Origin of the sequence: Xenorhabdus indica (assembly GCF_014467235.1) — a bacterium.
In the GTDB taxonomy this organism is placed as follows: domain Bacteria; phylum Pseudomonadota; class Gammaproteobacteria; order Enterobacterales; family Enterobacteriaceae; genus Xenorhabdus; species Xenorhabdus indica.
Window position 1 is genome coordinate 57,672 of record NZ_NKHP01000007.1, and the last position, 57,671, is coordinate 115,342.

The following is a 57,671-nucleotide window of genomic DNA, read 5'->3' on the forward strand; positions in this document are numbered from 1 at the left end:
TGAGCACTTACCTGCAACGTGATATTCATTCCTTAAAAAGCCAACTAATATTTGGTGACAGTTATACACCTTCACCCATTTTCGATGGGTTTCAGTTTCGTGGTATGCAATTAGTTTCAGATGACAATATGCTACCTGATAGTCTCAGAGGATTTGCACCAACAATACGAGGAATTGCCCAAAGTCATGCTCAAGTAACCATCAAGCAAAATGGTTATATTATCTACGAAACTTATGTTTCTCCCGGCCCTTTTATTATTAATGACTTATACCCAACAACTTCCAGTGGTAATTTAGAGGTTATTGTCAAAGAAGCTGACGGGAAAGAGCATCGTTCTGTACAGCCTTTTTCGGCTGTGCCTGTTATGTTACGAGAAAATAGTCTGCGTCATTCTCTGACATTCGGGAAATATCATTCACCCACTCACCGTGGTAAAGAACCATACTTTATGCAAGGTACGGTCACTTACGGGGTTTCCAATAATATCACTGTATATGGTGGAACAATTCTCTCAAAAAAATATCATTCTATTGCATTGGGCACAGGTTATAGTCTCTCTGATTGGGGTTCATTTTCTTTTGATGTGACTCACGCAAGGTCAGAACTCAACCCAAATATTTACTCATCTGGGCAATCATATCGGTTTCAATATGCAAAAGATCTTACCCAAACAGGTACTAATTTCACTTTAGCGGGCTATCGTTACTCAACGCATGATTTTTATGATTTTAAAGAAGCCAATGAGTTTAATATTACCAGCAATAATAGTTACACCCCCAATAAACGCAGTAAACTGCAATTGTATATCAATCAATCTTTAGGAGACTTAGGCGGTATTTATTTATCTGCTTTTCAACAAAATTATTGGTCACAAAAAGGTCATGAAAGAAATATCAGTGCAGGTTATAGTACCAGCCACAATTCCATCAATTACACATTGAATTACACATACAGCAAGCTACCAAGCACTAATCATAATGATCAGATTTTATCACTCAACATACAAATTCCTCTTGAGCGTTGGCTGAAAAATAGTTGGGCAAGTTATAGCCTGACCAATAGCAGAAAAAGAGAAACATCTCATCAGATCAGCTTAAATGGTACAGCGCTGGAAGATAACAATCTGACTTATAGTCTTCAGCAAAACTACACTAACCATAACGGGAGTACTGGTGGGAATATAAGCACAGAATACAAAGGTGCTTACGGTCAGCTTAATGCGGGTTATAACTATGATAAGCAATCCAGACAATTAAATTATGGTTTAAATGGTGGAATAGTTGCTCATCCTTATGGCATCACTTTCTCTCAATCATTGGGAGATACATTAGTGTTAGTGCGAGCCAATGGTGCTAAAGGCGTTAAGGTTCAGAATTACACAGGTATCGCAACTGACTGGAAAGGTTATGCCATTGTTCCTTATGCCAGTAGTTATCGTAAAAACCGTATCTCTTTAGATACTTACTCAATGGGAGATAACGTTGATATCGATATCAGTACGCAAATTATCGTCCCTACCCAAGGTGCACTGACTTTAGCTAATTTCCAGACCCGCATTGGTTATCGTGTGTTACTAATGCTTTCTCACAAAGGCAAAGAGATCCCATTTGGAGCAACAGCCACATTAGTGCAAAAAAATGAGTCAGATGGACCCAATAGCACCATTGTCAGTAATGATGGTCAAGCGTACCTCAGCGGAATTCCTAAGTCTGGGCAGATATGGGTGAAATGGGGCCACAAAGATGCTCAAGAATGCCGTGTTGATTATCAGCTCCCGGAGAAAACACCAGAATCTGGCCTGTACATGCTGAACGCCGCCTGTGAATAACAGAAATTGAGCATTTATTTGATATTCTTACATATTATGGAAACGAGTTATGGTTAATGGCTTAAAATTATTATTGGCGAACATATTTATCATCGGCATGATGAGCAGTTTTGCCAGCGAGGCCAATTATGAGAGCTATGATTGTCGATATTCGCCGGGTTTTCATTCTGGCACAACGCGAGTCTCTTTTGGCTCTCAAATAATCATACCCAAAAATCATCCTATTGGGACAACGATAAAGGAAATCCGTTTAGATCAATTGGATACAAAAGGTCATGTCGTTTATTGCAATAGATTAGTTCCTGCATCATGGGATAAACCCGATTTTGCTCCTGCACATTATAATAATGATGCAATTTATGAATCCGGTGTACCGGGTGTTGGAATCCGTATCAATAATTGGGGGCCGACTAATTATGGTATTGATTGGTTTCCTCGAAAATCAACTACCCCATTCACCTGTTCTCCTCCTCCCCGGTGGCCTGACTACAAATATTATTGTGGTCAAACATGGGGGTATTTGACGGTTCAATTAATCAAAATTGCACCCACTACGGGTTCAGGGATAATTGAAGGACGGATCCTAACCAGAGCCAGATTTGGGTACGGCAGTGGCAGTATTGTTCATTCTTTTTATTTAGCAGAAACACGTGTTGTTACTCCGACTCCGAGTTGTTCCCTCGCTCGTAAAACGACGCTAGTCAATATGGGAGAAATCAGAGCGAGTGAGTTTCGTGGTATCAATAGTACCGCAGGGACAAAAGATTTCCGCTTAGAATTTAGCTGTGATCCAAACGCCAAAGTCAACATAATATTGGATGGACGCCCGGCCAAAAGTGGCATCAATAATATCTGGGCATTGGATTATGGTAGTGACAACGTCACAGCAACGGGAATTGGTCTGCAAATTTTGTTTTATAATCAACTACTAGAGATACGTAAACCGATTAAAGCAAATGCTGAATACGTCACATACTTTTCATTTCCATTGCAAGCACGCTACATTCAGACTCACCCTCGGATCACACCCGGAAAAGCGGATGTAACAACAACAATTACGTTGACTTACGAATAAATAAGAAGTTAGAAATGGGGCTATAGCGCCTTAACAATCAAAATGCTAAGCCCCAAAAACATTATGCAGCAATACTTTCCATTGCTTGCAAAATACGCTTATCAGATACCGGATACGCTGTACCCAATTGCTGAGCAAACAGGCTGATACGCAGTTCTTCGATCATCCAGCGTACTTCTTTCACTTCTGGCAATTGTTTCTGCTGGACAGAAAGTTTCGCTAACCACTGCTGCCATTGTTGCTGGATATTTTCAATCCGGCTCATGTGTGCCCTATCCTTGTTTGGATCAATCGCCAGTTTTTCCAACCGACGTTCGATACCATTCAGATAACGCAGAACATCCGCCAGACGTTTCCAACCGTGGGCTGTGACAAATCCTTTAAAGACCAAACCGGAAATTTGTTCTTTAATATCGGATAAAGCCAGTGCCAGAGCGATATCGACTCGCCCTTTCAAACGCTTATTAATAGCAAAAACCGTCGTCAAGATCTGTTCTACCTGTTTGGCAATTTCAACCACTGTGTCATTCAAATCGGCGCGAACTTTATTTTGTAAACTTGCAAACGCCTGTTCATTCCATGTCGGCCCGCCATTTTCTGCAATTAATCTGTCCACACCACAGGAAATACAGTCATCAATCAAATCCAACACTTTTCCATACGGGTTGAAATAGAGACCAAGTTTGGATTTATTCGGTAACTTTTCGTGCAGGTATTTAATCGGTGAGGGAATATTCAATAACAGTAATCGACGAGTTCCCTCCCACATAGCATTTTGCTGTTCAGATTCCGTTTCAAACAATTTAATACCAATACTGTCTTTTTCATCTACCACCGCAGGAAATGCTTTCACGGAATAACCACCACGTTTCTGCTCATAGCGTTCAGGCAGATCACCAAAGCTCCAGATATGTAGCCCGCTTTGTTCGATACCATCATCTGCTACCGCCGAAAGTGTTTCCTGTACTTTATCTTTCAGTTTCAGCTTCAATACCGAAAGATCTTTTCCTTCCGCCAGAGTCTTATTTTTTTCACCAATAATACGGAAAGTCATTTTCAAATGGTCAGGAACCTGCTCCGGTTGCCACTCATCACGTGACACCGTCACGCCTGTCATGCGACGAAGTTCTTTCTCAAGACTATCCAGCAAGGTCGCCTGTGGCTGCGTTACTCGCTCCAAAAATGCCTGCGCATAATTAGGTGCGGGGACAAAATTACGCCGGGTTGGCTTCGGCAGCGATTTAATCAACGCCACAACCAACTCACGGCGAATTCCTGGAATTTGCCAGTCAAAACGTTCATCCCTGACCTGATTTAATACCGGTAACGGAATATGTACAGTGACACCATCCGCATCGGTTCCCGGTTCAAATTGATATGTTAAGCGGAATTTCAAATTGTCCTGATGCCAGTAATTTGGATAATCCAACGCACTGATTTTATTGGCATCGCCTTTAATCAACATGCTCTTTTCAAAATTGAGCAGTTCCGGCTGATCTTTACTTACCGTTGTCCACCAGCGATCGAAATGGCGGGAAGAAACTACGTCTTTGCCAATACGTTGATCGTAAAAACTAAATAAAGTCTCATCGTCCACCATAATATCCCGGCGACGAGATTTATGTTCCAGCTCTTCAACTTCTTCACGTAACTTGAGATTAGCACGGAAGAACGAATGACGCGTCTGCCAATCCCCTTCCACCAGCGCATGGCGGATAAACAATTCACGGCACAACATCGGATCAATCTGGCTGTAATTGACCAAACGACCAGTCACAATCGGTAAACCATATAATGTCACTTTTTCCGATGCCATGACCGCACCTTGAGATTTCTGCCAGTGCGGTTCACTATAGTGACGTTTGATTAAATGCGCCGCCAGAGGCTCTATCCATTCCGGTTCAATGCGCGCAGCAATACGTCCCCAAAGCCGACTGGTTTCTACCAATTCAGCGACCATCGCCCACTTAGGCGGTTTTTTAAATAATCCAGAGCCGGGAAATACAGAGAACCGGGCATTACGGGCACCAGTATATTCCTGTTTTTCCACATCTTTCTGACCTATGTGAGATAACAACCCTGTCAATAACGCAACATGAATGCTGCGATAATCCGCTTCCTGGCTATTGACTGGAATACCGATCTCTTTAACGACCTGCCGGAGCTGAGTGTAAACATCCTGCCACTCTCTGACCCGCAGATAATTCAGGTAATCCTGACGACAAAGTTTGCGAAATTGGGAACTGGAAAGTGCTTTTTGCTGTTCTGCCAGAAAATCCCACAATTTTAGAAAAGCAATAAAGTCAGAGTCCTTATCGGCAAAACGACGATGTTTTTCATCCGAAGCCTGCTGTTTTTCCAGAGGCCTTTCCCGCGGATCCTGAATGGATAATGCTGAAGTAATCACCATCACTTCTCGCACACAACCATGAGCTCTTGCTTCCAATACCATGCGAGCCAGACGAGGATCGATAGGCAATTGTGCAAGCTGTCGTCCTATTTGTGTCAGCCGGTAAATCCCGCCAGATGAGGTTTCCGTATCAATGGCACCAAGTTCTTCCAACAAACGGACACCATCCTGGATATTACGTTTATCCGGTGCTTCAACAAATGGAAAAGCACTGACATCGCCTAAGCCAATCGAAGTCATTTGCAAAATAACCGATGCCAGATTGGTACGCAGAATTTCAGGATCGGTAAACTCCGGGCGGGATAAGTAATCTTCTTCTGAATAGAGTCGAATACAGATCCCATCAGAAACACGACCGCAGCGGCCTTTACGTTGATTCGCTGATGCTTGTGAAATTGGCTCTATCGGCAAACGTTGAACTTTAGTCCGATAGCTATAACGACTAATACGTGCATACCCGGTATCAATGACATATTTTATTCCAGGGACAGTCAATGAGGTTTCTGCAACGTTAGTTGCCAGTATAATGCGCCGCCCAACATGTGGTTGGAAGATCCGGTTCTGCTCGCTATTGGACAGACGGGCAAACAGCGGCAATACTTCAGTATGTGAAAAATTCTGTTTATTGAGTGCATCCGCAGTATCGCGGATTTCCCGTTCTCCACTCATAAAGACCAAAATATCACCAGAACTTTCCCGGCTTAACTCATTTACCGCATCAATAATAGCTTCCAGCTGATCCCGATCACTGTCATTATCATCACCTGCCATCGGACGGTAACGGACTTCCACCGGATAAGTACGGCCTGACACTTCAATAACCGGAGCACTATTGAAATGGCGGGAGAATCGCTCAGGATCGATAGTCGCGGAGGTAATAATGACTTTCAGATCAGGGCGTTTCGGCAATAACTGACGCAGATAACCTAATATAAAATCAATGTTCAGACTACGTTCATGTGCTTCATCAATAATCAACGTATCGTATTGTAATAGCAAACGATCCTGCTGCAATTCGGCCAGCAAAATACCGTCAGTCATCAATTTGACCAACGTATTGTCGCTAACCTGATCATTAAAGCGAACTTTGTAACCCACTATTGAACCCAGTGGTATTTCCAGTTCATCTGCAATACAACTGGCAACCGAACGAGCTGCTAAACGACGAGGCTGTGTGTGACCAATCAGCCCTTTAACCCCTCTGCCCAATTCAAGACATATTTTCGGGATCTGAGTGGTTTTACCAGAGCCTGTTTCCCCCGCAATGATGACAACCTGGTTATCCCTGATTGCTTTATAGATATCGTTTTTCTTCCGGCTGACAGGCAGGTTTTCAGGGTATTTAATCGGAGGACATGCAGTTTGACGATTGGTAACTTTTTGTTTTGCTGCGACAATATCCGCAGTAATAGATTGCGCTACAGCCTGTAAGGAGGCTTGATTTTTTATTTTTGCTGCTCCTTGCAGCCGTTTTTTTAAACGGAACTGATCGCGCAACGGTGTGTGCTCAAGTTCGGCATATAATTCAGCAATGGGTGCTGTCAAAGGTGATTCCACTGTGATAAATCCTTGTGACATTCTGAGTTGAGTCGCGCTGTCTTTATTTCTTAACACCGCTTTTAGTTATGTTATTACATATTCGGCTGACAAATCTATTGTTCAATAATTTTGAACGCCAATCTCGAAATATTGAGCTATTGTCTGAATGATAACCTCACTAAAATAGCTAACACATAGAAACAATCGGCAATGTATTAGTGGCAATACATTAGTTACTGGTGTTATGAAGGAATTAAAAATGAGCAACGTACTGGTTCTGAAATCCAGCATTATGGCGCAAAATTCACAAAGCAACAAAATGGCTGACTCTTTTGTCAAAGCGTGGCAGGCCAATCATCCAAATAGTCATATTAGCATACGTGATCTGGCTGCAAATCCGCTTCCAGTATTGGATAGCGAATTAGTTGGTGCGTTACGTCCAAATGGTGCTGAGCTGACAGAGCGCCAGAAAGCAGCATTAGCCTTATCAGATGAACTAATCGCAGAATTAAAAGCGCATGATATTGTTGTAATTACAGCCCCCATGTACAACTTCTCTATTCCAACTCAATTAAAAACCTATTTCGATTTGATTGCGCGTGCTGGTGTTACTTTCCGTTATACCGAAACAGGCCCAGAAGGTTTGCTACAAGGAAAACGTGTCATTGTGCTGAGTAGCCGTGGTGGTATTCATAAAAACAGCCCATCCGACTTGATAACCCCATACTTAAGTGTTTTCTTCGGATTTATTGGTATTACTGATGTGGAATTTGTGTTTACCGAAGGCCTGGCTATGGGTGAAGAGTTGGCAAATCAGGCACATCAGAATGCCCGCGATGCGATAACTGAGATAGTCGAAAAAATGACAAAGAAACAACCAGAAAAAATCGTTGCTTAATCAGGCTTAGCGCGTCAGACAAACCAATGGCGCGCTTATTTCTTCACCCAATTACCATTAATACCAAGCACAAACTCCCCGGCCTCTGCACGATTGACTAATTTTTCACCCGCTATTTTTGCCACCTGATCCGTTGTCATATTGTTCTGAGCGGCAATCTCAGCATATCTTTTTTCCCGCTCGCTATTGATTTTTCTGACCACGGATAGTGCATCCTGAGAATGCTTGACCGCTGCCAGATAACCGCTAAATGTTTCTCCTACCAGACCTTGCTGTTTTGCTTCATTTAGCGTCATACCCATTGCAAAAGAGCTGAATAGCAGGCTTAACAAAAGTATTACTCCCGTTTTTTTCATATTCTCACTCCTTAGAATAAATCAGAATTATTTTTGAGCATATCTTCAATCTGCCGATCAACTTTGATATGAATTTCATGCTCAATTTTGACATTCATATTGATATTGATAGGTTTATCTGGAGTTGCCACTTCCAACCTGATACACCCTGCCAGGCCTGAACAGAGCAATACCATACCACTAATAACTATCGAAAATCTGAGTCCACTCTTGGTTATCATTTATCACTCCCGTTTTACATTAGCAGTTAACCCCGTCTGTTGACGAGGTTACAAAAATAAATGGAAACGACTTATTTTTTTATTTCTCTTCAGTGAATTCAACCGGAAAGTCGGATAGTCTCTCAAGATAGAAATAATAGTATTTCCCATCATCATTAAAACAAACCAGCGGAATTGCATCGAATTTGCTTTTAAACCATTTATCAAACCAATTCATTTTGATCAAGGATCCATGACCCCAGTGGCCTGTGTTGAAGTCTCCACCTTTCCATTTGCTTAATATTTCATCAATTCGCACCACAGGGAGTGAATCAAAAAAATGAAGCAATTCGTTTGCATCTTCAATTTTTTCTCTGGAACGGAGTTCATCGAAAATCTGTTTGATGTTCATATTTAACCTCATGAGTAAAAGGAGTTTTAACTGATCATAGTCATCATTCCGTTGCTCATAAAATCAGGCGGTTCCATCAATTAAAGATCCCTAATATTCTCATCATCGTCTTCTCGGTCATTGATTTGTTCAATAACCGAGTGTTTGGTTTAGAGGTTTAATAAATGAATAATGTTAACTACCTACAAATATATTTTTTTCTAACCATTCTTCCAGATTACTGCCAAAGCGCAGACTGCGCCATAACTGGAATATATTCTCTTCATGGCGATAATTAAGTCTGACTTCTCGTTTTTTATCCACAACTGGATTAACCCCACTGATTTCTGATTGCAGTAGCAAAATACCCAGGTTATCAAGTGTCACATATGCCTTAGAACGACTAATTTCTAAATAACGCAACCAATCCATCGCCAAACCCGCAGTTAAGTCATTTTTCCCTATAGAATCAACCGTGTCCTTGTCCAGTCTTAATGTCAGATCGCCATCGTTGGCTACCCATCCTTGCTGAATAATCCACTGTTTATCATTTAATAGCACTGGCAATTCACCGCTAATTTTCCCTGACATGGCAAGTTGTTTAACTTTTAATACGTCGAATAATTTACTCACACTCAACTTGTTAAAGTTCAATACAGCGGCCTGTTTTTGGGGCAGTTGCAACTTATTTAACCTAAGCTTGCCATCCAACATATCAATATTCACATTAGACAAGGTTAGCGGCTGTATTTCAGTCGGAGGATAGAAACCTTGTAAATCCGCTGATACGTTACCCATATCAAACACCCCCTTAACAGCCTTTATCCTGAGCTTAACAGATGACGTTACACCTAATTGCCAAGTGTGTTCCTGTAAACGCCACGGTAACACAAAGTCCACCCCATCAACGTTTCCATTCCTCAGCCACATAGCCGCATTTTTTACTACCCAGTGCCCTCCGGCACGTAATCCTTGCCCTCTGGCCGCCGAAAATGCCGCTTGTGCATAGATATTCCCACCACGCACAGTGATCCCTAAATCAGCAGGGATCAAAGTTTGAAACGCCAGCAAAGATTGTTTCGGCCAACGTGCTTCTCCCCTTAACCTCGTACCATCCCAACGGCCATTAACGGGAATTGGCCCAATCCCCTTTCCGTGCAATTGACCGTTTAGCCTAAAATTATGGGGTGATTGGCCAGTCAAGGTTACCCGGAATTCAACAGGAGGCAAAAAACCACCGGAACGAAAATCCGTTCTCAACGTCGAAAATTGCAGATCTCCCATCAATGCAGATTTAGTGGCCGAACGTTCCCATACCAACGGTTTCATCAACTGTAAACGCGGAGCCTTCATCTGTACAAGGCCATAGTCGATAGTATCAAACCCTGTATTTAGTGCATTTACGGTTATCTGTGATTGTTTCCAGCTTCCTTTACCTGAAATATCCCATTTCGCCTTTAGTGGCGGTAAATCCCCATTTCCCCAATAGTGCCAATTCCAGTTTCCATTATCGGGTATAAAATCTTCGGCATAACCATCAAAATGCAGCCTGAAAGTTCCCCAATCACTCTCTTTTGCTGTGACTATCGCCTGTAAGCGGCCAGTGAAACCATTACGGCTTAAATAAGCACCAGCCAAAGGTAAACGGGCTTCCTTAACAGTAAAATTTTCACTGACTTTTCCCCAGATCCGGAATAGTGATCCGGGCTGGAATATAATTTTAGGTGTAGCCAGTGAACCTGTAACAATTGCCGGTAACGACATCGTCATGATCATTTTCCCTCTGTTCATTTGCCCGGTTAACTGAAGAGGAATATGAGCATTCGTTAAGCTGATTGGTGTCGGTTTTATGGAAAGAACAACATTCCCCTTACCAAATTTATTCTGAGTGAGCAGATTCATTCTCCCGCTCACCTTCATACCATTAAATCCTTTCTTCCACTGTTCGAGGGTAAGATTCACTCCGCCGGATAACGGTTGTGCCTCAGTGATCCAACGCCATTTACCATTGCGGATCACAAATTGAGATTGATTGAATGACCATGGCAATTCAGCCCATATCTGTGGTTCATTTTTCTCATGTACATTGAGTTGGGTAACTGTGAATTTCCCATTCTGCCCTTGCCATTCCAACGCGATCAGCAAAGGTTCAGAATACTGGCTGACAGGTAACTGCACGGCTATCCGATGTCCCTGAAGTGATGAGTCGAATTTGAGCTTTCCGGCAAATTCCTGCCATGGTGCAGGAACAAAATGATCAATGACCAATTTCATCGCCGGAATAGAAGACAATATTTCATTAACAGATATAGATAGTGGCGCAGACTGTGTCTTTGTCGCGGGTAGTTGTGATAAACATGGGCTCTGACTATAAACTTCAGCAATATGTATATCCCAATAGCGCTCTGCGCCCTGCTCATTATGCGAGTATCCGGCAGACAAACCGGATATCTTGAGCAATTCACATTCTTGTATCTTCAACGATAACTGATTAATAAATAATATATTCTTTTCCAACGTTGGTTGAGTTAACGAAAGAGTCATCCCCTGTGGTAACCAATGACTGGCAATCAGTGGCAGCCAACGCGGAAGTGTGAACCAACCAATCAACACTGATAACACCAGCAGTATTATCATCACTGCGAACACTTTTAATATCCTGGTCATCTGTTCTTGAACTCTTCTTTTCAACCTGAACACAACTTCCTGTTATGATAGTCTCATATCAGACTAGTAAGTCGGTTTATTATACAGGTTAGGTATCATAGCTTAACAAGTGCTTTGTTCGAGTATAGCGAGAGATAGCGCTAAAAACCTATCTCAGCAGATGCCATTATTGCCAGCAGTTAACATTTGTGTTTAGCAGACATAAATAGTTAACACATAGCAAAGTGAATTCAACGAGTAGCTCGAATGAAATTAAGAATCACACAGTCAATATATGGCGGAGATAATATGATGAAATTAGTCGTTTACAGTACAAAACAATACGATCGTAAACACTTTGAGTTACTCAACCAAAAACTTGGCCTTGATTACCATATTGAGTTCTTTGACTTTCCCCTCAGCCTACAAACCGCGAAAAATGCCGTTGGTGCAGATGCTGTTTGTATTTTCGTTAATGATGATGGTGGGCGCGAGGTCCTGGAAGAGCTGGCAGAAATGAACATTAAAATCCTGGCATTACGTTGTGCTGGTTTCAATAATGTCGATCTGGATGCTGCCAAAGAACTGGGTATCAACGTTGTTCGTGTTCCGGCTTATTCACCGGAATCCGTTGCCGAACATACCGTCGGGTTGATGCTATGTCTGAATAGGCGTATCCACCGCGCCTATCAACGCACCCGAGATGCCAATTTCTCTCTCGAAGGGCTGACAGGCTTCAACATGTATCACCGTACCGCAGGTATTATCGGTACTGGAAAAATCGGTCTTGCAACCTTAAGGATCCTAAAAGGCTTTGGTATGCATTTATTGGCACATGACCCCTATCCAAATCAGGAAGCGTTAGACCTTGGTGTGAAATATGTGGATTTAGAGACTTTGTATGCTGAATCTGACGTGATTTCACTACACTGTCCAATGACACCTGAAAATCATCACTTACTGGATGAAACAGCGTTCAGTAAAATGAAAGATGGTGTAATGATCATCAACACCAGCCGGGGTGCCTTAATTGATTCTATTGCCGCTATCAACGCATTAAAACAGCAAAAAATCGGGGCATTGGGGATGGACGTATATGAAAACGAGCGCGATTTATTCTTTGAAGATAAATCAAACGACGTTATTCAAGATGATATTTTTCGTCGTTTGTCTTCCTGCCATAATGTCTTATTCACAGGCCATCAGGCATTTTTGACAGAAGAAGCATTAACCAGTATCAGTGAAACAACGTTACAAAATATCCAACAACTCACTTCTGGTGAACCCTGCCCGAATCTTGTTGGATGAAGTAATAAATATCAGGAGATCAAATGAACAGAGCGATTCTATTAACGGTCGCCACCTTGCTACTTACAGCATGTCAATCTACGGGGGTTAGTGCCACAGGAAATATTACTGCTAAAGATTTACGACACCGTAATTTTGCTTTGGTTAGTGTAAATGGTGAGGATGTCTCCAATAAAGAAGATACAAAATTGTCCATTACGTTTGGTGATAAAATGTTTGTTTCCGGGACAATGTGTAACAACTTTATGGGGGTGGGAAAATTAAAGGATGATGTTTTAACAGTAAGTAAATTAAGCAGTTCTCAGATATTCTGTGTCAATGAAAAACTCAATAAATGGGATCAGGTCATGGTTGATATTCTGACCCAAGGTGCAAGTGTGAGTTTAAAAGACAAGCAATTAATGTTGACGAATAAAAGAAACAAGCTGGTTTATACTTTGAAGAAACCTGTTCGATAATCCAATTAATTAAAGCTATTTTACTTTTTGTTCCACATGCTTAGTCTAATCAAGATTACCCGGGTGCTGTCGGGTAATCTATCTCTATACCTTTCGGAGAGAAACCAGCTAATCCCTCATGCTCCTGAAGTACGATTAGTTATTCTGGTGTTGGCTATTTTTATGACAATAAAATCCCAATCGTTAATGTTACAGCAACCCAGAATCCTAAAAACTTCATATAACACATCCCGTTACTGTTCATTTTTCTGACTCCCTTATTATCAAATAACTCTTATTATCAAATAAAATAGTGGCAGCAACACATAGACAAAATTTTAACTATTTCATACTAAGACTTTACCAACCTTTTCCTATATATTTATTCAATGATTCCAAATATCATTCCATTATTTATTACTTGCAGAATAATCTGAAACACAAGGAGTTTTATCCAAATAAATTTACTATTTAGGCCATCATGTTTTTATATATCTGAGCAATTAATTTTCAGGATGCTCCTTGTCAGGGTATAAGGCTGCACTCCAGTTACTGTAAGTACAGACAAATATAGATGGTTCTTTGCTTGAGTAAGACTTGGCAATGGATTTGATTTTTTCTGCCAGTTGAAGGGACCCTAATGAAGAATTGCCAACATAAGTTCCACTTGGAAGACGATGCCATTTTCCATTAGGAAAACGTATAGATCTACTAAACTTATTTGCTGTCATTCTCTTATACAGCTTTTCATATCCTGTAGATCCCGTGCCATACAGTTCCACACGAATTAAATAACTTGCCATTTATCTTTCCTTGTCTTGACTGCCGAATAGACAAATTATCAGTTTTTCTTCACTGATAAAAGTGGGAAAAACGAGAAGAAAATCCGGCATTAATGACAATTTAAGAACTGGAGATATCCATTGATATAAAAAACAGTTTATATCAATGGATAAAATGGTTATTCAGGCCTATTTAAAATATGATCTTCCCAGTCCACGACATCGGATTCACGCACAGCAATATGCCTGACAGAAATACGCTCTGCGTGCATGGCTGACTTTGAACCGCTGACTAACGGATGCCAGGGCAGAAGATTTTTTCCTTCTTCAATCAGACGGTAAGCGCACGTTTTCGGTAGCCATGCAAATGTCACCATATTTTCACGGGTCAATTTGATACAATCAGCTTCATAACTGAAACGATCTTCATAATTTTTGCATTGACAGGTTTTGATATTCAGTTGATTACAGGCGACATTAGTGAAATAAATTTCGTCAGTATCTTCATCCATTAACTTATGCAAACAGCACTGACCACAACCATCACACAGTGTTTCCCACTCTTGATCAGTCATTTGTTCCAGGGTCTTCACCTGCCAGAAAGGTTGAGACATAATTTCTGTCATTCCTCATTACTAAATCACTCTGGTTGTTAAAACATGCTCATTAAGAGAGACGTTCAGAACATCACCAGATTTCAACTCCCCTACGCCTTCAGGTGTCCCCGTCAGGATAATGTCACCAGGGCGAAGAGTAAAAAATCGTGACATATAGCTAATCAATGGAATGATTGGCATTCGCATGTCACACGTATTGCCGTTTTGACGTAATTCACCATTTACTGCCAGAGAAAGCTGGATATTTTGTGGATCCTCAAAAGCATTAACAGGAATAAAGCCCGAAATCGGGCATGCACCATCAAATGCTTTACTCTTTTCCCAAGGCTGGCCTGACTGTTTAAATTCACGCTGCAAATCACGCAACGTCAGATCCAACGCGACAGCAAAACCTGCAATCGCCTGACTGACCCGCTCTTCGTTGGCATTTTTAAGCGTCGAACCGATTAAAACCGCCAATTCAACTTCATGGTGTACAGCACCCAGTTTCTCTGGAATCGATATGGGCTGACACAAATCATAAAGAGCTGTTTCAGGTTTTATGAATATCACCGGCTCTTCCAATATGTCTGAGCCCATCTCTTTGATATGTTTGTCATAATTACTACCGACACAAACGACCTTATTAGCAGGAAAATTCAGCAATACCCCTTGCCAGTCTTTATGCTGGTACATAGTATTCTTCCTTAGCTGTTATCAACTAATTTTTCAAGATATGAAACTTAATCAGTAAGGTGATGAATTCTCTGTTCGATACCATCAGCCATCATACTAACACTGAGAGCAAAATAGTAAGAGCGATTCCAATGCATAATGGTACGGAAATTTTGCGTCACCCAAAACGCCCTCGGTTCAGCTCCGTCAGTGATTATAATCCAACCTTTTGTTTTATTAGGTAAGTGTGCAAACTCAGAGGAAAAAACACCTAATGCTTGCCATTGTGAAATAGTTTTGCCCTGCTTTACTTTAATTCCTTCTAAAGTTTTATCGAAATTATCCGGTAATGAAACGGTGTATCCCCACGGTAACCCTTCCCGCCATCCCTCTTTACGCAGATAATTAGCCGTAGAGGCAAAAACATCTTCCTTATTGTTCCAGATATCAATTTTTCCATCATCATTGCCATCAGCAGCATAAGTCAAATAGGAAGTCGGCATGAACTGACTTTGTCCCATCGCACCTGCCCAGGAGCCTTTTAATGTCTGATCACCATCAATATATTTATTTTCTATGATATTAAGAGCCGCTATGAGTTGTTTTATAAAAAAAATTTCCCGACGACCTTCAAAGGCCAGTGTGGACAGTGCTGATACAATATCTTCCTTGCCCTGAATACGGCCAAAACCACTCTCCAGCCCCCACAAGGCAACGATATAGGATTTCGGGATGCCATATTTACGACTGATTTTCTCTAATTCAGGGAGATTTTTTTGATATTGCTCAACACCCTGCTTTATTTTCCATTCCGGCAGAACACGCTTTAGATATTCATCCAGAGTCACTTTTTTCTCTGGCTGATTGCGATCCGATTTAATAACTCGTGGAATAAAATGAACATCGGCAAATGCACGCGTCAACGTCTTCTCACTGAAGCCTTGCTTTCGTGCTTGTTGTTTTAACAAAGCCACATAAGCAGGAAACTGAGAGGGTTCACGGGAAGCAAGTGGGAATTGTTGATCCAGCGTTTTGACCTGCATTTGTAATAAAACTGTTGACCCTGAATTCTGCAATATTCTTCCATCGGGTGAAGCACATCCAGTCAGCAATATTACACTCAATAAAGGTACATTGATGGTTAATTTCATGAACCTCTCCTCTTAATTCAGGATCAAGCCACTACCAGTAACTCTTTTCATAGCCTGATTGCAACCAGATGTTCATTGATTAAATTTTCTACCGGAGGGGGAACCTGTAAATAAAATCCTTGCTCGCTCAATGCTACTTTCACTTTTTCAATATCCGCATTGGCCAATTTTTTTCTTTCTGCTAATGAGATCATCATAGAGAACTGTGGTTGACCAAATGTTTTCAATAACGCTTCAGGAACGCGTGAAAAATCTCCTTTTTTTTCAATGTAGAGATAAGTTTGTTCACGTTTTGGACTTCTGTAGATTACACAAATCATTGTCATAAACTCTTTTAAATTAACACTGCGACTTGCTTGAATAATTCAGTAACTATAACATGCTTATTATATTTAAGAATATCGTATCCTTGGAGCTGTTCCAGGGATCTTAACCTTGCTGAGTCTGAATATCGATGTCACAATCGCCAATTGAGCTAAAAGGCAGTAATTTTACGCTTTCGGTCGTTCATTTGCATGATGACCAGCCGGATATCATTCAAAAGGCCATACAAGAAAAAGTAGAGCAAGCGCCTGAATTCCTGAAAAATGCACCTGTCGTTATCAATATATCTCATCTGCCTGTAAATGCAGATATTTTTGTACTCCACCGGGTCATTGAATCTACAGGATTGCGGGTTGTGGGTATCAGTGGCTGCCAGGATGAAGAACAACGGGAAATGGTGCTGAAATCCGGGCTTCCTTTATTAAAGGAAGGAAAAAGCCAAAAAGTTCCTAAAGAAGAAAATAAACCATCTGAACCTATTTTCAGAAAAACTCGTATAATTAATACGCCTGTCCGTTCAGGACAAAGAATTTATGCTCCAAATAGTGATCTTATTGTCACCAGCAATGTCAGTGCTGGTGCAGAATTAATCGCTGATGGAAATATTAATATATATGGTGTGCTACGTGGACGTGTATTAGCAGGCGCATCTGGTGATAAAGAAAGCCAAATTTTCTGCACTCATTTAAACGCTGAGCTAACGTCTATTGCAGGCCAATATTGGCTCAGTGAAGAAATTCCAGAAAATTTTGTCGGTAAAGCGGCAAAATTACGTCTGGTCAATAACGAATTAACTATTGAAACCTTAATCTAGCCCTTATAACAAGGAATCGCTTCATGGCACGCATTATTGTTGTTACATCTGGTAAAGGTGGCGTTGGCAAAACCACTTCAAGCGCGGCCATTGCTACCGGCCTCGCACAAAAAGGGAAAAAAACCGTAGTCATCGATTTTGATATTGGGCTGCGTAATCTCGATCTCATCATGGGATGTGAGCGTCGTGTGGTTTTTGACTTCGTCAACGTGATCCAAGGTGATGCCACGTTAAATCAAGCGCTTATAAAAGATAAGCGCACCGAGAATTTATATATTCTTCCTGCTTCTCAAACTCGGGATAAAGATGCCCTCACACGTAACGGTGTCGAAAAGATCCTAAATGAGTTAACTGAGCAAGGGTTCGAGTTTATTATTTGTGATTCACCAGCAGGTATTGAGAGTGGTGCATTAATGGCTCTCTACTTTGCTGATGAAGCAATTATTACAACAAATCCGGAAGTTTCATCTGTTCGCGACTCGGATCGAATTTTAGGTATTCTGGCTTCCAAATCACGTCGTGCTGAACGAGGTGAGGAACCGATCAAAGAACATCTTTTGCTGACCCGCTATAACCCCGGTCGTGTGAACCGTGGTGATATGCTCAGTATGGAAGATGTCTTGGAAATTTTGTGCATTCCTTTAATTGGTGTTATTCCAGAAGATCAATCCGTTTTACGCTCTTCAAACCAGGGGGAACCTGTTATTCTGGATAAAGATTCTGATGCAGGTAAAGCATACGAAGATACTGTTTTACGTTTACTCGGTGAAGAACGGCCTTTCCGCTTCATTGAGGAAGAAAAAAAGGGTTTTTTGAAACGCCTGTTTGGAGGGTAACGCATGGCTTTGTTAGATTTCTTCCTGTCGAGAAAAAAGTCGACAGCCAATATTGCCAAGGAACGGCTGCAAATCATCGTGGCAGAACGGCGCCGTGGTGATGCTGAGCCTGCCTATTTGCCCGAAATGAAACGCGATATTCTGGCGGTAATTTGTAAATATGTACAAATTGACCCGGAAATGCTTTCTGTACAGTTTGAGCAAAAAAATGATGACATCTCGGTACTGGAACTTAATGTAACATTACCGGAGGTTGAGGAATCGTCAAAATAACGCTATCAAATAGCGCTATTTAATTTATTGTCTTTTCTTTTTCATATTATTTACTATCAGTGAAGATGAAAACGACACTGTCGCGGAAATAACAGCACCATAAAAATGGTACAGTAATAAATTTACTTCCCTGCCTGTTTATCAGGCAGGGGATCAGTACCTTTATCTCTTAAAAGATATAGATATATATCTCAGAAGCTATGACGCTGAATAATTTTCCAATATTTCAGCAATAGGCTCAGCCAGCCATTTACCACGCCAGCCCCTAATTAATTCCGGTTGCTGCTCTGGCGATTTCAATTTCCAATGCCAACAGAGCAGTTGATTAATTTGCCGACGAGAAGCTAACAATTCAGCATTAAAAGAATGAGATTCACTCACCTGAGCAATCATTGACTTAATTTCTTTAAACACTTTGCGATAACCCGGATAATCTACCAAATTCATAATTTGAGCCGGACACTTTTCTTCTGGAAGATCTCTGCTTTCTGCGACCATCGCCAGTAACCGACGCCCATGACAACGGATTTCTTGCCCGCTTAAACCTAAAGCATCCAGCTCTCCCAATGAAGTCGGCATATAACGGGCTACCTGCCATAAATTTTCTTCACGAATAACAAAATTAACAGCTAAATCCCGTTCACGGGCCTGATTCAAACGCCATGCAGCCAATTTTTTTAAGCAAGCCAACTGCCTTGGACGCAATTGCCATGCGTTACTGATATCTTTGTAAGCACATTCCGGCATTAATACTTCTTTACGACGTTGGGCAATCAAAGCACTTTCATCTTTTGCCGCCCCCAAATATCCTAGCTGTTCTGTTTTCGCCATCAAAATATCAGCCAGCGGTAATAAGTAGTAAACATCTGCTGCCGCGTATTCACACTGTTTTTCACTCAACGGACGAGCCAGCCAGTCAGTACGGGACTCACTTTTATCCAATTCCACATTCAGATATTCTGCAACCAGTGTTGCAAACCCACACGATAATGGATGACCAGTAAACGCGGCCAATGCCTGAGTATCGATAATAGGTGCGGGCATACATTGAAAACTATTCCAGAAAGCCTCTAAGTCTTCACTGCCAGCATGAATAAATTTTAATACATCCGGATCAGTCAATAATTCTCGCAAAGGTTGCCATTGCGAAATACCAAGGGGATCGATCAGAGAAAGTTGTTCACCATCAAACAGTTGTATTAAACCTAAGTGGGGATAATACGTCCTTGTGCGTACAAATTCTGTGTCCAGTGCAATTCTTGCATGTTGTTTTGCCCGATTACAGATGGACTGCAACTGAGCATCGGAGGTAATCAACTGATAATTCAAAACATCATTCTCTTAGCCATTCATAATATATGCACAACAACGCCGGCAAGAACCGGCGTTGTTGATGTGACAGGCAATTTAAAATATTTACCTTTTAAAAATCACTCTTCAAGCTATTCACTTCGCGTTGCTTGCTTTTCTTAATTCTTCATCGCGCAGTTCTTTACGAAGGATCTTACCAACATTCGACTTCGGCAACTCATCGCGGAATTCGACAATTTTTGGTACCTTATATCCAGTCAGATAACGACGGCAATGTGTCTTGAGTTCATCCTCTGTCAAACTGGCCTCCTTACGCACTACGAACACCTTGACGGATTCACCTGAGTTTTCGCTTGGAACACCTATTGCTGCCGACTCTAACACTTTAGGATGGGAAGAAACAATATCTTCCACTTCATTCGGATAGACATTAAAACCTGAAACCAGGATCATATCTTTTTTCCGATCAACAATATGTAAAAAGCCTTTTTCATCAATATTGGCAATATCCCCTGTTGCCAGCCAGCCGTCTTTTAACACCTCATCTGTTGCATCAGGACGATTCCAGTAACCTTCCATCACCTGAGGCCCACGCACCCACATCTCCCCCGACTCTCCCTGAAAGACTTCATTCCCTTCATCATCCACCAGCTTAATTTCCGTTGAAGGAACAGGGAAACCAATACTGCCACTATAGTGAGTCAAATTATAAGGATTACATGCAACCACAGGTGCACATTCAGTCAGGCCATAACCTTCAAGCAGATGACAACCTGTCAGCTTTTCCCATTTATCGGCGACGGAACTCTGCACAGCCATACCACCACCCACGGTCATACGTAATGCAGAAAAGTCTATTTTTTGGAATTCAGGATTATTGAGCCACGCATTAAATAGCGTGTTAACACCAGATAATGCTGTAAATTTATAGCGTGATAACTCTTTGATCGTTCCGTTCACATCTCGTGGATTGGTAATCAGCAAGTTTTGTCCACCTAGCTCAATAAATAACAGGCAATTTATCGTAAGTGCGAAGATATGGTACAGCGGTAATGCCGTAACCACTAACTCCTGTCTAAGGCGTAATAAAGGGGCGAAATTCGCTTTTATCTGTTCAAGGTTCGCCAACATGTTCCGATGGGTCAACATGGCACCTTTTGCCACGCCAGTTGTACCACCAGTATATTGCAGAAATGCCAAATCTTCGTTATTTAAATCCGGCTTGACATACTGCATGCGATAACCCTTGTGGATGACGCTGCGAAATGAAATGGCATCCGGTAAATGATACTTCGGAACCAGCCGCTTAATATATTTTACGACGAAATCTACAAGAGTTCCTTTTGGACGAGATAATTGGTCTCCCATGCGTGTCAAAATGACATGCTTAACCGGAGTATTGAAAACTATCTTTTCTAAGGTATGTGCAAAATTAGAGACAAGAACTATGGCTGATGTACCACTATCAGTGAGCTGATGTTCCAGTTCACGCGGGGTATATAGAGGGTTGACATTAACAACCACCATTCCGGCACGTAAGACACCAAAAAGAGCAATAGGATATTGAAGCAAGTTTGGCATCATTAATGCCACACGATCCCCTTTTTTCAGTCCCAATCCATTCTGCAAGTAAGCAGCAAACGCACGGCTACGTTCTTCCAGTTTACGGAAAGTGACTACTTCGCCCATATTAATAAATGCGACCTGATCGGCATAGCGTGCCACGGCATTCTCAAACATTTCAACCAATGATGAATAACGATCGGGATCGATTTCTGCCGGAACATCTGCCGGATAATGTTTTAGCCAGACTTTTTCCAAGTTGAATACTCCTGAAATCTAATTGCTGTGCAACCATTGACCATGAAACAAAAACCAGACCTGTATATTTAACAAATTATTAACTCAGCTTACCAGTTTGAAAAGGAACATTGTTCAGGTTGGCGATGCACGTCACTAATTTAATACTTCTTTAATCGCTGATAAAAAATAAGGCAGCCCATGCTGCCATATATTTTTATTATTTATCAATCAGTTACTAATAAAATTAACATTTAAATGTCTAACCCTTTAATTATACACTGATTTAGCTATTTTTGACTAAAACTCATTTCATTATTCCAAATGGTTATAATAAAAATAATCCAATGAATGATAACTATTAAGGGGTAGTTACATACTACGAAGGATATTTGCACAATACGACAAGTTGATATCATGTTTTCATGATCAAAAACGATTACACCAAGCCACAAAAGAAGAGCACTATCTAACCAATTAAAATATGACAACTTTTATTACAAGAAACAGGTGTTATGAGCCACGTAACTCAATCCAATTGGCGAATTATATTAATTTGCAGATTGTTCAATAAGCAAAAATCACACCAGCCTTTATTTCTCAATTCTTTTACGGAAGTCTTAGTGATAGCTATGGCAGAAAGCCTGCCATCGTTATCGGTTTTTTTATTTCAATGATTGGGTTGTTATTATCAGGTTGTAGTGAAAAAATCAGCCATCTCTATTTATCCAGAACAGTTACAGCATTTGGTGCGGCAAGTTTTATAATATATCTTTCCTTGGTATTCGCTTTCCAGCGAGAATAAGTTACTCTTGAAGCATATTACAAAAATGGCCTCATGATACTTTCAGGCATGAGACCATTTTTTCTTCAATTTCTCAATTTAAGACATTATTCAGTCAAAATCTTTCATATGAGATGGCAAAATTGGAGTACTTCCCCCCCAACCCATAAAATAGGGATTACCATAATATCCCCAGATATTACCTGTGGAGGGAGCCAAGGAAATACGCTGAACCTCATTCCAAAGTTTAAACCCATTAACATTCATCAAAACATAGTCATACGGGCTATCCCCGACTTTTCCTTTCTCCAGCCCCGTAATCAATCCCACAACTGTAACATAATGATCCTGAAAATCACTCGGTTCTAAAAAAGAATTGACGTAAGCATAAAGTCGACCAAGAGAAGGATTATCAATAAGTGGAGCTGCATCACTTGCCAATGGCAGTGTAGAGATTTCCAATCGTGTGCGTCCCTTCTCATTTAAGACGCTCAATACTTTTCCACCGAATCTCCCTTCATGACCTATGTATGAATCCGGCGTTTTTTTGACATCAAGTAAATTTTCTATAGGGTTTTTAGTTGTTCCTTTTATTGAGTCAGGAACTGATACACAACCTGTAAGTATCATTGCTCCTATAAATGCAATTAATTGCAGTATTAATCGGTAGTGTGTTCCATTAAGCATAAACCCCTCCAATACAGGAAAATCAGCCTGTTTTATATCTTAATCTTATGGACATCAATATTTCATGGACACCATTTTTTGCCACAAGTTGCATTAGCTTTTGTAACTTCCACAATGTCGTCTTTCTCAAATTACTTAAAAATGTATTACCTGAAAATGTTAACGACCTGGTAATTTTTTCCACGTTACCTCATTACGCAAATAAACAGGTTCCGCCGACTCAACAGCTATCGTTTTCCCCGCTTCCCACATCTGAACCGCCAACGGCAGCATATCTTCTGCATGAGGTAAGGTTATGCCACTTGATACCAGGGTTAAGTGACTATCCAATAATTGAGGGTAAGCCTCCCAGCCCGTTCCAGCTATCGCCCACTCTCCTGTTAAAGAGTTCATAATGAACTGCGCCTGTTCAGGCTTCAAAACTGCCTCTGTTTCATTCCCCAACCATTCGCCTTGTTCATTACGGGTATATTGTGCCCAGTAAACTTCTCCCATACGAGCGTCAATAGCAACTAAAACATTTGTTGCATTTTTCAGACGAAATGCCCCCTGAGCCATCGTTTTCAGAGAAGAAATACCGATCATTGGTAAGTCAGCCCCTAATGCCAGTCCCTGAGCAATCCCGACACCAATGCGCACACCAGTAAAACTCCCCGGCCCCTGACCAAATGCCAGCGCATCCAGTTGTTGTAATTTTATATCGTTCTTGGACAATATTGTTTCTACCATAGGCAGAATACGTTGAGTGTGTTCCCGTGGGGAAATTTCAAACTGTGCCTCAATGCGGCCATCATTCCAAAGCGCAACAGAACAAGCTTCGGTTGCTGTATCAATAGCTAAAATCCGTATGGACATGCCTTAACTCCGGCAAGAATAGAATTCGAAATAAGGGATTATACTATCATACCCCCAAAGATTTTACTCTGACTCTGATTGACGGGACTTAAGAAACGCCACGGCTTTCGACAAATCTCGTGTACGGGGAGATAAAGGCAGACTATTGAGAAAAACTTCACCATATGGGCGCATTACCAACCGATTATCGCAAATAACCACCACACCATAATCATCAACATCACGGATCAAACGACCAACACCCTGCTTCAGGCTAAGTACCGCATCAGGGATCTGAATTTCATTAAAAGCATCACCGCCCTTAAGTTGACAATCTTCAATCCGCGCTTTAAGGAGTGGATCATCCGGTGCTGTAAAGGGTAATTTATCGATAATGACACAAGATAAAGCATCACCCCGCACATCTACCCCCTCCCAGAAACTGCCGGTCGCCACTAGCAAAGCATTACCCGCAGCAAGAAACTGAGATAATAATTGCCTCTTACTGGTTTCACCTTGAACTAATACTGGTAAAGTCATGTTTGCCCGGAACTCTTCTGCCAGACAACGCATCATTTGGTGGGAAGTGCACAGGAAAAAACAGCGCCCTTTATTGCTTTCGATTAATGGTTTTAGCATACGAGCCAACAATTTTGCTCCGCCATGCTGATTAGGTGGTGGCAAATGGCGAGGAACGCATAATAACATTTGGCGTTGATAATCAAACGGACTGGGCAGGAGTAATGTCTGAGCCCGTTCTAATCCCAAACGTGCGGTAAAATGTTCAAGCTGCTCATTAACCGATAACGTTGCCGATGTGAAAACCCAACAACCAGATTGCTCACGGATCATTTCACTGAATTTGTCAGATACAGACAAAGGCGTTAATGCTAATAAAAAATGCCGGCCATAACTTTCAAACCAATAACTATGATTGGGCTCATCAACATTAATCAGCCTCTTGAGACGATTACGATAGATTGTTGCCCGTTCAAAGGCAGCATCCAGCATCGTTGAACGTCCCAAAGAGAGCTTCATTACGTCATAACAGAGCTCCAGTGCATCATCCAATCGCACCAATGCACGTTTTATATCCTGTTGTTGCAACGCTTCACGGAAGTTACCCCGATAATTATTTTCTCCAAGTGATAAACGAAAATCCTGTGTACTTTGACTCAGACGATCCGCACTTTTTTGTAATTGAGCCTGATCCCTGACTTCAGTACGGTAAGCGATGATGATATCCCGTGATAAGTCCAGCAATTGGCGACTACTCAGCTGCTGACCAAAGTATTGGCTGGCAATATCCGGGATTTGATGAGCCTCATCAAAAATCATCACTTCTGCCCGTGGAATTAACTCACCAAACCCGGTATCTTTGACGACCACATCCGCCATAAACAGATGGTGATTGACGATAACAATATCTGCCTCCATTGCTCTGCGGCGGGCTTTCAGAACGAAACACTCCTGATAACTCGGACAATCCCGGCCAAGACAATTGTCGTTAGTACTTGTTACCAACGCCCAAACAGCACTGTCTTCGGCAATCTGATGACAACTGCTGGTATCTCCATCTTCAGTTTGAGATGACCAGCTTTTCAGCTTAATCACTTCTGACAGCATTTCAGGCTCAAGCTGAGATCCACCAATTGATTGTTGTTCAAGACGCTCAAGACATAAGTAATTTGAACGTCCTTTTAATAACGCCGAACGACCAGAAAATTTCAACGCATCAGCGATAGTAGGTAAATCACGATTATAGAGCTGATCCTGTAGTGCCTTGGAGCCTGTTGAAATAATCACTTTCTTGCCCGAACGCAATGCAGGCACCAGATAAGCGAAAGTTTTTCCCGTTCCAGTACCCGCTTCTACCACTAATTGCTGTTGCTTTTGAATTGCTGCTGTAATGGCAGAAGACATTTCCCGCTGGGCATCACGGGGTTTGAAGCCTTGTATGGCTTTGGCAAGTACACCATTTTTCGCAAAATCGTCTGACACAGATCGTCTCTTTCAATAAAATAAGGCAGAATTATGCCAAGACTGAATAGCAATAACCAGCCAATTCAGCATTAAAACTGTATAAATTAACAGGAGATTTAATGACTATTGAACGTATTGATCCGGATACCCGCTGGTCAGAAGCTGTTATCCACAATGACACCATTTATTATACTAGTGTGCCAGAAAATCTGGATGGAGACATTATTGAGCAAACTGCCGACACACTAGCTGCAATTGATATCATGTTGCAGCGTCTGGGTTCTGATAAGAGTAAAATCATTGATGCGACGATTTTTCTGGCAGATAAAGCCGATTTTAATGACATGAATGCAGCCTGGGATGCCTGGGTTGTTGCAGGAAGTGCCCCTGTACGTTGTACTGTTCAGGCTGAACTGATGAACCCAACATACAAAGTGGAAATCAAAATCATCGCAGCCCTTTAAACAACCATATTTGTTTTATGGCATTGAAAAAGATCTGCTTATTCAATGCCATCTTACAGATTTGATGGATTGAATTTATGCCATTTTGATCATAATCATACCGATCAACAATAACACAATTCCTCCCCAACCTTTAAAATTCAGACGTTGATTAAACATGATCCAGCCTGCCGCAACTGTGGCAATAATTCCGAATGCTCCCCAAAGTGCATACGCGATGGAAAGTTCAATACCTTTTACTGCCTGTGCCAATGCACTAAATGCACCTAAAACTGCCACCAGCGATAAAACTCCAATCCAGAAGCGTTGAAAGCCATTGGAAAGTTTCAATAAAATATTTGCCACGATTTCCAGAAAAACAGCCAAGATTAAGAAAGCAGCATGCCACCATTCAAAATGGGCCGACATATTATGCCTCCTTTTCTTTCATTTGTGGTTTTGGTGCCTTTTTAGCCCCGGCTTTAATCAGTGCTATTCCGACTATCAATAGCGATAATCCTCCCACTTTCATGGGTGAGAGTGATTCATCGAACCACATCACACTAAAGGCCGTAATAAAAAGAATACCGATCCCTTCCCATAAGGCATAGGCCACACCTAAGGCGACCTTTTTAACCGCAATTGCCAATAGAATATAAGACGTTGTGATCATGGTGTACATCACGATCATACCGGTAAAACCACCCGAAACACTGGCATGCTTCATGGACAACGTACCAATGACTTCTGTCACAATCGCCAATGCAAGAAATATCCAATAAATCATTTTTTCTCCTGAACATACCTTATATAAGTATGCCAAGACATCAAACCATTAATGCCAATAAAATCATCTAAGAACGCGATATCAAACGGCGCTTGATAGTTTGATGTCTTGGCAAGAAATTAATTGACTAATAGTTAACTGATATATAGTCAGAAATTAGAATTTTCCGGAGGAAACCGGATAACAGGAGAAACACCCTAAAGTGCGCCGCACCAATAGTGTTCACTGGATAAGATTGCAGAGAGAAATAAGACGTGGGTATTACTTTGGATTTTAGTACTACGTTGAATTTTGACGCTTTTGGCGTTATTCATGATATTTTATTCTTTCATCACACGATTATCACTGTGTGATATACTACGAACCCTCATAATGGTGGTGTAATTAGTTGTCGTATATATCTAACATATTCAAACAATAAACGCAATTGGCGGGCAAGTTTTTTTAAGCTAAACAACTAACCCGTTTCAGTTGGCTGAAACTAAATATACTTATGGAAATTTTTTATCGTGATTAGTTTCAAAAATTAGAGAAAGAGTAAGCCAAGATAGGATCTGACCGGTGAATACGGTCAGATCCTATAATAGTAAAAATACAATGTATTATTCAAATTCGTTCCATGAACGCCCATCGCGTGTGATCATGGCAATGGAAGCCACTGGTCCCCAGGTTCCTGCCTGATAAGGTTTTGGTGGTTCATTATCCGCTGCCCAAGCATCCATGATGGAATCAACCCATTTCCAGGCTTCTTCCACTTCATCCCTACGGACGAATAGCGCCTGAATACCGCGCATTGCTTCCAATAGCAAGCGTTCATAAGCATCGGCAAGATGGGTTTGGTTGAATGTTTCAGAGAAACTCAAATCAAGTTTTGTTGTCTGCAAACGATGTTTGTGCTCCAGCCCCGGCGCTTTATTCAGTACTTCAATATCAATACCTTCATCTGGCTGCAAACGGATCGTTAGTTTATTCTGCGGTAGTTGTTGATAGGATTCAGCAAACAGATTCAATGGCGGCTCTTTGAAATAAACCACAACTTCAGAGCATTTTGCCGGTAAACGCTTACCTGTTCTCAGGTAGAAAGGAACCCCTGACCAACGCCAGTCATCAATATCAACACGAACTGAGACAAATGTTTCAGTTTTACTGGCCTTATTGGCGCCCTCTTCTTCCAAATAACCCGGCACTTTCTTGCCATGCACGAAACCAGCGGTATATTGCCCTCGAACGGTTTTTTCCCGCACGTTAGTTTGATCAATCCGGCGTAATGAACGCAGTACCTTAACTTTTTCATCACGAATACGATCTGCGGACAAATCAGACGGAGGTGACATAGCAATCATAGTCAAGATTTGCAGCAAGTGATTCTGGATCATGTCGCGCATCTGACCGGCCTGATCAAAATAACCCCAACGCCCTTCGATACCTACCTCTTCGGCAACGGTGATTTGCACATGGTCTATCGTGCGATGATCCCAATTATTAACAAACAGAGAATTGGCAAAACGTAACGCCAGCAAGTTCAATACCGTTTCTTTACCCAAGTAGTGGTCAATTCGGTAGATCTGATTTTCATTAAAATACTTTGCTACTTCATCATTAATAGCACGGGAAGAGGCGAGATCAGTACCCAATGGTTTTTCCATCACAACACGATTGGGTTCTTGATTCAATCCCGCAGCCCCCAATCCATGACATACTGCACCAAATGTACTGGGCGGCATAGCAAAGTAATGAATAGCCGGCAATTTATCCTGATTGAGAATTTTCGCCAACCGAGTGAAATGTTCTGTTTCATTAACATCCAAATTGCAAAATTCCAGACGTGAACTGAGTTTCTTCCACAATTCCGCATCCAGTTTTTCGGACATAAATGTTGTTAACGCTTCCTCAACGACCTTTTTATAGGCTTTTTTATCCCAGTCAGCGCGACCAACCCCGATAATCCGGGTATCCGGATGGATATAACCCGCTTTTTCCAACTGGTAAAGGGAAGGCATCAATTTCCGGCGTGCTAAGTCTCCTTTCGCCCCAAAAATCACCAAATCACAAGCCTGAGCTGTAGACGTCACCGCCATGTTGCATCTCCTCAATTACGGGATATTGTAATTTTTTTACAGAACTCGCAGGTAATGTACTCTTTTGATTATATGCAGTAAACATCTCATTCTTCGATTATGATGACTTGCATAGATCTCATTTCCCTACTTTCTGTGTAAAAATATTTATATTTCATATTGTATTATGAATGATATTTGTATCGGAAAGCGGTAATTAATTGAAAATTTACAACGTATAAGAAGTAATCTTACCAAGTTGAAAGTTAGATGTTTGTCATATTTTCATGAAAAATATCAAGTTATTGAATTTTCCCTCTGCCAGCTTTCAGTAACAAGTAGTATATTTTCACGAAAATTACATAGATTTCTCCTGTTAATGAAATCGTTAAAACCGAGGTTGAACTGCGTCTTATGAATACACTAGAACAGCTCCAAAATAGTCTTGATATTTTGAGTAAGTCTGAAAAAAAGGTTGCGCAGGTCATTCTTGATTCACCACATACTGCCATCCACTCCAGCATTGCCACTCTGGCAAAAATGGCGAATGTCAGTGAACCCACGGTTAATCGCTTTTGTCACCGCCTGAATACTAAAGGCTTTCCTGATTTCAAATTACATCTGGCACAAAGCCTGGCGAATGGCACACCTTATGTGAATCGCAATGTGGAAGAAAGTGACAGCGTCATATCTTATACCAATAAAATTTTTGAATCGGTAATGGCTAATCTGGAAACAGTTAAAAGTAATCTAGATATCACAGCCATTAACCGAGCCGTTGACTTACTGACACAGGCAAGAAAACTCTCTTTTTTTGGTTTAGGAGCATCTGCTGCTGTAGCACATGATGCCATGAACAAATTTTTCCGCTTTAACATCCCCGTCAGCTATTTTGATGATATCGTTATGCAGCGGATGAGCTGTATCAACAGTACTGAAGGTGACGTTGTTGTACTTATTTCCCATACAGGCCGTACTAAAAATCTGGTAGAACTTGCCAGACTGGCTCGTAAAAATGACGCAACTGTCATCGCCATCACTTCAACAGGCTCACTACTGGCACAAGAAGCCAGCCTCTCTATTCTGTTAGATGTTCCTGAGGATACTGATATTTATATGCCCATGGTTTCCCGAATTGCTCAACTTACCATCATTGATGTGCTGGCAACGGGTTTTACACTACGCCGGGGCTCAAAATTCCGAGATAACCTGAAGAAAGTCAAAGAAGCATTACGAGATTCGCGATTTGATAAGCATGATTAAGACAGGAAAATAGACTGTGTTTTTGTTCACTATTTATCAACTCTCCAGCCTGATAGCATAATGGAAAGTTTATCCCCGTCAGTATCATTTATATTGTGGGGTTGATAATCAAAAAAAGTTGCCTGGTTATCTCACGGTAACCAAAAATCCATACTTCACAGGTCAACGGAGTTAATACATGTCCAGACGGCTCAGAAGAACTAAAATCGTTACTACACTTGGCCCTGCTACAGATCGTGACAACAACTTAGAGAAAGTGATCAATGCGGGAGCCAATGTTGTCCGCCTTAATTTTTCTCATGGCACAGCAGAAGATCATGTCCAGCGCGCAAATAGAGTACGGGAAATTGCAGCTCGTTTGGGTTGCCACGTAGCTATACTTGGTGATCTCCAGGGCCCCAAAATACGTATTTCTACCTTTAAAGAAGGAAAAATATTTCTGAATGTCGGAGATAAGTTCCTGCTTGATGCTAATCTGAGCAAAGGAGAAGGGGATAAAGAAAAAGTCGGAATTGATTATAAAGGATTACCATCCGATGTGACGCCCGGTAATATCCTGTTACTGGATGATGGCCGGGTTCAGTTAAAAGTCCTGGATGTTCAGGGCATGAAAGTCTTTACAGAAGTTACGGTGGGTGGCCCTCTCTCCAATAACAAAGGCATCAATAAACAGGGGGGTGGTTTATCCGCCGAAGCACTGACAGAAAAAGACAAAGCAGATATCATCACTGCCGCGAAAATTGGGGTTGATTATCTTGCTGTTTCTTTCCCTCGTTCTGCTGAAGATCTGAATTATGCACGACGCCTGGCACGTGATGCTGGTTGCGAAACACAAATTGTTGCCAAAGTTGAGCGCGCTGAGGCTGTCAGCAACGATGAAATCATCGATGAAATCATTCTGGCATCAGATGTTGTCATGGTAGCTCGTGGCGATTTAGGTGTTGAAATTGGTGATCCTGAGCTGGTCGGAGTTCAGAAAAAACTGATTCGTCGTGCCCGTCAACTGAATCGTGTCGTAATCACAGCAACCCAGATGATGGAATCTATGATCACTAACCCGATGCCAACACGCGCAGAAGTTATGGACGTCGCCAACGCTGTACTTGATGGTACTGATGCAGTGATGTTGTCTGCGGAAACTGCTTCAGGTCAATATCCGGCAGAGACTGTCGCGGCAATGGCTCAAGTCTGCCTGGGAGCAGAAAAAATGCCGGGTATCAATGTATCCAAACACCGTATGGATATTACATTCGACAGCATTGAAGAAGCTATTTCGATGTCTGCCATGTATGCAGCCAATCATCTAAAAGGCGTCAAAGCGATTATTGCCATGACCGAATCAGGCCGTACAGCTCGTATGATGTCTCGTATCAGTTCCGGCTTACCTATTTTCTCCATGTCACGCCATGAATCCACCCTGAATCGCACAGCATTATACCGTGGTGTTACTCCGGTTTATTGTAGCGACCACATTGATGGCATCGCCGCAGCAAGTGAAGCTGTCAGCCGCCTGCGCGATAGAGGTTATTTAACTTCCGGAGATTTGGTGCTGGTTACTCAAGGGGATCAAATGGGAACTATTGGCAGTACCAATACCTGCCGGGTGCTTGAAGTAGAATAAAAAAGTGAATTAAATAATTAAGAAAATTATTCTGCGCGCTTCCGAAAGTAGCGCGCAGAATATATTAATTTTGTTCAGCTACCAGAATCGCCTGTGTATCTGGCTCCAACGCTTCAAACACATGTTCCTGATCTGCCGGATAGCAGATGTAATCACCTTCATTTAATTCTTCTGGTGCTGCTGTTGGCCCGACGAATGCCCGGCCTTTAGTAATGATAATATGCTCCACCGAACCTGGTGGATGTGGCTTAGAAATACGATCTGCTCCCGGCTGAGTCATTAACATATAAATGTCACGACGCGCCCCCGGTGGGCAAGTTGCCAGTAAAACTACCTGATAGTTCGCCTGCTCTGCTGTTATTTTAGTACCCTCACCACGTCTAATCACCTGCGTTTTGTTACTTTGTGGCTCCAGCAAACGGGCAAAAGGAATATTCAACGCTACACACAATGCCCAGAGTGTTTCAAGACTGGGGTTCCCATTACCTGCTTCCAATTGTGACAACGTAGATTTTGCAATATCTGCACGCCGGGCAACCTCTGCCAGAGAAAGGCCAATGCGTGCACGCTCACGAGCTAAACTCTTCGCTATTATGCTGATTGGCTGTGTCATATCATGGCTCCAATGTTCATTAAAACGAACAAAATGTTCGTCTTGATTTGCATTTTCATTTTGTTCATTATAATGAAATTTAGTTCGGTATGGGAAAAATAGATGTCCACTCACCATTTCTTCTCCTGTCTGAAAGGAGACATTAAAAAATCGATATTTCTAGTTTGTCTGGCGGTAGGTGTGGTTGGTGTTTCTTACGGTTCACTGGCTACTGCTTATGGTTTTCCGTTATGGGTTCCTATTGCCTTATCTATATTAGTGCTGGCGGGAGCATCCGAATTTATGTTTATTGGTATTATTGCCAGTGGTGGTAATCCACTTGCAGCGGCTGCAGCGGGCTTATTGGTGAATGCTCGCCATTTACCCTTTGGGGTGGCTGTGCGCGAATTAGTCGGAAATCACATGGCAAAGTTCTTAGGCTGCCATATTATGAACGATGAAAGTGTGGTATTCGGAATGTCACAAGCAACTCCCGAACAACGTAAAGCCGCATACTGGCTATGTGGTATCGGTGTCACCATATTCTGGCCACTCGGTACTCTAATTGGCAGTACGGTTGGCAAATTTATTCCTACACCAGAGACTATCGGTCTGGATGCTGTTTTCCCGACAATTTTGCTGGCAATGGTGATCCCTTCATTCAAAAATAAAACCTCGCTTATTCGCGCTTCTAGTGGCGCAGCAATTTCGCTCTCTGCCATACCTTTCGCACCCGTGGGCTTACCGGTATTACTGTCACTACTGGGCTTACTGACAAGGAAAAAATAATGGCAAACTATACCCTGATTATTATTGGCATTGCGATTCTGTCACTAGGTACTTATTTAATGCGCTTCGGTGGAGCAAAACTGGGGAACAGGCTTGCATTATCTGAACGTTCTCAGGCTCTTCTTTCCGATGCTGCAACCACGTTGTTGTTCTCTGTAGCACTTGCTGCCACTTTCTACGAAGGTGAACATTTTGCTGGTATGGCACGCGCAATAGGTGTTGCTATTGCAGTATTTCTTGCCTGGAGAAAAGTACCACTGATTATAGTGATTCTGGCTGCCGCGCTCATAACGGCACTACTACGCTATACGGGAATAAACTAAAAAGTGCATGTGCATGAAGCAGATGTAAAAATTCAGGGGGCAATATATTGCCCCCTTTCAATGACCAGATCAGAGATCATTCCTTTTATAAGGCTCGATATCCCCTTCTTTCCGTGTCTTGAGTAGTTTCAATATCCAGGTATATTGTTCCGGGTTAGGCTTTACCAATTCTTCCAACTCCTGATTCATACGACGGGCAATATAAGCATCATCCTGTCCTGCGATATCATCCATAGGTGGGCGAATATAAATATCTAACTGATGAGTTTCACAATTATAAACCGGGAACAGAGGAACAATGGCAGCCTTACAAACTTTCATCAAACGACCGACAGCAGGCAACGTTGCTTTATAAGTCGCAAAAAAATCAACGAACTCGCTGTGCTCTTCGCCATGATCTTGATCAGGCAGATAATATCCCCAGAATCCCTGACGTACTGATGCAATAAAAGGCTTTATTCCCGCATCACGAGAATGAAGACGTCCACCAAAATGGTAACGAGCCTTGTTCCACAGATAATCTGCTACCGGATTGCTCTGATGGTGAAACATTGCTGATACTGTCTGCCCACGAGCGGCCAATAACATAGCAGGAATATCCACCGCCCAACCATGTGGCACCATAAAAATCACATTCTTACCCTGTTCTTTTAAAGCGTGAATGATCTCCTCACCATGCCACTGAGTTCGCTTAAGCGTAGACACTGCACCTCTCAAATAAAGTTCCGCCAGCATGACAAAAGATTGTGGTGCGGTGGCAAACATCTTATCAATTAATATTTCACGCTGCCGTTCCGACAATTCAGGAAAACAATACAGGAGATTAATTTTCGCTCTGCGCCGGGCACTTTTTGCCTTTTTGCCTGCCCAGATACCAATTCTGGCCAGAAAGGGATCACGCCATTTAACCGGGATATAAGCCAACCCCGCTAATATCCCTACACCAGCCCAAAGCCCCCAATAACGAGGATGCAAATAAGATAAATGAAACGTTGGGATGTAACCCAATTTACTATCTGTATCTTTCTCTTTATTCATGAGCTAACTCTGGTGGTTCCAACATAGACTACCAATACCCGCTTTCAATGTCTTTTTTCCTAATATATTTGTTCCAAAGTATGTTCTTTTTCAGCAAAAATAACATAAAGCGGATGATACCAATCATCCGCTTTATGTGTTAGTAACCTGAACTTTTTAATTCAACGACAGTTTCGGTTTAACTTCTTTAACCATCGCAATATATTCCGAACGTTCTTTACCACTTAATCCGCCCGAACGAGGCAGTTTTGCAGTAAGTGGATTAACCGGTTGCTGATTATCCCAAAACTCAAAGTGTAAGTGAGGGCCTGTTGAACGACCCGTATTACCTGACAAGCCGATACGTTCCCCACGTTTCACTTTCTGACCTGGTTTCACCAGCAGTTTTCTCATATGCATATATCGGGTTGTATATTGACGACCATGTCTAATAGCAACAAAATTACCTGCGGCACCATCAAACTTGGCAACGATGACTTCTCCATCACCAACAGCCAGAACAGGTGTTCCTACTGGCATAGCAAAATCAACCCCTTTATGGGCTGTAACCCGTCCTGTAACAGGATTTAAGCGACGAGGATTAAAAGGAGAAGATACCCTAAATTGTTTTGTTGTTGGAAAACGTAAGAATCCCCGTTCCAAACCTGATGCATTACTATCGTAGAAGCGACCATCTTCTGCACGGAATGCATAATAATCATTACCGCCACTTTGCAAACGAACACCCAATAGTTGGCTCTGTTCACTTTTCCCATCAAGCATTTCGCGAGACATCAATACAGAAAACCGATCACCTTTACGTAACCGACGGAAATCTATCTGCCATTGTAATGCTTTGGTCACTTCCCTTACTTCACTACTGGTTAAACCCGCCGACACAGCACTTCCCGTGAAACTGCCATCCACAGCACCGGTAATGACACTATTTATCCATTCTCCCTTCTGATATTCCTTTGTCTCTTTGAAAACATCACCTTCACGGGTATAAATACGCGTTTCACGACGCGACACTCCCCAAGTTAACATTTTCAGACTGCCATTATCGTCAATAGTCCATGATAATGACTGACCAATACTTAAATCACGCAGAGCTTTATTTTGATTTGCTAACAAAGCGACATCAGACGAATCTATACCAAACTGGTTTAAAATTGAACTTAGAGTATCACCACTGGAAACAACGTACTGGTGGGGAATATTTGCCGTTGTATCAGTGCCACTCTCCTCATCCCTAATTCCCTCATCCGAGAATTGTTCATTACTATCACCTATCGTGTCATCTGTCGCATCAGGGATACTATCGGGCGTTGTGAGGATAATGTGCCCCGTTCTTTCCATTCTTTCTTCTTGTTCGTGATAAACAACCGGCCGCCACACAGCTACAGCCAAAGTAACCAAAGTCAGAGAGCCGAGCATGATTTTGTGTGGCTTAGGCAGGTTGTTATATACCAGAACGATAGTTTTAACTATCTGCTGCACTAATAAAATTCCTTATTATACTAATTCAGGCAGCCAAAGTATTGCTCCGACAGTTGAGTTATAAATTTCATGTAACTGTCTTTATTCAATACGATGCCACTTCCCAATGGGTCGAGTGTTCCAATACGCACATTAGTACCTTTTGCTACGGCATGAATGACGGCTGGCCTGAATTGAGGTTCAGCAAAAATACACTTTGCTTTTTGCTCAACCAATTGTGTTCGTATGTAATGTAGTCTTTGCGCACCAGGTTGTATTTCAGGGTTCACAGTAAAAACACCCAATGGTGATAACTGATAGTGTGTTTCAAAGTAACCATAAGCGTCATGAAAAACGAAATATCCCTGTCCTAGCACGGGTTTCAGAATATGGGTAATATTCTTGTTAGTTTGTACAAGCTGTCCATTGAATTTACGTAGGTTTACTTCTAGTTGTTGTTTCTGTTGAGGATACAGCTCAACAAGCCGGGAATATATCGCCTGAGCGGCTTTCTCCGCAATTTCTGGTGATAGCCAAATATGCATATTATATTGGCCGTGGTGGTGATGTTCGTGATCGGTCTCATGTTTATGCTGATTCGATTCATTTGAATCATGTTCACCTTCGCTATTTTTCAGTAATAGAGGTTTAATAGTAGGTAAATCCGCCAATTCCAATTGTTTATTCTGTGCAATTTTTTCTACTGGCTTTGCTAAAAATGTTTCCATATCTGGTCCAATCCAGACAACCAAATCCGCCTGATTAAGTTTGCGGATATCTGAAGGTCTCAAAGCGTAATCATGTGGAGAAGCTCCATCAGGTAAAAGCACCTGAGTATCTGTTACACCGTCAGCAATCGCGGCAGCAATAAAACCTAATGGTCGCATAGATGTGACGACATCTGCCTGAACAGAGTAATTAATACCCATTGTTAATACAGTAACCAATGCTACCTGACGAAAAAATGTATGCGCGTATTTTTGTGGTTTGTGTAACATAATATGAATATTCCATGCATTGAATCTAAAAATGTTATATTATAACATTCCATTGATTCTGCAAGACACTTTTAACATGTCTGTTATGTAACATGTCAACTATGATTACCCTAAAAAACATTACAGTTAAATTTGGTAGCCGCAAGGTATTAAACAATATCTCTTTCAACCTTACACAAGGTAAAATCCTAACGTTAATCGGCCCCAATGGAGCAGGTAAATCAACGTTAGTACGCATCGTTCTGGGTTTAATTCGCCCAACTTCCGGCACTATTGAACACAACCATACGTTAAGGATAGGATATGTCCCACAAAAACTTAATCTTGATCCCACCTTACCTTTGACCGTTAAACGTTTCATGATGCTAAAACCGGGCGTTAAATCAGCAGATATCATCCCTGTTTTGGAACGAGTCAACGCTACACATTTATTGCAATACCCCATGCAGAAGCTATCAGGCGGAGAAACCCAACGAGTTTTACTTGCCAAAGCGTTACTCAATCATCCTCAACTTCTGGTTCTTGACGAACCGACACAGGGTGTGGATGTGAATGGTCAGCTAGCACTTTATGATTTAATCAATCAAATTAGAACAGAACTTAATTGCGCTGTCCTTATGGTATCTCATGACCTGCACTTAGTGATGGCGAAAACAGACGAGGTTTTATGCCTTAATCAACACATTTGCTGTTCGGGTACTCCTGAAGTGGTATCCATGCATCCAGAATTTATTGCGATGTTTGGTCGTCATGGTGCAGAACAACTGGCAGTTTATCGCCATCATCACAATCATCATCATGATATAAGAGGAAAAATTATTTTGAAGAAGGGTGGAGAGCCACGTTAATGATCGAACTACTATTTCCGGGTTGGCTGGCCGGAATTTTATTGGCAATTGCCGCAGGGCCTCTTGGATCTTTTGTCGTTTGGCGCAGAATGTCCTATTTTGGCGATACACTGGCACATGCATCATTGCTCGGTGTAGCATTCGGATTTTTATTAAGTATTAATCCATTTTATGCTGTTATTGCTGTTACGCTGATATTAGCTGTTGTTTTAGTCTGGCTGGAAAAACGCCCACAACTCGCTGTTGATACCCTGCTAGGGATCATGGCCCATAGTGCCTTGTCATTAGGCTTAGTGGTTGTCAGCTTTATGACCAGTATTCGGGTTGATCTGATGGCTTATTTATTCGGTGATTTACTCTCTGTGACTTATGAAGATCTCTGGATGATTTCAGCAGGTGTTGCAACTGTTGCAGGGTTATTAGTATGGCAATGGCGTGCTTTACTGTCGATGACGGTCAGTCAGGATCTGGCTTTCGTGGATGGCATTAAAATTCAACGGCTGCGAGTACTGTTGATGTTGGTGACAGCTCTGACTATTGGGCTGGCAATGAAATTTGTCGGTGCACTGATTATCACCTCTCTGTTAATTATTCCCGCCGCTACCGCCCGCCGTTTCGCTCGTACACCTGAACAGATGGCAATTTTCGCCATTGGTATAGGTATGTTCTCTGTTACTGGCGGACTGACTTTATCCGCGTTTTATAACACACCAGCAGGGCCTTCTGTTGTACTTTGTGCTGCCGTGTTATTTGCATTGAGTTTAACGTGTAAAGTAAGAAGTTAATCATTCAGGTTAATAGAAAAATCTCGCTTCTTTGTTTAGATAAACACAAGGGTTATGATCTTAATGATGATGACCCTTTTTTTAAGACCAAATTTCAAGATAAAAAGTATCGACACAACAAGATATTAATATTAAAACGTAGGTATCTAAGCTGCTAATCAGCTTTGGCATTATTCACATTGCTATGATCATCTGTAAATAATTATTGATATATAGAAAAGTTAAAAACCAGTATTTTATCAATATGCTGGTTTGACAAAGAACATTTCGTGCAAGTTTATAGCAAATTAATATACGATTGCCTTTACATAATGCGCTTCGAGTTTAATTTTTACGGTTTTTCCTTGAACAAAGGCATCATGAACAACTTCAGCATGTCTTGCCTTTGATGCATCAACACTAACACATCCTATATCATTTGATTCTAATCCTACAAACCAATAAACATTTGTTCCCAAATGTTCTAAAGAAATCAAATAATCCAATTTCCCTATATAATTTCCAGAAGTCATTATTTTTGTACAGTGGAAATCAGGCGAAACAACACCTAGGTTTTCAGTTATTGCTTTCTCCATAGCCATCCCAGCGCCAGTAACCAGAGATAAAAACAATCCCGCAAGAACACTCACTTTTTTATTTATCATAGCAACCCCCTTATTTATATAAGTCAATCTTTTCAGACATCGACTAAATATTATCCACACGATATCTGAATGCGCCATATTAAAATAAGGATAACATTGATAACTTAGCTCAGATAAAAGCCAGTTATAAAAACTAATTAGTAACCACCAAAGAAATGAAAATTATCATAATAAGGTTTTCTTTATTTTAAAAACAAAAAACCTCGCAAATAGGTAATAATATCAATTTACTGATTGATGTATCATCTTCCTATTTGGGAGAGTATTCAAATGGCAAATATTGATATGGTTTATCCTTTTTACCATGCAAGTAAAAAGCCCCGCGAATGCGGGGCTGTATTTAAAATACCTGTGTTATTTCACAACGTGAATAACTTTGGCATCAATCTCAATACTGTTCCAGTCTTTGTCCACTTCACCTTCGATATGAACTTTATCGGTCGGAGTGACCGTCTGACCCAGCCAGATTTTGTCATCAATGTCAACGTAAACAGAACCACTGTTATCCCTGAATTCATAAAGTTCGTGGCCAATCTGTTTAACAATGTTACCTTCCAGCACAACCCATGAGTCATCATGAAGGGATTTTGCTTTCGCAACGCTGGTCAGGCCGAAAGTTGGACCTTTAAATCCTCCTTGAGAATAACCAGTGCTATCCGGGGAAACGAAACCGCCCTGCTGCGCTAAAGCATTAAAAGAAAAGAGGCTGAAAATAATAACGCTCAGTGTTTTTTTCATATGTTTCTCTTTGATTGTGTGTGCAAATAAAAAACCCCGCAATCGCGAGGCTTGAGAAGTCAAAAAACTGTGTGACTTTACTGCTACTTTCGTCACAATAGCATGATTTTTGCGTACATGTTAGTTATTTTTCAGGTAATTTTTACTCGCTTTCTTTACTTAAGCCAAAGTGTCGATAGGCATGATTGGTTGCAATACGGCCTCGTGGTGTGCGCTGAATGAATCCTTGCTGGATTAAGAAAGGCTCTAAAACATCCTCTATAGTTTCTCGCTCTTCACCAATTGCTGCGGCAAGGTTATCCAAGCCAACCGGCCCACCCATAAATTTATCAATAATGGCAACCAGTAACTTACGGTCGAGGTAATCAAAGCCCGCTGAATCCACATTCAGCATATCAAGGGCTTTCGCAGCAATGTCGCTGTTAACGGAACCATCACCTTTTACCTGAGCAAAGTCACGTACCCGGCGCAGTAAACGGTTGGTAATACGGGGCGTTCCACGAGAGCGCATCGCAATTTGTCTAGCTCCGTCATCTGAAATACTCAACCCTATATAACGGGCACTGCGGGAAACGATGCTTTGCAAGTCATCTACATTATAAAATTCAAGGCGTTGTACAATACCAAACCTATCGCGCAAAGGAGAAGTCAAAGATCCTGCGCGGGTTGTTGCACCAACTAAAGTAAACGGAGGCAGATCAATTTTGATTGAACGGGCGGCCGGACCTTCCCCAATCATGATATCCAGTTGATAATCTTCCATTGCCGGATAGAGAATTTCTTCTACAACCGGAGACAACCGATGGATTTCATCAATAAACAGAACATCATGAGGTTCAAGGTTTGTCAGCATGGCGGCGAGATCCCCTGCTTTTTCTAATACCGGCCCTGAAGTTGTGCGGAGATTTACACCCATTTCGTTGGCAACAATATTTGCCAGCGTGGTTTTACCCAATCCAGGAGGACCGAAAATCAGCAAATGATCCAGCGCGTCTCCCCGTTGCCGCGCAGCCTGAATAAAGATCTCCATCTGCTCACAAACATGAGGTTGACCAACATATTCAGACAGCAATTTAGGCCTGATAGCACGATCAATAGCTTCATCATCTTGCAGAACTTCTGCTGAGACCAGACGGTCAGCTTCAATCATCACTTAACTCCTGCAATTACAGAGCCGCACGAAGCGCTTCTCGGATAAGAGTTTCACAATCTGTACCCGGTTTAGCAACTTTGCTAACCATCCGGCTGGCTTCCTGCGGTTTATACCCCAATGAAACTAATGCTGCCGCTGCTTCTGCTTCAATATCAGCATCAGAATTAGCCGCCTGAGTTGCCGCTGGCAAATTAATGTCACTATTTTGGTTAAACAGATCGCCCTTAAGCCCTTTAAAGCGATCTTTCATTTCTACCACTAACCTTTCCGCTGTTTTTTTACCCACTCCCGGTAGCTTAACCAGAGAAGTAATAGCTTCCTGCTCAATGGCTGTCACGAATTGTTGGGCAGACATACCAGAAAGGATCGCCAATGCCAGTTTCGGCCCGACGCCATTGACTTTAATCAGTTCGCGGAAAAGTGCTCGTTCTTGCTTATCATTAAAACCATATAATAATTGAGCATCTTCACGCACAATAAATTGAGTAAATAAAATAGCTTCCTGGCCGATTTCAGGTAGTTCATAGAAACAGGTCATTGGCATATGAACTTCATAACCTACACCATTCGTTTCCAATAAAACCAATGGTGGCTGTTTTTCCAATACAGTTCCTCTCAAACGCCCTATCACTACTTACCCCCTGAAAATAAAATAAATGATTCGATACAGCTTATAGCATAAAAAAAACTGGACGTATATCCAGGCAAGGCTATTTCAGACGCCCTCGCGTCAAATTTAACCGTGGATCGCCTACACGGAGTAAATTCTGGCTCAGATGACAATGTGTAATTGCAATCGCTAAAGCATCTGCCGCATCAGCCTGTGGATTAGCTGATAGTTTCAGCATCGAACGTACCATATGCTGAACCTGGCTCTTATCTGCTGCACCAGTCCCAACAACCGTCTGTTTAACTTGACGCGCCGCATACTCAAATACAGGAATAGATTCATTAACCGCAGCCACAATCGCTACACCACGAGCCTGTCCCAGTTTCAATGCGGAGTCTGCATTTTTTGCCATAAAAACTTGCTCTATTGCAAAAGCATCAGGTTGGAATTGGGTAATAATTTCGGTAATACCTGCATAGATCCGCTGCAAACGACTGGGTAGATCATCAACTTTTGTTCGAATGCAACCACTACCAAGATAAATAAGTTGTCGTCCCTGCTGGCGGATAACACCATACCCTGTCACTCTGGAACCAGGGTCAATACCAAGAATAACCGCCATATCTATTTATTCACCTGCAGTATGGAATAAAAAAAGTGGAACAAAAAAACATGGAATAAAACGTTAGAGAAAGTGCCCTGACACGAAGTACACTTTCTCTACGCTGTGAATCCTGATGTTGATTACAGCAGAGCTGCAACTTCATCAGAGATTTCACCATTATGGTAAACCTCTTGAACGTCGTCAGAATCTTCAAGCATATCAATCAGACGAAGCAATTTAGGCGCAGTTTCCGCATCCAGTTCCGCTTTAGTAGATGGGATCATAGAAACTTCAGCAGAATCCGCTTTGAAACCTGCTGCATCCAACGCATCTTTAACATCACCAAAAGTCTCTGGTGTAGTGTAGACGTCGATAGCACCATCATCATAAGTTTCAACATCATCAGCACCTGCTTCCAAAGCCGCTTCCATTACAGCATCTTCATCCAGGCCCGGTGCGTAAGAAATCACGCCCTTTTTGGTGAACAAATAGGCAACAGAGCCATCAGTACCCAAGTTACCCCCCGTTTTGGTAAATGCGTGACGCACATCAGAAACTGTACGGTTACGGTTATCGCTCAGGCATTCGACCATTACAGCAGTACCACCCGGACCATAACCTTCATAAATGATAGTTTCCATATTATCTGACTCATCATTACCAACGCCACGGGCAATAGCGCGGTTTAAAGTATCACGAGTCATGTTGTTGGACAGTGCCTTATCGATTGCAGCACGAAGACGTGGGTTAGAATCAGGATCACCTCCGCCCAAACGTGCAGCGGTTACCAACTCGCGGATAATTTTGGTGAAAATTTTACCGCGTTTTGCATCCTGCGCAGCTTTACGATGTTTCGTATTAGCCCACTTACTATGACCTGCCATGAAAATATCTCCGATAAAACGTTTATTATCCTGCACATCCCAATCTGCTTGCTTTGTTTATTACAAATTGAAATCCATCAGGCTTGATAGACTAAATAACAAATTCTTCAATTGCCTGCCGATTGCTCCATGACTTAGTCAACTTAGCAGCCTCTTTCGCGACCAGCCATTGATAAGTCAGGTGCTCCGTCAGCAAAATTTCACGCTCCTCAGGTAACGCCAGCAAAAACCAATGTTCTTTGTTTCGCGTCACACCGGGAGCATATCGATAACGTAAATGTGAAAAAATCTCATAATAAAGACAGCGCTGGCAATCTATCAGTTCAAAATCCGCCCTGGCAATATCAATACCGATCTCTTCCTGTACTTCACGCAATGCTGCCTGATAAGGCGTTTCGTCCTCTTCCAGACTACCAGTAACAGATTGCCAGAAATCAGGATCGTCCCGCCTTTGTAACATTAGCACCCTTTTGCTGTCGGCAGCATAGATAACAACCAGTACAGATTCAGGGCGCTTATAATTCATTATTCGCTCTCTTTTTTAGTCACTGAAATAGCTAACTCTTCCAGTGCCGCCGGATTGGCGTAGCTTGGTGCTTCAGTCATCAAACATGCTGCCGCTGTTGTTTTCGGGAATGCGATAACATCTCGGATATTATCAGTATCCGTCAACAACATAACGAGGCGATCCAGACCAAAAGCCAGCCCGGCATGAGGAGGAGTACCGTATTTCAGTGCATTCAGAAGGAAACCAAATTTTTCCTGCTGTTCTTCTTCGTTGATACCCAGAATGCGGAACACCGCCTGCTGCATGTCATTACGATGGATACGGACAGAGCCGCCACCCACTTCATAACCATTGATAACCATATCATAAGCATTGGCGATGGCAGATTCCGGTTTGCTTTCCAGATCTTCGGCTGACATATCACGTGGAGAAGTAAATGGATGGTGCATTGCAGCCAGCCCACCTTCCCCGTCGTCTTCAAACATCGGGAAGTCAACGACCCAAAGCGGTTTCCAGCTTGCCAGATCAGTCAGGTTCAGATCACGGCCTAATTTCAGACGCAGTGCACCCATTGCATCAGTGACCATATTTTTCTGACCTGCACCGAAGAACAGGATGTCGCCATCCTGTGCATTAGTGCGGGACAACAGACCCTCAACCACTTCTGCAGACAGAAACTTAGCAATCGGGCTTTGGACACCTTCCAGACCTGCTGCACGATTGTTGACTTTCATCCATGCCAACCCCTTCGCACCATAGATGCCAACAAACTTACCGTATTCGTCAATTTGCTTACGGCTCAGTTCAGCACCACCCGGTACACAAATTGTTGCTACGCGCCCTTTTGAATCGTTTGCAGGTTCTGCGAAAACGGAAAATTCCACTTCCTTGACCAGATCAGCTACATCAACTAATTCCAGCGGGTTACGCAGATCCGGTTTATCAGAACCAAAGCGACGCATAGCTTCAGCAAACGTCATGATTGGGAACGTTCCTAAATCGACACTACGGACTTCCAGCCATAACTCACGGATCATTCTTTCCATGATTTCACGAACCTGCTCAGAAGTCATAAATGAGGTTTCGACGTCAATCTGAGTAAATTCAGGCTGACGATCTGCACGCAGGTCTTCATCACGGAAACATTTTACAATCTGATAATAACGGTCAAAACCGGACATCATCAGTAATTGTTTAAATAACTGTGGAGACTGAGGCAATGCATAAAATTTGCCTTTATGAACACGGCTTGGTACTAGATAATCCCGCGCACCTTCCGGTGTTGCTTTAGTCAGCATGGGTGTTTCCACATCCAGAAAACCCGCATCATCCATAAAACGACGAACAAAACCGGTGATTTTTGCTCGGGTTTTTAAGCGTTGTGACATTTCAGGACGACGCAGATCAAGATAACGATATTTCAGGCGCTGTTCTTCACTGTTATTTTGATTGCTGTCCAGTGGCAATGGCTCTGAACGGTTGAAGATTTCAAGGCATTCAGCGAAAACTTCAATTTCTCCTGTCGCCATATCTTTATTGATCTGGCTGTCAGGGCGAGCACGTACAGTCCCCGTAATTTGAATACAGAACTCATTACGCAGTTCAGAAGCCTGAGCAAATGCGTCTTTTTTATCCGGATCAAAGAATACCTGAACGATACCTTCGCGATCTCGCATATCAATAAAAATCAGGCCACCCAAATCACGACGACGGTTTACCCAACCACAAAGAGTCACTTTTTGGCCTTCATGGGCCCGGCTCAACTGCCCACAATAATTAGTACGCATACAATATCCTTTTACTCAGCTCGTTATGCATTCTGCTGCGGAAATTTTGGCATTGTTCTTTTAGGAAGAATTGTCAAAAAAGAGGTCATTATACTGGAAATTCCAGCCAGAGATAAGGCTATAACACGGTTCCTGCCAGGACAATTTTTTCTATCGGATAAATCAGATAGGATTTATCATTAAGTATTATGATTTATAGCGACAGTTTTACTTTTGAGGTTTATCATCAGTTAGCCGTTTTTGGTTAGGCAATGGAGTTATAAATGGTTAGCTCACTTTATATCGTATTGGGCGCATTACTGGTAATTAAACTGTCTTTTGATGTGATTAAGTTAAGAACACAGTATCGAGTTACATACGGTGATGGTGGTTTTTACGAATTACAGACAGCCATTCGCATTCATGGTAATGCTGTTGAATATATCCCTATTTCTCTACTCTTATTATTGATAATGGAGATGAATGGCGCAGCAGTATGGATGCTGCATATCTGTGGCATATTGTTACTTGCAGGCAGGTTATTACACTACTATGGCTTGCACCATCGTGAGTTCCGCTGGCGGCGAATGGGCATGGGGGCAACATTTATGTCAATGATAATAATGATTGTGGCTAATATATACTATTTGCCCTGGGAACAGATATTTTCTCCTTATTCGTAACCTATATTTAACTGACAAAGAAGCCAATTATTGATTCGAATTGGCATCTTTTTGGCTGCTTAAAAGGTTCTGTTGGATTAGATCTTTCTGCCTTTTCTTGCATTCTGTTAGAATAGCTAATTCTTAATTGTTTCCAAAACCAATGTTGTTATGTCAAATCAAGATCCTCACAATCAACGGGACAGCCTGTTATCTACTCCCATCGCTAAATTAGGAGACTGGAGTTTCGACGAACGGGTCGCCGAAGTCTTTCCAGACATGGTGAAACGCTCCATTCCTGGTTATTCAAATATCATTTCTATGATTGGTATGCTGGCAAGCCGCTTTGTGACTCCGGGCAGCCAGATCTACGATCTCGGTTGTTCTCTCGGTGCAGCAACCTTATCCATTCGCCGCAATATCAATGCTGATGGCTGCCGCATTATCGCTATTGATAATTCACCCGCCATGATCGAACGTTGTCGCCGTCATATTGACGCTTTCAAAGCAAAAACTCCCGTTGAAGTGATCGAGCAGGATATTCTTGATACCGACATTCAAAACGCTTCAATGGTGGTATTAAATTTCACATTACAGTTCCTTCATCCAGAGGATCGCCAGAAAATATTAAATAAAATCTATGCCGGGCTGAAACCCGGTGGTGTTTTGGTACTGTCTGAAAAATTCAACTTTGAAGATCAAAATATTGGTGAATTATTATTCAATATGCACCACGACTTCAAACGAGCCAATGGTTATAGCGAGCTAGAAATCAGTCAAAAACGTAGTATGTTGGAAAATGTCATGCGGACAGATTCTATTGAAATCCACAAAATTCGCCTGAAAAAATCTGGTTTTCAGCATACAGAAGTGTGGTTTCAGTGTTTCAATTTCGGCTCACTATTAGCTATAAAAGGAGCTGAATAATGATCGATTTCGGTAACTTTTATCAGCTAATTGCTAAAAACCATCTGAGCCATTGGCTAAATTATCTGCCCGCCCAGTTAAGTGACTGGCAGAAAACATCATTGCATGGTCAGTTTGGTTCGTGGATAAAAATTCTGGACAATTTGCCTGTTATTAAACCCACTCATGTTGATCTGAAAAATGGGGTTATTGCTATACATGAACCCGATCTATCAGAAGGGGAAAAGACACGTATCCACAATATCCTGAAACTTCTGATGCCATGGCGCAAAGGGCCTTTTTCTTTTTACGGTATTGAAATTAATACCGAATGGCGTTCTGACTGGAAATGGGATCGTGTTCTGCCTCATATTTCTTCTTTAGAAGGCAAAACTGTACTTGATGTCGGTTGTGGTAGCGGTTACCACATGTGGCGCATGGTAGGTGAAGGCGCTGAATTAGCGGTAGGTATCGATCCTACCCAACTTTTCCTTTGCCAATTTGAAGCAGTCAGAAAACTATTGGGCAATGATCAACGAGCGCATCTTCTTCCACTGGGTATTGAGCAGTTACCTGAGCTGAAAGCTTTCGATACCGTATTCTCTATGGGAGTACTTTATCATCGCCGCTCTCCCCTTGATCATTTGTGGCAGCTGAAAAATCAACTGGTTTCTGGTGGTGAACTGGTACTGGAAAGTTTAGTGATCGAAGGTGATGAAAATCACTGCCTCATTCCGGGTGAGCGTTACGCGCAAATGCGAAATGTTTACTTTATTCCTTCAGCTAACATGTTAAAAACCTGGCTGGAAAAATGTGGTTTTGTTGATGTCAGAATTGTTGATCATGCAATTACAACAATCAATGAACAACGCCGGACAGCGTGGATGAAAACAGAATCTTTGGCTGATTTCCTTGATCCATCAGATCAAAATAAAACAATAGAAGGTTATCCAGCGCCACTGCGTGCTGTTCTCATTGCCCGCAAGCCTTAATCCTGCATAACATATTGATGTGTGAATTGCCTATCATGGCAGTTCACACCTTCAATACTCAGATGCGACTAGTCGTTCAGATACTATTAATTGTTTAGATACTACTTTAGTAAAACCAATCATAGCTAGACTAGCGATCAATCAAACTCATCACACCCTTCATGGATTCCACTAATTCAGGATCGACACTGTAATGAGAATATTCCCCCATTTCACTATTTTCGGAGCTCATACTCACCCCCGCCTTACGGTAATTCATCTTAGAAGATACAATTTTGCCTGCTGAGCTATGAACCTCCGTCACCCCAATTTCTAAAAACTTACTGATATTACTGGCCCGGACACCCGCTCCTGGCATAATGCTTGGCCCACGGCTCGATTGCGACAACTCTTTTAATAAATGTAAACCCAGTTCAGCACTATTTTGCTGGCCAGATGTCAAGATACGCTTTACTCCAAGATCGGTAAGTTTTTCCAATGCGTTGAGAGGGTCACAACACATATCAAAAGCACGGTGAAAAGTGACAGCCATATTCCCTGCCAATGCCATGAGTTGCCTCATACGCAACATATCAACCTTTCCTTCTTCGTCCAAGACACCGAAGGAAACACCAGGAAATCCCATATCACGAACAAGGGAAACATCATTTTTCATGGCCTCAAAATCAAGTTTATCGTAACAGAAATCTCCACCTCTGGGCCGGACAATTGGATGAACAGGAATAGATAAACATTGTAACGACTGTTGTAATGCACCTGCGCTGGGTGTTAAGCCACCTTCTAACGGGCCTGCACTCAGTTCAATTCGATCAGCCCCTGCTTCTTGTGCAATCAGAGCACAACTTATGCTATAACAGCAAATTTCTAGCTTTAACATTAAAAGCCCCTTGAATATCAATCTGCCCACACGTCATAAATAGATCCGAAATATTTCATTACTGAACTTATTAACTATGACAACTATATTTTTAAAATGGCATGTCAGAAATCACAAGATCAGAGTTTTTTACTGAAAAAACACAATAAAAAGTCACTTTTGCCAAGCACTCCGCATTTCTGTCAATACTTCTTGATAGAAAGCAAATAATACTTGATCGAGATTACATTCTCATTTAAGAACAGTTCCATTTTAAATTATTTATCTTGGTAAAGGCCTACAACACATTCACCTCAACTACCTCGACGAAGAATCCACCGAAAGAGAGCTGAAAAACAAAAAGTAACCCTGCCAACACAGGCTGGCAGTAGCATGCAGGGTGTTGAATATGGTATAAACCCCGTTATTTTCTCATAACCCACACGCTTGAAAATGCTGCATTATAGAAATGTGTGATTTTCAGCGCGTAACTTAAGGTAACACTGTGAATATACAGGCTATTCTTTCAGAAAAAATCAGTAGTGCGCTGATTGCAGCTGGTGCTCCAACCGATAGTGAAGCTCACGTTCGTCAATCTGCAAAGGCACAATTTGGTGACTATCAAGCAAATGGTGTCATGGCGGCAGCTAAAAAAGTAGGTATGCCTCCTCGACAACTGGCAGAAAAAGTCGTCAATTTGCTGGATCTGCAAGGAATTGCCAGCAAAGTCGAAATCGCTGGCCCCGGTTTTATCAACATTTTTCTTGATAAAGAATGGGTTGCCACAAATACAGAAAACGCGCTGAAAGCTGAAAAACTGGGCATTTCTCCTGTAGAGCCACACACTATCGTTATCGATTATTCTGCTCCCAATGTTGCTAAACAGATGCACATTGGTCATATCCGCTCTACTATCATTGGTGATGCTGCCGCACGTACTCTTGAATTCCTCGGCCATAAAGTTATTCGCGCCAACCATCTTGGTGATTGGGGAACCCAATTCGGGATGCTGATTGCTTACCTGGAGAAAGTGCAGAATGAAAATGCCAGCGATATGGCATTGGCTGATCTGGAAGAGTTCTACCGCGCCGCCAAGAAAAACTACGATGAAGATGAAGAATTTGCCGTTCGTGCCCGTAACTATGTAGTGAAACTGCAAGGCGGTGACGAATATTGCCGTAACATGTGGCGTAAGTTGGTTGAGATAACCATGTCACAAAATCAGGCAACCTATAATCGTCTGAATGTCACTCTGACAGAAAAAGATGTTATGGGTGAAAGCCTGTATAACAACATGCTGCCGGGGATCGTTACTGATCTGAAACAACGTGGCATTGCTGTTGAAAGTGATGGCGCGACTGTGGTTTACCTTGATGAATTCAAGAATAAAGAAGGTGAACCAATGGGTGTTATCATCCAGAAGAAAGATGGTGGTTATCTGTATACCACTACAGATATTGCCTGTGCCAAATACCGCCATGAAGTGCTGAATGCGGATCGGGTTCTCTACTATATTGATTCACGTCAACATCAACATCTGATGCAAGCCTGGTCAATTGTACGTAAAGCTGGCTACATCCCTGATTCCATGTCACTGGAACACCATATGTTCGGCATGATGCTAGGTAAAGATGGAAAACCATTCAAAACCCGTGCAGGTGGTACAGTGAAATTGTCTGATTTACTGGATGAAGCCATTGAACGTGCGGATGTGCTTATCCGTGAGAAAAACCCGGATATGCCGGAAGATGAACTGAAAAAAGTCGTCGAAGCAGTAGGCATTGGCGCAGTGAAATACGCCGATCTTTCCAAGAGTCGCACTACAGACTATATATTTGACTGGGATAATATGCTGGCCTTTGATGGCAACACCGCGCCTTATATGCAGTATGCTTATACCCGCGTCTCTTCTATCTTCAAACGCGCTGAAATCGATGAAAATAGCCTGACATTACCAGTCGTTCTGAACGAAGAGCGTGAACAAGTATTAGCTACCCGTCTGTTACAGTTTGAAGAAACTATCACTACTGTGGCTCGTGAAGGGACACCGCATGTAATGTGTGCTTATCTGTATGATCTGGCAGGCTTGTTCTCCGGTTTCTATGAACATTGCCCGATCCTGAATGCTGAAAGTGAAGCATTGCGTCAAAGCCGCCTGAAATTAGCGCTGTTGACAGCGAAGACATTAAAACAAGGTCTTGATACTTTAGGTATCCAGACCGTAGAACGGATGTAATCACACTTTATAAAAACGGACGTAAAAATCATTTTACGCCCGTTTTTTAGCAATGTCAGATAATCACTGCAATCCTCGATGGGCAAAATCCTTTAACCGGAAGCCCATCAAAGCTAATGTGGCAAAATAACTACCGGCACCAGCAATGACAACGCCCATCAATCGCAGCAGGCGCAATGCCATATTTCCTTGCTCCCAGGCAGGCATAATCCACAACATTGCCAATAATACCCCCACCATTACTCCAATCGCCATTAACAACTTAAACAAAAATACTCCCCATCCTGCTAATGGCTTAAATATTTCACGTTTACGCAATTGCCAGTAGAGCATAGCTGCATTAAAACAAGCTGCTAAACCAATGGAAAGTGCTAACCCTGCATGTTTCAGGGGGCCGATAAAGGCAAGGTTCATGAGCTGAGTCAGAACCAAAGTAGCAATCGCAATCTTGACTGGCGTTTTAATATCCTGACGAGAATAAAAACCAGGGGCCAAAACTTTAACCACAATCAACCCCATTAACCCGAAGCAATAGGCAATCAATGCCCGTTGCGTCATTTCTGCATCAAACGCGGAAAAATTACCATACTGGAAAAGTGAAACGGTCAAAGGTCCTGCCAGAATGCCCAACGCTACCGCGCAAGGGAGTGCTAAGAGAAAACAGAGACGTAATCCCCAGTCCATTAATTTACGATACTCTTCATGGTTTCCACTGGAAAAACTTTTCGCCAGAGAAGGCAGCAAAATCGTTCCCAATGCCACTCCTAATACTCCAGAAGGTAATTCCATTAAACGATCAGCGTAATACATCCATGAAACAGAGCCTGAAACCAGAAACGAGGCAAAAATCGTATTGATGATCAGAGAAATTTGGCTGACTGATACCCCCAGAATAGCAGGCCCCATCTGACGGATAACCCGCCATACGCCACTGTCGCGGAAAGAAACACGCGGCAATACTAACATGCCTATTTTTTTCAGATGAGGAAGTTGGTATGCCAGTTGCAAAATGCCACCAGCAACAACAGCCCATCCCAGAGCCATGACTGGTGGCTCACAATAAGGTGCCACAAACAGTGAAAAGACGATCATGCTGACGTTCAGCAGTGTTGGTGCAAAAGCGGGAACAGAAAAACGATTCCAGGTATTGAGGATTGCCCCTGCCAAAGATGCTAAAGAAATTAAAAAGATATACGGAAATGTGATTCTGAGTAAATCACGAGTCAAAACAAATTTATCGGGTGTATCGGTAAAACCCGGCGCAGTAACATAAATCACCCAGGGTGCTGCGATCATACCAATCACTGTGACAATCGCCAGAATCAACGTCAACATACCTGAAACATAGGCAATAAACGTCCGTGTTGCTTCATCCCCCTGCTGATTTTTGTATTCAGCAAGAATGGGAACAAAAGCCTGTGAAAAAGCGCCTTCAGCAAAAATGCGGCGTAACAGATTAGGCAATTTAAAAGCAACAAAAAAAGCGTCTGTTGCCACTCCTGCGCCAAATATACGAGCAATAATGGCATCACGAATGAAGCCTAGCACGCGTGAAAACATCGTCATTGAACTGACTGCTGCCAGTGATTTTAATAAATTCATGATATTATTTAAAAAGTGTATTTTTATGACATGAGAATGAAAGCGTAAAGTCATTCCACCAGACATGCTCAACATGACAAAACACAACCATCTGTGACAAAGAATATGATCTGATGAGATAGCACTGATGGGCAAAGTTTAACAGACAACAACTCTGTCTACATTGGCTATCTCTTTTTTATTAATTATTTTTAATCCTGCAAACTCAGCAAATAATCTGTCACCTTTCTCGCCAGTTATCATCAGTTAACGCGGTCAAAACATGATCTTGCCAGGTTCCATCTATCATGAGGTATTTTCTGGCATATCCCTCCCGCTCAAAATTCAATTTTTTGAGCAAATTTCCACTCCTATGATTATGCGGCATATAGTTAGCCATAATTCGGTGCATTTTCTGATGACGCTGCATATAGCGGATAGCAGGTTGCAACGCTTCATACATTAACCCCTGCCCCTGTCGTTTTTCCGCCAAAGAGTAGCCAAGATAACAAGAATGGAATGCACCACGTACAACATTGGTGAAATTTGCCACTCCGATAATCTCGCATTCCTCAGGGTCTAACAGCACAAAATTGAATGTCGTATTTTGCCGTTGCAATTCTGCAACATAACTCAGTCTGTTTGTCCAACCTGAAGGCTGGTAAAAACTGTTATCTCTTGTTGGTTCCCACGGCTTAAGAAAATCTTTATTTTCTGAGTAATATTCAGCCAAACGATAAGCATCACGCTCATATACCAGACGAACAACCATCCTATCTGTAATAAAACGAACTTTAGGCGATGTAGACCGATAACCAAACATGCCTTCTCCTGATATTTATTTTGCAAAAACTCTGAATAATTTATCGCTAATAAAAAATAATATCATTGTCTCACGATAAAAAAATATCATCTATAAACCCGCTACCCTAAAGATAAAATTACGTCCAGAATGATAGAAATTTCATTCTTTATTCCCTCATATTTTAATGGTGCGAAATGTCATCGGTTTCACAAGCCCGTAGTTTAGGAAAATATTTTCTATTATTTGATAATTTACTGGTCGTTTTAGGATTTTTCGTTGTTTTTCCATTAATTTCTATTCGTTTTGTTGAACAATTGGGTTGGGCGGCTGTCATTGTTGGTTTCGCATTGGGGCTTCGCCAACTCATTCAGCAAGGATTAGGGATCTTTGGTGGCGCTATTGCTGATAAGTTTGGTGCCAAGCCGATGATTGTCATCGGTATGTTATTGCGTGCATCAGGTTTTGCCTTGATGGCAATGGCTTCTGAACCGTGGATACTAATACTTTCCTGCGCATTGTCTGCTCTGGGTGGAACCCTGTTCGATCCACCCAGAGCTGCGCTGGTGATAAAACTGACCCGCCCTCATGAGCGTGGGCGCTTCTATTCACTATTGCTGATGCAAGACAGCGCTGGCGCTGTGATTGGTGCACTAATAGGAAGCTGGTTATTACAATACAATTTCAATATCGTGTGCTGGATCGGAGCTGGAATTTTTGTTTTAGCCGCAATAGCTAATGCCTGGTTATTGCCGGCATATCGTATTTCGACAATTCGTTCTCCTATCAAAGAAGGCATGATAAGGGTCATTAAAGATCGACGATTCTTTTATTATGTACTGACCCTAACGGGATACTTTATTTTGTCAGTACAAGTCATGTTGATGTTCCCGATTATTATCCATGAAATTTCTGGTAGCCATACAGCCGTTAAGTGGATGTATGCCATTGAAGCCGCCATTTCCCTGACATTGCTTTACCCTATCGCACGTTGGAGCGAAAAATATTTCCGGCTGGAACAACGCCTGATGATGGGCTTATTTTTGATGAGTTTCTGCATGTTTCCAATCGGTTGGATCGACCAATTACATCTTTTGTTTGCTCTGATTGCCTTGTTTTATTTAGGCACAGTAACCGCAGAGCCTGCCCGTGAAATACTTAGTGCTGGGCTGGCTGATCCCAGAGCACGCGGCAGCTATATGGGGTTCAGCCGCTTAGGACTGGCTCTGGGTGGCATATTCGGTTACACCGGTGGTGGCTGGCTTTATGATACAGGCCATGCTTTGGACATGCCTCAATTACCCTGGATCTTTTTAGGATTGATCGGCTTACTCACCATTTATGCTCTTCATCGCCAATTTAATCAGAAAAAAATTGAGCCCGTCACTATTAACAGACATTAATGAGGTAAGTAATGGTGTAAAATCTGCCCATTGAAAATAAAGGAGACAATATGAAAAAATTTTTATTAGGGGCAGCATTAGTACTGGTTGGTTTACTCAGTGGCTGTGATCAATTCAGGGATATCAGTATCAATGAAGGTCTGCTCAATGATTATCTATTAAAAAAAGTACATTATCAGAAAGAAATCAGTATTCCTGGAATATCAAGCGCCAATATTAGTCTGGGAAATTTAACCAGCCAGATAGGCCGTCAGGATCCGGAAAAAATTGAACTGACCAGTCAGGCAAAAGTTGAAATTGCAACAATATTGGGGTCTATACAAGCTGATATGAAATTAACGCTCAGAGCTAAACCCGTATTTGATGCAGAAAAAGGAGCCATTTTTGTTAAAGGACTAGAAATCGTGGACTATCAGACAACACCTGAAAAAGCAGCAAAACCTATCAAGGCACTGATACCTTCTCTGAATACTTCATTAAGTGAATTTTTTAATACTCATCCGATTTATGTTTTGGATCCAGAAAAAAGTAAGGCTGAAGCTGCTGCGACAAAATTTGCCAAGGGACTGGAAATTAAACCAGGTAAACTGGTTATCAGGCTAACTGATAAATAATTTTAATTGTCGTTGAAATAATAAGGGGTAAATTATTTATTATAATTTACCCCTTATTTTAGCGATAATTGAGTGAATTATCGCCTCAAATGGAATCAACTAAGTGACAACATCACACAGACTCTAATTCTTCACGTAATGCCTGTAATGCCTCACGGCTAATAATAGCCAGAGTTCGATAAAAACCACTGATGGCATGTGCTTCAACTTTTCCAAGAAATTGCCCACACCACGGCAAGAGATATTCATCAAACAATGTTATCTGAGCCTGAACTTCATCTTCTGCTGCCTGATCTTCTAACCATGATGCTGCCAGCAATAAAGAACCAAACTGATCTGCCACAGTATCCGATAATGGCATTCCCCGCGCTATCAGGAATTGACGCACTTCATTTTCTGTTCCGTCAGTATAGTCAGATCGACAAGTAGCCACCTTAGCTGACTTTCCTACAAACAAAGCCTGATAGTCAGACTCTATTACGGACAATTCACAATTTTGTTGTAAACGATCCAACAGCTCATTCTGCTCTAGAGGCCATGCTTGTTTTAACTTTCCTTCAGCAATCATAGTCATCAAAGGTTGTAACAATGGATCCTGTGGTGCTCGATTAAACAGTGTACCCAGTATGCGGCAGATAATAGAAAATTCGTTCATGACTTAATTTAGTCCCAACAACTTAAAATAAAACGACAAATTGAAAAATAATGGGGATATTGTCCCTAATCCTCAACTACGGTGTAAAGCTGCTTATTAATATCCAAGTGACATATCCACAAGGCCAGTTGGTGTTTCTCCTTGTTCTATTCGTTGGATATTTTCACTAATGATATCCATCGCCAGTTCAGGAATGGTCGTTGCGGCAATATGCGGCGTAATATTGATACGAGGATGAGTCCAGAATGGGTGCATATTTGATAAAGGCTCTTCTGCAAACACATCAAGCGTTGCACCTGCGATATATCCTTTATCAATAGCAGTCAGAAGATCTTGCTCAACAAGGTGAGAACCTCTTGCTATATTAATAACATACGCTGCCTTTTTTAACTGACTGAATGACGATAGGTTTAAGATCCCACGGGTTTCAGGTGTATTAGGAAGAAGGTTAATCAACACCTTACAGTCAGAAAGAAATTCGCCTAATTGTTCTTTTCCATAAAAACTTTCAACATTATCAAATTTTTTTGCTGTCTTACTCCAACAACGTACAGTGAAATCAAACTCCATCAACTTCCCGATCACACTACGCCCCAATACTCCTGCACCTAATACCCCAATAACGAAATCTTTCCGATTATGAGGAAGTAGTGGCTGCCAAATGCGTTGCTCCTGATACCGTTTATACTCATCCATTCGGCGAAAATAGTATAAAACTGAACTAATGGCATATTCCTGCATCTGACGACCCATGCCAGTATCTTCGAGACGAATCAATGGAACCTTAGCGGGTAACATGCCGGGGTTGTCTAGCTCTTGCTGGAGAATGGAATCAACACCAGCACCTAGCGCAAATATGCCTTTGAGATTTTTACGATTCGCTAACATTTCATAAGGAGGGTGCCAAACAAGAGCATAATCAGCCGGAGCATGATCTCCACTGACCCAGTTTCTTACTCTGGCATTAGGCAAACGTTTTTCTATTCCTTGGATCCACTCATCGGCATCAAATGAAGGGCTAAAAAAAATGATGTTCATATAATCTCATTCCTTTATTGTTTTTTTTGATAGATTTAACCGATTGCTGAAAAGGTTAAATAAAAAGAAAAAATACCC

The 57,671-nt window shown here is 41.8% G+C and carries 57 protein-coding genes (1 of these 57 only partly in view); 22 read left to right on the forward strand and 35 right to left on the reverse strand.

Translation table 11 applies throughout. The annotated features are described in order from the left end of the window. Together Xind_RS07375 and Xind_RS07380 are read left to right on the forward strand one after the other, a co-directional pair. Positions 1-1,829 carry the 3' portion of a fimbria/pilus outer membrane usher protein gene (locus tag Xind_RS07375; RefSeq protein ID WP_187649766.1) on the forward strand. The gene continues 712 nt to the left of window position 1, outside the view, so only the last 1,829 of its 2,541 coding nucleotides appear in the window; the start codon falls outside the window, past its left edge; it ends in the stop codon at positions 1,827-1,829. Positions 1,830-1,878: 49 nt separating this feature from the next. Continuing rightward, positions 1,879-2,904, forward strand: a complete 1,026-nt coding sequence (locus tag Xind_RS07380; protein WP_187649767.1) for a fimbrial protein — start codon at positions 1,879-1,881, stop codon at positions 2,902-2,904. Positions 2,905-2,965: 61 nt separating this feature from the next. Here the strand turns inward: Xind_RS07380 and hrpA are convergent, their stop codons facing one another. Next, a complete protein-coding gene (gene hrpA / locus Xind_RS07385; protein WP_420856064.1) occupies positions 2,966-6,871 on the reverse strand; it encodes an ATP-dependent RNA helicase HrpA in 3,906 nt (1,301 codons plus the stop codon). Between the two features lie 241 nt (positions 6,872-7,112). Between hrpA and Xind_RS07390 the strand changes: the two genes are divergently transcribed. Then, positions 7,113-7,751: an FMN-dependent NADH-azoreductase gene (locus tag Xind_RS07390; RefSeq protein ID WP_047682088.1), complete on the forward strand. Its 639-nt coding sequence runs from the start codon at positions 7,113-7,115 to the stop codon at positions 7,749-7,751. 35 nt (positions 7,752-7,786) lie between these two features. On the opposite strand, the gene Xind_RS07395 is transcribed toward Xind_RS07390, so the two are convergent. The 4 genes from Xind_RS07395 to Xind_RS07410 form a co-directional block, all read right to left on the reverse strand. Next, positions 7,787-8,107, reverse strand: a complete 321-nt coding sequence (locus Xind_RS07395; RefSeq protein ID WP_047682090.1) for a YdbL family probable chaperone protein — start codon at positions 8,105-8,107, stop codon at positions 7,787-7,789. Between the two features lie 11 nt (positions 8,108-8,118). After that, a complete protein-coding gene (locus tag Xind_RS07400) occupies positions 8,119-8,283 on the reverse strand; it encodes a YnbE family lipoprotein (protein WP_231571425.1) in 165 nt (54 codons plus the stop codon). Positions 8,284-8,407: 124 nt separating this feature from the next. After that, a complete protein-coding gene (locus tag Xind_RS07405) occupies positions 8,408-8,719 on the reverse strand; it encodes a GXWXG domain-containing protein (RefSeq protein WP_187649768.1) in 312 nt (103 codons plus the stop codon). A gap of 174 nt (positions 8,720-8,893) precedes the next feature. Continuing rightward, positions 8,894-11,335 (reverse strand): YdbH family protein, encoded by a 2,442-nt coding sequence (locus tag Xind_RS07410; RefSeq protein WP_246432489.1) that lies wholly within the window; start codon positions 11,333-11,335, stop codon positions 8,894-8,896. 321 nt (positions 11,336-11,656) lie between these two features. On the opposite strand from Xind_RS07410, the gene Xind_RS07415 reads away from it, so the two are divergent. Continuing rightward, positions 11,657-12,652, forward strand: a complete 996-nt coding sequence (locus Xind_RS07415; protein WP_047682257.1) for a 2-hydroxyacid dehydrogenase — start codon at positions 11,657-11,659, stop codon at positions 12,650-12,652. 23 nt (positions 12,653-12,675) lie between these two features. Further along, positions 12,676-13,110 (forward strand): META domain-containing protein, encoded by a 435-nt coding sequence (locus Xind_RS07420; protein WP_187649770.1) that lies wholly within the window; start codon positions 12,676-12,678, stop codon positions 13,108-13,110. A 482-nt stretch (positions 13,111-13,592) separates the two neighbouring features. Here Xind_RS07420 and ghoS read toward each other — a convergent pair whose 3' ends face one another. The 5 genes from ghoS to Xind_RS07445 all read right to left on the reverse strand — a co-directional run bounded on the left by ghoS (position 13,593) and on the right by Xind_RS07445 (position 16,613). Then, positions 13,593-13,892 carry a type V toxin-antitoxin system endoribonuclease antitoxin GhoS gene (gene ghoS / locus Xind_RS07425; protein ID WP_038269242.1) on the reverse strand — a complete coding sequence of 100 codons (300 nt, stop codon included), beginning with the start codon at positions 13,890-13,892 and terminating at the stop codon, positions 13,593-13,595. A gap of 158 nt (positions 13,893-14,050) precedes the next feature. Next, complete coding sequence (locus tag Xind_RS07430) at positions 14,051-14,488, reverse strand: YcgN family cysteine cluster protein (RefSeq protein ID WP_231571429.1); 438 nt, start codon at positions 14,486-14,488, stop codon at positions 14,051-14,053. A gap of 18 nt (positions 14,489-14,506) precedes the next feature. Further along, a complete protein-coding gene (locus Xind_RS07435; RefSeq protein WP_047682105.1) occupies positions 14,507-15,163 on the reverse strand; it encodes a fumarylacetoacetate hydrolase family protein in 657 nt (218 codons plus the stop codon). Between the two features lie 47 nt (positions 15,164-15,210). Next, positions 15,211-16,293 (reverse strand): lytic murein transglycosylase, encoded by a 1,083-nt coding sequence (locus tag Xind_RS07440; protein ID WP_047682108.1) that lies wholly within the window; start codon positions 16,291-16,293, stop codon positions 15,211-15,213. Positions 16,294-16,340: 47 nt separating this feature from the next. Beyond that, entirely contained in the window at positions 16,341-16,613 is a 273-nt protein-coding gene (locus tag Xind_RS07445; RefSeq protein WP_047682110.1) for a YcgL domain-containing protein, read from the reverse strand. A 134-nt stretch (positions 16,614-16,747) separates the two neighbouring features. Between Xind_RS07445 and minC the strand changes: the two genes are divergently transcribed. Genes minC through minE form a run of 3 tightly spaced genes read left to right on the forward strand, consistent with a single transcriptional unit; the run spans position 16,748 to position 18,540 of the window. Continuing rightward, positions 16,748-17,431 carry a septum site-determining protein MinC gene (minC, locus tag Xind_RS07450; protein ID WP_047682113.1) on the forward strand — a complete coding sequence of 228 codons (684 nt, stop codon included), beginning with the start codon at positions 16,748-16,750 and terminating at the stop codon, positions 17,429-17,431. A 23-nt stretch (positions 17,432-17,454) separates the two neighbouring features. Then, on the forward strand, positions 17,455-18,267 hold the full coding sequence (gene minD, locus Xind_RS07455) for a septum site-determining protein MinD (RefSeq protein WP_047682116.1): 813 nt from the start codon (positions 17,455-17,457) through the stop codon (positions 18,265-18,267). Between the two features lie 3 nt (positions 18,268-18,270). Then, positions 18,271-18,540 carry a cell division topological specificity factor MinE gene (minE, locus tag Xind_RS07460; protein ID WP_047682119.1) on the forward strand — a complete coding sequence of 90 codons (270 nt, stop codon included), beginning with the start codon at positions 18,271-18,273 and terminating at the stop codon, positions 18,538-18,540. Between the two features lie 198 nt (positions 18,541-18,738). Here minE and rnd read toward each other — a convergent pair whose 3' ends face one another. Beyond that, positions 18,739-19,869 (reverse strand): ribonuclease D, encoded by a 1,131-nt coding sequence (gene rnd / locus Xind_RS07465; protein WP_047682122.1) that lies wholly within the window; start codon positions 19,867-19,869, stop codon positions 18,739-18,741. A gap of 117 nt (positions 19,870-19,986) precedes the next feature. Next, on the reverse strand, positions 19,987-21,672 hold the full coding sequence (gene fadD, locus Xind_RS07470; RefSeq protein ID WP_047682125.1) for a long-chain-fatty-acid--CoA ligase FadD: 1,686 nt from the start codon (positions 21,670-21,672) through the stop codon (positions 19,987-19,989). A gap of 574 nt (positions 21,673-22,246) precedes the next feature. Between fadD and Xind_RS24040 the strand changes: the two genes are divergently transcribed. Beyond that, entirely contained in the window at positions 22,247-22,456 is a 210-nt protein-coding gene (locus Xind_RS24040; RefSeq protein ID WP_420856065.1) for an MFS transporter, read from the forward strand. Positions 22,457-22,546: 90 nt separating this feature from the next. Here Xind_RS24040 and Xind_RS07480 read toward each other — a convergent pair whose 3' ends face one another. The 3 genes from Xind_RS07480 to Xind_RS07490 all read right to left on the reverse strand — a co-directional run bounded on the left by Xind_RS07480 (position 22,547) and on the right by Xind_RS07490 (position 25,957). Then, positions 22,547-23,122: a Slp family lipoprotein gene (locus Xind_RS07480; RefSeq protein ID WP_187649772.1), complete on the reverse strand. Its 576-nt coding sequence runs from the start codon at positions 23,120-23,122 to the stop codon at positions 22,547-22,549. A 159-nt stretch (positions 23,123-23,281) separates the two neighbouring features. After that, the gene (gene tsaB, locus Xind_RS07485; protein WP_047682131.1) at positions 23,282-23,977 is read right to left on the reverse strand and encodes a tRNA (adenosine(37)-N6)-threonylcarbamoyltransferase complex dimerization subunit type 1 TsaB; all 696 of its coding nucleotides are present in this window, start codon (positions 23,975-23,977) and stop codon (positions 23,282-23,284) included. A 63-nt stretch (positions 23,978-24,040) separates the two neighbouring features. Next, the gene (locus Xind_RS07490) at positions 24,041-25,957 is read right to left on the reverse strand and encodes a DNA repair helicase YoaA (RefSeq protein ID WP_187649773.1); all 1,917 of its coding nucleotides are present in this window, start codon (positions 25,955-25,957) and stop codon (positions 24,041-24,043) included. A gap of 101 nt (positions 25,958-26,058) precedes the next feature. Between Xind_RS07490 and Xind_RS07495 the strand changes: the two genes are divergently transcribed. Further along, complete coding sequence (locus Xind_RS07495; RefSeq protein ID WP_047682137.1) at positions 26,059-26,403, forward strand: RidA family protein; 345 nt, start codon at positions 26,059-26,061, stop codon at positions 26,401-26,403. A 75-nt stretch (positions 26,404-26,478) separates the two neighbouring features. Here Xind_RS07495 and mdtI read toward each other — a convergent pair whose 3' ends face one another. The 3 genes from mdtI to zwf form a co-directional block, all read right to left on the reverse strand. Continuing rightward, complete coding sequence (gene mdtI / locus Xind_RS07500) at positions 26,479-26,811, reverse strand: multidrug/spermidine efflux SMR transporter subunit MdtI (RefSeq protein WP_047682140.1); 333 nt, start codon at positions 26,809-26,811, stop codon at positions 26,479-26,481. A 1-nt stretch (position 26,812) separates the two neighbouring features. Next, positions 26,813-27,169, reverse strand: coding sequence for a multidrug/spermidine efflux SMR transporter subunit MdtJ (gene mdtJ, locus Xind_RS07505; protein WP_187649774.1), 357 nt, complete (start codon positions 27,167-27,169; stop codon positions 26,813-26,815). A gap of 602 nt (positions 27,170-27,771) precedes the next feature. Further along, positions 27,772-29,247, reverse strand: coding sequence for a glucose-6-phosphate dehydrogenase (gene zwf / locus Xind_RS07510; RefSeq protein WP_187649775.1), 1,476 nt, complete (start codon positions 29,245-29,247; stop codon positions 27,772-27,774). Between the two features lie 393 nt (positions 29,248-29,640). Here zwf and Xind_RS07515 point away from each other — a divergent pair, with 393 nt between their 5' ends. After that, the gene (locus Xind_RS07515; RefSeq protein ID WP_047682146.1) at positions 29,641-30,489 is read left to right on the forward strand and encodes a MurR/RpiR family transcriptional regulator; all 849 of its coding nucleotides are present in this window, start codon (positions 29,641-29,643) and stop codon (positions 30,487-30,489) included. A gap of 178 nt (positions 30,490-30,667) precedes the next feature. Next, entirely contained in the window at positions 30,668-32,110 is a 1,443-nt protein-coding gene (gene pyk, locus Xind_RS07520; protein ID WP_047682148.1) for a pyruvate kinase, read from the forward strand. Between the two features lie 64 nt (positions 32,111-32,174). On the opposite strand, the gene Xind_RS07525 is transcribed toward pyk, so the two are convergent. Continuing rightward, positions 32,175-32,723 carry a helix-turn-helix domain-containing protein gene (locus tag Xind_RS07525; RefSeq protein WP_047682150.1) on the reverse strand — a complete coding sequence of 183 codons (549 nt, stop codon included), beginning with the start codon at positions 32,721-32,723 and terminating at the stop codon, positions 32,175-32,177. Positions 32,724-32,825: 102 nt separating this feature from the next. Here Xind_RS07525 and Xind_RS07530 point away from each other — a divergent pair, with 102 nt between their 5' ends. Both Xind_RS07530 and Xind_RS07535 read left to right on the forward strand, forming a co-directional pair. Continuing rightward, entirely contained in the window at positions 32,826-33,491 is a 666-nt protein-coding gene (locus Xind_RS07530; RefSeq protein ID WP_047682152.1) for an AzlC family ABC transporter permease, read from the forward strand. Then, on the forward strand, positions 33,491-33,814 hold the full coding sequence (locus Xind_RS07535; protein WP_047682154.1) for an AzlD domain-containing protein: 324 nt from the start codon (positions 33,491-33,493) through the stop codon (positions 33,812-33,814). Before Xind_RS07530 ends, Xind_RS07535 begins: the two co-directional genes overlap by 1 nt. A 69-nt stretch (positions 33,815-33,883) precedes the next feature. Here the strand turns inward: Xind_RS07535 and lpxM are convergent, their stop codons facing one another. From lpxM to znuA, 3 genes are all read right to left on the reverse strand, one after another. Beyond that, entirely contained in the window at positions 33,884-34,852 is a 969-nt protein-coding gene (lpxM, locus tag Xind_RS07540; RefSeq protein ID WP_187649776.1) for a lauroyl-Kdo(2)-lipid IV(A) myristoyltransferase, read from the reverse strand. A gap of 156 nt (positions 34,853-35,008) precedes the next feature. Beyond that, complete coding sequence (gene mepM, locus Xind_RS07545) at positions 35,009-36,331, reverse strand: murein DD-endopeptidase MepM (RefSeq protein WP_047682158.1); 1,323 nt, start codon at positions 36,329-36,331, stop codon at positions 35,009-35,011. Positions 36,332-36,351: 20 nt separating this feature from the next. Beyond that, a complete protein-coding gene (znuA, locus tag Xind_RS07550) occupies positions 36,352-37,308 on the reverse strand; it encodes a zinc ABC transporter substrate-binding protein ZnuA (protein WP_047682160.1) in 957 nt (318 codons plus the stop codon). 92 nt (positions 37,309-37,400) lie between these two features. Here znuA and znuC point away from each other — a divergent pair, with 92 nt between their 5' ends. Both znuC and znuB read left to right on the forward strand, forming a co-directional pair. Beyond that, positions 37,401-38,156 (forward strand): zinc ABC transporter ATP-binding protein ZnuC, encoded by a 756-nt coding sequence (gene znuC / locus Xind_RS07555; protein WP_047682163.1) that lies wholly within the window; start codon positions 37,401-37,403, stop codon positions 38,154-38,156. Beyond that, on the forward strand, positions 38,156-38,941 hold the full coding sequence (gene znuB / locus Xind_RS07560; RefSeq protein WP_047682165.1) for a zinc ABC transporter permease subunit ZnuB: 786 nt from the start codon (positions 38,156-38,158) through the stop codon (positions 38,939-38,941). Before znuC ends, znuB begins: the two co-directional genes overlap by 1 nt. A gap of 287 nt (positions 38,942-39,228) precedes the next feature. Here znuB and Xind_RS07565 read toward each other — a convergent pair whose 3' ends face one another. From Xind_RS07565 to aspS, 8 genes are all read right to left on the reverse strand, one after another. Then, a complete protein-coding gene (locus Xind_RS07565) occupies positions 39,229-39,585 on the reverse strand; it encodes a hypothetical protein (protein WP_187649777.1) in 357 nt (118 codons plus the stop codon). 354 nt (positions 39,586-39,939) lie between these two features. Next, entirely contained in the window at positions 39,940-40,323 is a 384-nt protein-coding gene (locus Xind_RS07570; RefSeq protein ID WP_047682169.1) for a YgiW/YdeI family stress tolerance OB fold protein, read from the reverse strand. A gap of 142 nt (positions 40,324-40,465) precedes the next feature. Then, the gene (gene ruvB, locus Xind_RS07575; RefSeq protein ID WP_047682171.1) at positions 40,466-41,473 is read right to left on the reverse strand and encodes a Holliday junction branch migration DNA helicase RuvB; all 1,008 of its coding nucleotides are present in this window, start codon (positions 41,471-41,473) and stop codon (positions 40,466-40,468) included. A gap of 16 nt (positions 41,474-41,489) precedes the next feature. Next, complete coding sequence (gene ruvA / locus Xind_RS07580; RefSeq protein WP_047682173.1) at positions 41,490-42,107, reverse strand: Holliday junction branch migration protein RuvA; 618 nt, start codon at positions 42,105-42,107, stop codon at positions 41,490-41,492. A 79-nt stretch (positions 42,108-42,186) separates the two neighbouring features. After that, positions 42,187-42,708, reverse strand: coding sequence for a crossover junction endodeoxyribonuclease RuvC (ruvC, locus tag Xind_RS07585; protein WP_047682175.1), 522 nt, complete (start codon positions 42,706-42,708; stop codon positions 42,187-42,189). 122 nt (positions 42,709-42,830) lie between these two features. After that, positions 42,831-43,574, reverse strand: a complete 744-nt coding sequence (locus tag Xind_RS07590) for a YebC/PmpR family DNA-binding transcriptional regulator (protein WP_047682259.1) — start codon at positions 43,572-43,574, stop codon at positions 42,831-42,833. Positions 43,575-43,665: 91 nt separating this feature from the next. Beyond that, positions 43,666-44,100 (reverse strand): dihydroneopterin triphosphate diphosphatase, encoded by a 435-nt coding sequence (gene nudB, locus Xind_RS07595; protein ID WP_047682177.1) that lies wholly within the window; start codon positions 44,098-44,100, stop codon positions 43,666-43,668. Then, a complete protein-coding gene (gene aspS, locus Xind_RS07600; RefSeq protein WP_047682179.1) occupies positions 44,100-45,869 on the reverse strand; it encodes an aspartate--tRNA ligase in 1,770 nt (589 codons plus the stop codon). Before aspS ends, nudB begins: the two co-directional genes overlap by 1 nt. A gap of 263 nt (positions 45,870-46,132) precedes the next feature. Between aspS and Xind_RS07605 the strand changes: the two genes are divergently transcribed. The 3 genes from Xind_RS07605 to cmoB all read left to right on the forward strand — a co-directional run bounded on the left by Xind_RS07605 (position 46,133) and on the right by cmoB (position 48,408). Next, positions 46,133-46,531, forward strand: a complete 399-nt coding sequence (locus Xind_RS07605; protein WP_047682181.1) for an MAPEG family protein — start codon at positions 46,133-46,135, stop codon at positions 46,529-46,531. Positions 46,532-46,681: 150 nt separating this feature from the next. Next, a complete protein-coding gene (gene cmoA, locus Xind_RS07610; protein ID WP_047682183.1) occupies positions 46,682-47,437 on the forward strand; it encodes a carboxy-S-adenosyl-L-methionine synthase CmoA in 756 nt (251 codons plus the stop codon). Beyond that, complete coding sequence (cmoB, locus tag Xind_RS07615) at positions 47,437-48,408, forward strand: tRNA 5-methoxyuridine(34)/uridine 5-oxyacetic acid(34) synthase CmoB (RefSeq protein WP_187649778.1); 972 nt, start codon at positions 47,437-47,439, stop codon at positions 48,406-48,408. Before cmoA ends, cmoB begins: the two co-directional genes overlap by 1 nt. Positions 48,409-48,538: 130 nt before the next feature. Here cmoB and cutC read toward each other — a convergent pair whose 3' ends face one another. Further along, on the reverse strand, positions 48,539-49,285 hold the full coding sequence (gene cutC, locus Xind_RS07620) for a copper homeostasis protein CutC (RefSeq protein ID WP_047682187.1): 747 nt from the start codon (positions 49,283-49,285) through the stop codon (positions 48,539-48,541). Between the two features lie 484 nt (positions 49,286-49,769). On the opposite strand from cutC, the gene argS reads away from it, so the two are divergent. After that, complete coding sequence (gene argS / locus Xind_RS07625; protein ID WP_047682189.1) at positions 49,770-51,500, forward strand: arginine--tRNA ligase; 1,731 nt, start codon at positions 49,770-49,772, stop codon at positions 51,498-51,500. Between the two features lie 63 nt (positions 51,501-51,563). Here argS and murJ read toward each other — a convergent pair whose 3' ends face one another. Together murJ and rimJ are read right to left on the reverse strand one after the other, a co-directional pair. Continuing rightward, positions 51,564-53,102 carry a murein biosynthesis integral membrane protein MurJ gene (gene murJ / locus Xind_RS07630; protein ID WP_047682261.1) on the reverse strand — a complete coding sequence of 513 codons (1,539 nt, stop codon included), beginning with the start codon at positions 53,100-53,102 and terminating at the stop codon, positions 51,564-51,566. Between the two features lie 220 nt (positions 53,103-53,322). Continuing rightward, a complete protein-coding gene (gene rimJ / locus Xind_RS07635) occupies positions 53,323-53,904 on the reverse strand; it encodes a ribosomal protein S5-alanine N-acetyltransferase (RefSeq protein ID WP_187649779.1) in 582 nt (193 codons plus the stop codon). A gap of 176 nt (positions 53,905-54,080) precedes the next feature. Here rimJ and mdtH point away from each other — a divergent pair, with 176 nt between their 5' ends. Beyond that, the gene (gene mdtH / locus Xind_RS07640; RefSeq protein ID WP_047682193.1) at positions 54,081-55,286 is read left to right on the forward strand and encodes a multidrug efflux MFS transporter MdtH; all 1,206 of its coding nucleotides are present in this window, start codon (positions 54,081-54,083) and stop codon (positions 55,284-55,286) included. Between the two features lie 50 nt (positions 55,287-55,336). After that, a complete protein-coding gene (locus Xind_RS07645) occupies positions 55,337-55,900 on the forward strand; it encodes a lipoprotein (RefSeq protein WP_047682195.1) in 564 nt (187 codons plus the stop codon). A gap of 112 nt (positions 55,901-56,012) precedes the next feature. Here the strand turns inward: Xind_RS07645 and Xind_RS07650 are convergent, their stop codons facing one another. Together Xind_RS07650 and ghrA are read right to left on the reverse strand one after the other, a co-directional pair. Further along, on the reverse strand, positions 56,013-56,555 hold the full coding sequence (locus tag Xind_RS07650; RefSeq protein WP_047682197.1) for a TorD/DmsD family molecular chaperone: 543 nt from the start codon (positions 56,553-56,555) through the stop codon (positions 56,013-56,015). 96 nt (positions 56,556-56,651) lie between these two features. Then, positions 56,652-57,593 carry a glyoxylate/hydroxypyruvate reductase GhrA gene (gene ghrA / locus Xind_RS07655; RefSeq protein ID WP_047682199.1) on the reverse strand — a complete coding sequence of 314 codons (942 nt, stop codon included), beginning with the start codon at positions 57,591-57,593 and terminating at the stop codon, positions 56,652-56,654. Positions 57,594-57,671: the final 78 nt, after the last annotated feature.

Bases quoted from the DNA above. Each gene is read 5' to 3' on its own strand.
- Xind_RS07495 (WP_047682137.1), top strand. From the start codon at position 26,059: ATGACTATTGAACGTATTGATCCGGATACCCGCTGGTCAGAAGCTGTT.
- nudB (WP_047682177.1), bottom strand. From the start codon at position 44,100: ATGAATTATAAGCGCCCTGAATCTGTACTGGTTGTTATCTATGCTGCC.
- zwf (WP_187649775.1), bottom strand. From the start codon at position 29,247: ATGGCGGTGACGTCTACAGCTCAGGCTTGTGATTTGGTGATTTTTGGG.
- tsaB (WP_047682131.1), bottom strand. From the start codon at position 23,977: ATGTCCATACGGATTTTAGCTATTGATACAGCAACCGAAGCTTGTTCT.
- Xind_RS07415 (WP_047682257.1), top strand. From the start codon at position 11,657: ATGAAATTAGTCGTTTACAGTACAAAACAATACGATCGTAAACACTTT.
- aspS (WP_047682179.1), bottom strand. From the start codon at position 45,869: ATGCGTACTAATTATTGTGGGCAGTTGAGCCGGGCCCATGAAGGCCAA.
- Xind_RS07405 (WP_187649768.1), bottom strand. From the start codon at position 8,719: ATGAACATCAAACAGATTTTCGATGAACTCCGTTCCAGAGAAAAAATT.
- Xind_RS07525 (WP_047682150.1), bottom strand. From the start codon at position 32,723: ATGACACAGCCAATCAGCATAATAGCGAAGAGTTTAGCTCGTGAGCGT.
- Xind_RS07420 (WP_187649770.1), top strand. From the start codon at position 12,676: ATGAACAGAGCGATTCTATTAACGGTCGCCACCTTGCTACTTACAGCA.
- Xind_RS07605 (WP_047682181.1), top strand. From the start codon at position 46,133: ATGGTTAGCTCACTTTATATCGTATTGGGCGCATTACTGGTAATTAAA.
- znuA (WP_047682160.1), bottom strand. From the start codon at position 37,308: ATGTTACACAAACCACAAAAATACGCGCATACATTTTTTCGTCAGGTA.
- Xind_RS07515 (WP_047682146.1), top strand. From the start codon at position 29,641: ATGAATACACTAGAACAGCTCCAAAATAGTCTTGATATTTTGAGTAAG.
- Xind_RS07570 (WP_047682169.1), bottom strand. From the start codon at position 40,323: ATGAAAAAAACACTGAGCGTTATTATTTTCAGCCTCTTTTCTTTTAAT.
- Xind_RS07435 (WP_047682105.1), bottom strand. From the start codon at position 15,163: ATGTACCAGCATAAAGACTGGCAAGGGGTATTGCTGAATTTTCCTGCT.
- minD (WP_047682116.1), top strand. From the start codon at position 17,455: ATGGCACGCATTATTGTTGTTACATCTGGTAAAGGTGGCGTTGGCAAA.
- znuC (WP_047682163.1), top strand. From the start codon at position 37,401: ATGTCAACTATGATTACCCTAAAAAACATTACAGTTAAATTTGGTAGC.
- Xind_RS07590 (WP_047682259.1), bottom strand. From the start codon at position 43,574: ATGGCAGGTCATAGTAAGTGGGCTAATACGAAACATCGTAAAGCTGCG.
- ghrA (WP_047682199.1), bottom strand. From the start codon at position 57,593: ATGAACATCATTTTTTTTAGCCCTTCATTTGATGCCGATGAGTGGATC.
- Xind_RS07410 (WP_246432489.1), bottom strand. From the start codon at position 11,335: ATGATAATACTGCTGGTGTTATCAGTGTTGATTGGTTGGTTCACACTT.
- minE (WP_047682119.1), top strand. From the start codon at position 18,271: ATGGCTTTGTTAGATTTCTTCCTGTCGAGAAAAAAGTCGACAGCCAAT.
- Xind_RS07440 (WP_047682108.1), bottom strand. From the start codon at position 16,293: ATGAAATTAACCATCAATGTACCTTTATTGAGTGTAATATTGCTGACT.
- mdtI (WP_047682140.1), bottom strand. From the start codon at position 26,811: ATGTCGGCCCATTTTGAATGGTGGCATGCTGCTTTCTTAATCTTGGCT.
- Xind_RS07645 (WP_047682195.1), top strand. From the start codon at position 55,337: ATGAAAAAATTTTTATTAGGGGCAGCATTAGTACTGGTTGGTTTACTC.
- rimJ (WP_187649779.1), bottom strand. From the start codon at position 53,904: ATGTTTGGTTATCGGTCTACATCGCCTAAAGTTCGTTTTATTACAGAT.
- znuB (WP_047682165.1), top strand. From the start codon at position 38,156: ATGATCGAACTACTATTTCCGGGTTGGCTGGCCGGAATTTTATTGGCA.
- ghoS (WP_038269242.1), bottom strand. From the start codon at position 13,892: ATGGCAAGTTATTTAATTCGTGTGGAACTGTATGGCACGGGATCTACA.
- Xind_RS07650 (WP_047682197.1), bottom strand. From the start codon at position 56,555: ATGAACGAATTTTCTATTATCTGCCGCATACTGGGTACACTGTTTAAT.
- murJ (WP_047682261.1), bottom strand. From the start codon at position 53,102: ATGAATTTATTAAAATCACTGGCAGCAGTCAGTTCAATGACGATGTTT.
- minC (WP_047682113.1), top strand. From the start codon at position 16,748: ATGTCACAATCGCCAATTGAGCTAAAAGGCAGTAATTTTACGCTTTCG.
- Xind_RS07445 (WP_047682110.1), bottom strand. From the start codon at position 16,613: ATGATTTGTGTAATCTACAGAAGTCCAAAACGTGAACAAACTTATCTC.
- ruvB (WP_047682171.1), bottom strand. From the start codon at position 41,473: ATGATTGAAGCTGACCGTCTGGTCTCAGCAGAAGTTCTGCAAGATGAT.
- cutC (WP_047682187.1), bottom strand. From the start codon at position 49,285: ATGTTAAAGCTAGAAATTTGCTGTTATAGCATAAGTTGTGCTCTGATT.
- Xind_RS07535 (WP_047682154.1), top strand. From the start codon at position 33,491: ATGGCAAACTATACCCTGATTATTATTGGCATTGCGATTCTGTCACTA.
- mdtJ (WP_187649774.1), bottom strand. From the start codon at position 27,169: ATGATTTATTGGATATTTCTTGCATTGGCGATTGTGACAGAAGTCATT.
- Xind_RS07395 (WP_047682090.1), bottom strand. From the start codon at position 8,107: ATGAAAAAAACGGGAGTAATACTTTTGTTAAGCCTGCTATTCAGCTCT.
- cmoA (WP_047682183.1), top strand. From the start codon at position 46,682: ATGTCAAATCAAGATCCTCACAATCAACGGGACAGCCTGTTATCTACT.
- ruvC (WP_047682175.1), bottom strand. From the start codon at position 42,708: ATGGCGGTTATTCTTGGTATTGACCCTGGTTCCAGAGTGACAGGGTAT.
- Xind_RS07380 (WP_187649767.1), top strand. From the start codon at position 1,879: ATGGTTAATGGCTTAAAATTATTATTGGCGAACATATTTATCATCGGC.
- Xind_RS07530 (WP_047682152.1), top strand. From the start codon at position 32,826: ATGTCCACTCACCATTTCTTCTCCTGTCTGAAAGGAGACATTAAAAAA.
- Xind_RS07400 (WP_231571425.1), bottom strand. From the start codon at position 8,283: ATGGTATTGCTCTGTTCAGGCCTGGCAGGGTGTATCAGGTTGGAAGTG.
- Xind_RS07565 (WP_187649777.1), bottom strand. From the start codon at position 39,585: ATGATAAATAAAAAAGTGAGTGTTCTTGCGGGATTGTTTTTATCTCTG.
- Xind_RS07480 (WP_187649772.1), bottom strand. From the start codon at position 23,122: ATGCTTAATGGAACACACTACCGATTAATACTGCAATTAATTGCATTT.
- Xind_RS07390 (WP_047682088.1), top strand. From the start codon at position 7,113: ATGAGCAACGTACTGGTTCTGAAATCCAGCATTATGGCGCAAAATTCA.
- lpxM (WP_187649776.1), bottom strand. From the start codon at position 34,852: ATGAATAAAGAGAAAGATACAGATAGTAAATTGGGTTACATCCCAACG.
- cmoB (WP_187649778.1), top strand. From the start codon at position 47,437: ATGATCGATTTCGGTAACTTTTATCAGCTAATTGCTAAAAACCATCTG.
- mdtH (WP_047682193.1), top strand. From the start codon at position 54,081: ATGTCATCGGTTTCACAAGCCCGTAGTTTAGGAAAATATTTTCTATTA.
- pyk (WP_047682148.1), top strand. From the start codon at position 30,668: ATGTCCAGACGGCTCAGAAGAACTAAAATCGTTACTACACTTGGCCCT.